Source organism: Actinoplanes sp. URMC 104, from assembly GCF_051386375.1.
In the GTDB taxonomy this organism is placed as follows: Bacteria; Actinomycetota; Actinomycetes; order Mycobacteriales; family Micromonosporaceae; genus Actinoplanes.
The window spans coordinates 1-53960 of the sequence record NZ_JBPQTO010000011.1 but is presented as its reverse complement, the minus strand read 5'-3'; the positions used below and the strand labels follow the sequence as shown (position 1 = coordinate 53960).

The 53960-nt window shown below is 73.1% G+C and carries 64 protein-coding genes (1 of these 64 running past the window's edge); 32 read left to right on the top strand and 32 right to left on the bottom strand.

Translation table 11 applies throughout. The features are described 5' to 3' along the window. The 3 genes in view from ACSNN8_RS26105 to ACSNN8_RS26095 are tightly spaced (at most 14 nt apart) and all read left to right on the top strand, a layout consistent with a single transcriptional unit that may run on beyond the window. Nucleotides 1–3, top strand: partial view of a hypothetical protein gene (locus ACSNN8_RS26105; protein WP_436652195.1) — the 3' portion only. It extends 417 nt beyond the left edge of the window; the window shows 3 of its 420 coding nt (coding positions 418–420); its start codon lies off the left edge, out of view; its stop codon occupies nucleotides 1–3. 14 nt (nucleotides 4–17) lie between these two features. Then, a complete protein-coding gene (locus ACSNN8_RS26100) occupies nucleotides 18–470 on the top strand; it encodes a DUF3253 domain-containing protein (protein ID WP_436652194.1) in 453 nt (150 codons plus the stop codon). Between the two features lie 10 nt (nucleotides 471–480). After that, entirely contained in the window at nucleotides 481–1086 is a 606-nt protein-coding gene (locus tag ACSNN8_RS26095; protein ID WP_436652193.1) for a YdeI/OmpD-associated family protein, read from the top strand. A gap of 4 nt (nucleotides 1087–1090) precedes the next feature. Here the strand turns inward: ACSNN8_RS26095 and ACSNN8_RS26090 are convergent, their stop codons facing one another. From ACSNN8_RS26090 to ACSNN8_RS26080, 3 genes are all read right to left on the bottom strand, one after another. Further along, a complete protein-coding gene (locus ACSNN8_RS26090; protein ID WP_436652192.1) occupies nucleotides 1091–1537 on the bottom strand; it encodes a cupin domain-containing protein in 447 nt (148 codons plus the stop codon). Nucleotides 1538–1603: 66 nt separating this feature from the next. Continuing rightward, entirely contained in the window at nucleotides 1604–1867 is a 264-nt protein-coding gene (locus ACSNN8_RS26085; protein ID WP_436652191.1) for a response regulator transcription factor, read from the bottom strand. Further along, a complete protein-coding gene (locus ACSNN8_RS26080; protein WP_436652190.1) occupies nucleotides 1777–4152 on the bottom strand; it encodes an AAA family ATPase in 2376 nt (791 codons plus the stop codon). Before ACSNN8_RS26080 ends, ACSNN8_RS26085 begins: the two co-directional genes overlap by 91 nt. 104 nt (nucleotides 4153–4256) lie before the next feature. On the opposite strand from ACSNN8_RS26080, the gene ACSNN8_RS26075 reads away from it, so the two are divergent. Then, the gene (locus ACSNN8_RS26075) at nucleotides 4257–4481 is read left to right on the top strand and encodes a hypothetical protein (protein ID WP_436652189.1); all 225 of its coding nucleotides are present in this window, start codon (nucleotides 4257–4259) and stop codon (nucleotides 4479–4481) included. 56 nt (nucleotides 4482–4537) lie between these two features. On the opposite strand, the gene ACSNN8_RS26070 is transcribed toward ACSNN8_RS26075, so the two are convergent. Beyond that, a complete protein-coding gene (locus tag ACSNN8_RS26070) occupies nucleotides 4538–5227 on the bottom strand; it encodes a DUF6193 family natural product biosynthesis protein (protein ID WP_436652188.1) in 690 nt (229 codons plus the stop codon). A 227-nt stretch (nucleotides 5228–5454) separates the two neighbouring features. Here ACSNN8_RS26070 and ACSNN8_RS26065 point away from each other — a divergent pair, with 227 nt between their 5' ends. Next, entirely contained in the window at nucleotides 5455–6087 is a 633-nt protein-coding gene (locus ACSNN8_RS26065) for a hypothetical protein (protein ID WP_436652187.1), read from the top strand. A 194-nt stretch (nucleotides 6088–6281) separates the two neighbouring features. Continuing rightward, complete coding sequence (locus ACSNN8_RS26060) at nucleotides 6282–6668, top strand: RidA family protein (protein ID WP_436652186.1); 387 nt, start codon at nucleotides 6282–6284, stop codon at nucleotides 6666–6668. A 240-nt stretch (nucleotides 6669–6908) separates the two neighbouring features. Here the strand turns inward: ACSNN8_RS26060 and ACSNN8_RS26055 are convergent, their stop codons facing one another. Then, nucleotides 6909–7394, bottom strand: coding sequence for a YbhB/YbcL family Raf kinase inhibitor-like protein (locus ACSNN8_RS26055; RefSeq protein WP_436652185.1), 486 nt, complete (start codon nucleotides 7392–7394; stop codon nucleotides 6909–6911). Nucleotides 7395–7470: 76 nt separating this feature from the next. Between ACSNN8_RS26055 and ACSNN8_RS26050 the strand changes: the two genes are divergently transcribed. Beyond that, a complete protein-coding gene (locus tag ACSNN8_RS26050; RefSeq protein WP_436652184.1) occupies nucleotides 7471–7881 on the top strand; it encodes a MarR family transcriptional regulator in 411 nt (136 codons plus the stop codon). A gap of 37 nt (nucleotides 7882–7918) precedes the next feature. Here ACSNN8_RS26050 and ACSNN8_RS26045 read toward each other — a convergent pair whose 3' ends face one another. The 5 genes from ACSNN8_RS26045 to ACSNN8_RS26025 are packed head-to-tail and all read right to left on the bottom strand — an operon-like array spanning nucleotide 7919 to nucleotide 12627. After that, nucleotides 7919–8725, bottom strand: coding sequence for a M15 family metallopeptidase (locus ACSNN8_RS26045; protein WP_436652183.1), 807 nt, complete (start codon nucleotides 8723–8725; stop codon nucleotides 7919–7921). Between the two features lie 51 nt (nucleotides 8726–8776). Next, nucleotides 8777–9796 carry an ABC transporter ATP-binding protein gene (locus ACSNN8_RS26040; protein ID WP_436652182.1) on the bottom strand — a complete coding sequence of 340 codons (1020 nt, stop codon included), beginning with the start codon at nucleotides 9794–9796 and terminating at the stop codon, nucleotides 8777–8779. Continuing rightward, nucleotides 9793–10632: an ABC transporter permease gene (locus ACSNN8_RS26035; RefSeq protein ID WP_436652181.1), complete on the bottom strand. Its 840-nt coding sequence runs from the start codon at nucleotides 10630–10632 to the stop codon at nucleotides 9793–9795. Before ACSNN8_RS26035 ends, ACSNN8_RS26040 begins: the two co-directional genes overlap by 4 nt. Further along, the gene (locus tag ACSNN8_RS26030) at nucleotides 10620–11516 is read right to left on the bottom strand and encodes an ABC transporter permease (RefSeq protein WP_436652180.1); all 897 of its coding nucleotides are present in this window, start codon (nucleotides 11514–11516) and stop codon (nucleotides 10620–10622) included. The genes ACSNN8_RS26035 and ACSNN8_RS26030 overlap by 13 nt, the downstream gene beginning before the upstream one ends. Next, the gene (locus tag ACSNN8_RS26025) at nucleotides 11509–12627 is read right to left on the bottom strand and encodes an ABC transporter substrate-binding protein (RefSeq protein WP_436652179.1); all 1119 of its coding nucleotides are present in this window, start codon (nucleotides 12625–12627) and stop codon (nucleotides 11509–11511) included. The genes ACSNN8_RS26030 and ACSNN8_RS26025 overlap by 8 nt, the downstream gene beginning before the upstream one ends. 152 nt (nucleotides 12628–12779) lie before the next feature. Here ACSNN8_RS26025 and ACSNN8_RS26020 point away from each other — a divergent pair, with 152 nt between their 5' ends. Both ACSNN8_RS26020 and ACSNN8_RS26015 read left to right on the top strand, forming a co-directional pair. Further along, complete coding sequence (locus ACSNN8_RS26020; RefSeq protein WP_436652178.1) at nucleotides 12780–13544, top strand: methyltransferase domain-containing protein; 765 nt, start codon at nucleotides 12780–12782, stop codon at nucleotides 13542–13544. Beyond that, nucleotides 13520–14545, top strand: a complete 1026-nt coding sequence (locus ACSNN8_RS26015; RefSeq protein ID WP_436652177.1) for a LacI family DNA-binding transcriptional regulator — start codon at nucleotides 13520–13522, stop codon at nucleotides 14543–14545. Before ACSNN8_RS26020 ends, ACSNN8_RS26015 begins: the two co-directional genes overlap by 25 nt. 57 nt (nucleotides 14546–14602) lie before the next feature. Here ACSNN8_RS26015 and ACSNN8_RS26010 read toward each other — a convergent pair whose 3' ends face one another. From ACSNN8_RS26010 to ACSNN8_RS25980, 7 genes are all read right to left on the bottom strand, one after another. Next, complete coding sequence (locus tag ACSNN8_RS26010; protein ID WP_436652176.1) at nucleotides 14603–14920, bottom strand: antibiotic biosynthesis monooxygenase family protein; 318 nt, start codon at nucleotides 14918–14920, stop codon at nucleotides 14603–14605. A gap of 14 nt (nucleotides 14921–14934) precedes the next feature. Beyond that, nucleotides 14935–15123: a hypothetical protein gene (locus ACSNN8_RS26005; RefSeq protein ID WP_436652175.1), complete on the bottom strand. Its 189-nt coding sequence runs from the start codon at nucleotides 15121–15123 to the stop codon at nucleotides 14935–14937. A 23-nt stretch (nucleotides 15124–15146) separates the two neighbouring features. Next, nucleotides 15147–16193 (bottom strand): diguanylate cyclase domain-containing protein, encoded by a 1047-nt coding sequence (locus ACSNN8_RS26000; protein ID WP_436652174.1) that lies wholly within the window; start codon nucleotides 16191–16193, stop codon nucleotides 15147–15149. Next, the gene (locus ACSNN8_RS25995; protein WP_436652173.1) at nucleotides 16193–17299 is read right to left on the bottom strand and encodes a CaiB/BaiF CoA transferase family protein; all 1107 of its coding nucleotides are present in this window, start codon (nucleotides 17297–17299) and stop codon (nucleotides 16193–16195) included. Before ACSNN8_RS25995 ends, ACSNN8_RS26000 begins: the two co-directional genes overlap by 1 nt. A 70-nt stretch (nucleotides 17300–17369) precedes the next feature. Further along, nucleotides 17370–19370 (bottom strand): 3-hydroxyacyl-CoA dehydrogenase NAD-binding domain-containing protein, encoded by a 2001-nt coding sequence (locus ACSNN8_RS25990; protein WP_436652172.1) that lies wholly within the window; start codon nucleotides 19368–19370, stop codon nucleotides 17370–17372. Continuing rightward, nucleotides 19370–20569 carry an acetyl-CoA C-acetyltransferase gene (locus ACSNN8_RS25985; RefSeq protein ID WP_436652171.1) on the bottom strand — a complete coding sequence of 400 codons (1200 nt, stop codon included), beginning with the start codon at nucleotides 20567–20569 and terminating at the stop codon, nucleotides 19370–19372. Before ACSNN8_RS25985 ends, ACSNN8_RS25990 begins: the two co-directional genes overlap by 1 nt. A 30-nt stretch (nucleotides 20570–20599) precedes the next feature. Next, a complete protein-coding gene (locus ACSNN8_RS25980) occupies nucleotides 20600–21763 on the bottom strand; it encodes an acyl-CoA dehydrogenase family protein (protein ID WP_436652170.1) in 1164 nt (387 codons plus the stop codon). 61 nt (nucleotides 21764–21824) lie between these two features. Between ACSNN8_RS25980 and ACSNN8_RS25975 the strand changes: the two genes are divergently transcribed. Continuing rightward, nucleotides 21825–22424 carry a TetR/AcrR family transcriptional regulator gene (locus tag ACSNN8_RS25975; RefSeq protein WP_436652169.1) on the top strand — a complete coding sequence of 200 codons (600 nt, stop codon included), beginning with the start codon at nucleotides 21825–21827 and terminating at the stop codon, nucleotides 22422–22424. Here ACSNN8_RS25975 and ACSNN8_RS25970 read toward each other — a convergent pair. From ACSNN8_RS25970 to ACSNN8_RS25940, 7 genes are all read right to left on the bottom strand, one after another. Next, nucleotides 22421–23440, bottom strand: a complete 1020-nt coding sequence (locus ACSNN8_RS25970) for a sialidase family protein (RefSeq protein ID WP_436652168.1) — start codon at nucleotides 23438–23440, stop codon at nucleotides 22421–22423. The genes ACSNN8_RS25975 and ACSNN8_RS25970 overlap by 4 nt on opposite strands. 57 nt (nucleotides 23441–23497) lie before the next feature. After that, nucleotides 23498–23971, bottom strand: coding sequence for a GNAT family N-acetyltransferase (locus ACSNN8_RS25965; protein ID WP_436652167.1), 474 nt, complete (start codon nucleotides 23969–23971; stop codon nucleotides 23498–23500). Further along, entirely contained in the window at nucleotides 23955–26441 is a 2487-nt protein-coding gene (locus ACSNN8_RS25960; RefSeq protein ID WP_436652166.1) for an Hsp70 family protein, read from the bottom strand. Before ACSNN8_RS25960 ends, ACSNN8_RS25965 begins: the two co-directional genes overlap by 17 nt. 47 nt (nucleotides 26442–26488) lie before the next feature. Then, entirely contained in the window at nucleotides 26489–27154 is a 666-nt protein-coding gene (locus tag ACSNN8_RS25955; RefSeq protein ID WP_436652165.1) for a chemotaxis protein CheB, read from the bottom strand. Between the two features lie 10 nt (nucleotides 27155–27164). Continuing rightward, the gene (locus ACSNN8_RS25950) at nucleotides 27165–27545 is read right to left on the bottom strand and encodes a hypothetical protein (protein WP_436652164.1); all 381 of its coding nucleotides are present in this window, start codon (nucleotides 27543–27545) and stop codon (nucleotides 27165–27167) included. Nucleotides 27546–27674: 129 nt separating this feature from the next. After that, entirely contained in the window at nucleotides 27675–28055 is a 381-nt protein-coding gene (locus ACSNN8_RS25945; protein ID WP_436652163.1) for a hypothetical protein, read from the bottom strand. Then, nucleotides 28042–28308 carry a hypothetical protein gene (locus ACSNN8_RS25940; protein WP_436652162.1) on the bottom strand — a complete coding sequence of 89 codons (267 nt, stop codon included), beginning with the start codon at nucleotides 28306–28308 and terminating at the stop codon, nucleotides 28042–28044. Before ACSNN8_RS25940 ends, ACSNN8_RS25945 begins: the two co-directional genes overlap by 14 nt. Before the next feature lie 240 nt (nucleotides 28309–28548). On the opposite strand from ACSNN8_RS25940, the gene ACSNN8_RS25935 reads away from it, so the two are divergent. Both ACSNN8_RS25935 and ACSNN8_RS25930 read left to right on the top strand, forming a co-directional pair. Beyond that, nucleotides 28549–29430 carry a helix-turn-helix domain-containing protein gene (locus tag ACSNN8_RS25935; RefSeq protein WP_436652161.1) on the top strand — a complete coding sequence of 294 codons (882 nt, stop codon included), beginning with the start codon at nucleotides 28549–28551 and terminating at the stop codon, nucleotides 29428–29430. After that, nucleotides 29427–29630 (top strand): DUF397 domain-containing protein, encoded by a 204-nt coding sequence (locus ACSNN8_RS25930; RefSeq protein ID WP_436652160.1) that lies wholly within the window; start codon nucleotides 29427–29429, stop codon nucleotides 29628–29630. The genes ACSNN8_RS25935 and ACSNN8_RS25930 overlap by 4 nt, the downstream gene beginning before the upstream one ends. 527 nt (nucleotides 29631–30157) lie before the next feature. On the opposite strand, the gene ACSNN8_RS25925 is transcribed toward ACSNN8_RS25930, so the two are convergent. Both ACSNN8_RS25925 and ACSNN8_RS25920 read right to left on the bottom strand, forming a co-directional pair. Then, nucleotides 30158–30406, bottom strand: a complete 249-nt coding sequence (locus ACSNN8_RS25925) for a hypothetical protein (RefSeq protein WP_436652159.1) — start codon at nucleotides 30404–30406, stop codon at nucleotides 30158–30160. A 268-nt stretch (nucleotides 30407–30674) separates the two neighbouring features. Further along, nucleotides 30675–30899: a hypothetical protein gene (locus tag ACSNN8_RS25920; RefSeq protein ID WP_436652158.1), complete on the bottom strand. Its 225-nt coding sequence runs from the start codon at nucleotides 30897–30899 to the stop codon at nucleotides 30675–30677. Between the two features lie 52 nt (nucleotides 30900–30951). Here ACSNN8_RS25920 and ACSNN8_RS25915 point away from each other — a divergent pair, with 52 nt between their 5' ends. From ACSNN8_RS25915 to ACSNN8_RS25905, 3 genes are all read left to right on the top strand, one after another. Beyond that, a complete protein-coding gene (locus ACSNN8_RS25915; protein ID WP_436652157.1) occupies nucleotides 30952–31386 on the top strand; it encodes a DUF4142 domain-containing protein in 435 nt (144 codons plus the stop codon). Nucleotides 31387–31559: 173 nt separating this feature from the next. Further along, nucleotides 31560–32669 (top strand): EamA family transporter, encoded by a 1110-nt coding sequence (locus ACSNN8_RS25910; protein WP_436652156.1) that lies wholly within the window; start codon nucleotides 31560–31562, stop codon nucleotides 32667–32669. Then, on the top strand, nucleotides 32644–33414 hold the full coding sequence (locus tag ACSNN8_RS25905; protein WP_436652155.1) for an N-formylglutamate amidohydrolase: 771 nt from the start codon (nucleotides 32644–32646) through the stop codon (nucleotides 33412–33414). The genes ACSNN8_RS25910 and ACSNN8_RS25905 overlap by 26 nt, the downstream gene beginning before the upstream one ends. Before the next feature lie 318 nt (nucleotides 33415–33732). On the opposite strand, the gene ACSNN8_RS25900 is transcribed toward ACSNN8_RS25905, so the two are convergent. From ACSNN8_RS25900 to ACSNN8_RS25890, 3 genes are all read right to left on the bottom strand, one after another. Then, on the bottom strand, nucleotides 33733–34053 hold the full coding sequence (locus tag ACSNN8_RS25900; RefSeq protein WP_436652154.1) for a hypothetical protein: 321 nt from the start codon (nucleotides 34051–34053) through the stop codon (nucleotides 33733–33735). Between the two features lie 1140 nt (nucleotides 34054–35193). Continuing rightward, nucleotides 35194–35664 carry a molybdenum cofactor biosysynthesis protein gene (locus ACSNN8_RS25895; RefSeq protein WP_436652153.1) on the bottom strand — a complete coding sequence of 157 codons (471 nt, stop codon included), beginning with the start codon at nucleotides 35662–35664 and terminating at the stop codon, nucleotides 35194–35196. 10 nt (nucleotides 35665–35674) lie between these two features. Further along, a complete protein-coding gene (locus ACSNN8_RS25890; RefSeq protein ID WP_436652152.1) occupies nucleotides 35675–36988 on the bottom strand; it encodes a neutral zinc metallopeptidase in 1314 nt (437 codons plus the stop codon). A gap of 72 nt (nucleotides 36989–37060) precedes the next feature. On the opposite strand from ACSNN8_RS25890, the gene ACSNN8_RS25885 reads away from it, so the two are divergent. Beyond that, the gene (locus tag ACSNN8_RS25885) at nucleotides 37061–37687 is read left to right on the top strand and encodes a formylglycine-generating enzyme family protein (protein ID WP_436652151.1); all 627 of its coding nucleotides are present in this window, start codon (nucleotides 37061–37063) and stop codon (nucleotides 37685–37687) included. Between the two features lies 1 nt (nucleotide 37688). Here ACSNN8_RS25885 and ACSNN8_RS25880 read toward each other — a convergent pair whose 3' ends face one another. Together ACSNN8_RS25880 and ACSNN8_RS25875 are read right to left on the bottom strand one after the other, a co-directional pair. Next, on the bottom strand, nucleotides 37689–39323 hold the full coding sequence (locus ACSNN8_RS25880; protein WP_436652150.1) for an ABC-F family ATP-binding cassette domain-containing protein: 1635 nt from the start codon (nucleotides 39321–39323) through the stop codon (nucleotides 37689–37691). A gap of 12 nt (nucleotides 39324–39335) precedes the next feature. Beyond that, on the bottom strand, nucleotides 39336–40157 hold the full coding sequence (locus ACSNN8_RS25875) for a PhzF family phenazine biosynthesis protein (protein WP_436652149.1): 822 nt from the start codon (nucleotides 40155–40157) through the stop codon (nucleotides 39336–39338). Nucleotides 40158–40404: 247 nt separating this feature from the next. Between ACSNN8_RS25875 and ACSNN8_RS25870 the strand changes: the two genes are divergently transcribed. Genes ACSNN8_RS25870 through ACSNN8_RS25860 form a run of 3 tightly spaced genes read left to right on the top strand, consistent with a single transcriptional unit; the run spans nucleotide 40405 to nucleotide 44746 of the window. Then, complete coding sequence (locus ACSNN8_RS25870; protein WP_436652148.1) at nucleotides 40405–41823, top strand: sigma 54-interacting transcriptional regulator; 1419 nt, start codon at nucleotides 40405–40407, stop codon at nucleotides 41821–41823. Nucleotides 41824–41825: 2 nt separating this feature from the next. Beyond that, complete coding sequence (locus ACSNN8_RS25865; RefSeq protein WP_436652147.1) at nucleotides 41826–43778, top strand: vWA domain-containing protein; 1953 nt, start codon at nucleotides 41826–41828, stop codon at nucleotides 43776–43778. A 5-nt stretch (nucleotides 43779–43783) separates the two neighbouring features. Continuing rightward, nucleotides 43784–44746, top strand: coding sequence for a helix-turn-helix transcriptional regulator (locus tag ACSNN8_RS25860; protein ID WP_436655425.1), 963 nt, complete (start codon nucleotides 43784–43786; stop codon nucleotides 44744–44746). Here the strand turns inward: ACSNN8_RS25860 and ACSNN8_RS25855 are convergent. Further along, nucleotides 44737–45654, bottom strand: a complete 918-nt coding sequence (locus ACSNN8_RS25855) for an SDR family oxidoreductase (protein ID WP_436652146.1) — start codon at nucleotides 45652–45654, stop codon at nucleotides 44737–44739. The two genes, ACSNN8_RS25860 and ACSNN8_RS25855, sit on opposite strands and share 10 nt — an antisense overlap. Before the next feature lie 280 nt (nucleotides 45655–45934). Here ACSNN8_RS25855 and ACSNN8_RS25850 point away from each other — a divergent pair, with 280 nt between their 5' ends. From ACSNN8_RS25850 to ACSNN8_RS25790, 13 genes are all read left to right on the top strand, one after another. Next, nucleotides 45935–46537 carry a CDP-alcohol phosphatidyltransferase family protein gene (locus ACSNN8_RS25850; protein WP_436652145.1) on the top strand — a complete coding sequence of 201 codons (603 nt, stop codon included), beginning with the start codon at nucleotides 45935–45937 and terminating at the stop codon, nucleotides 46535–46537. Next, on the top strand, nucleotides 46537–47478 hold the full coding sequence (locus ACSNN8_RS25845) for a DUF881 domain-containing protein (RefSeq protein ID WP_436652144.1): 942 nt from the start codon (nucleotides 46537–46539) through the stop codon (nucleotides 47476–47478). The genes ACSNN8_RS25850 and ACSNN8_RS25845 overlap by 1 nt, the downstream gene beginning before the upstream one ends. Beyond that, complete coding sequence (locus tag ACSNN8_RS25840) at nucleotides 47475–47807, top strand: small basic family protein (RefSeq protein ID WP_436652143.1); 333 nt, start codon at nucleotides 47475–47477, stop codon at nucleotides 47805–47807. Before ACSNN8_RS25845 ends, ACSNN8_RS25840 begins: the two co-directional genes overlap by 4 nt. A gap of 100 nt (nucleotides 47808–47907) precedes the next feature. Next, nucleotides 47908–48804 (top strand): DUF881 domain-containing protein, encoded by an 897-nt coding sequence (locus ACSNN8_RS25835; protein WP_436655423.1) that lies wholly within the window; start codon nucleotides 47908–47910, stop codon nucleotides 48802–48804. 38 nt (nucleotides 48805–48842) lie between these two features. After that, entirely contained in the window at nucleotides 48843–49223 is a 381-nt protein-coding gene (gcvH, locus tag ACSNN8_RS25830) for a glycine cleavage system protein GcvH (protein ID WP_436652142.1), read from the top strand. 167 nt (nucleotides 49224–49390) lie between these two features. Continuing rightward, nucleotides 49391–49837, top strand: a complete 447-nt coding sequence (odhI, locus tag ACSNN8_RS25825; RefSeq protein WP_436652141.1) for an oxoglutarate dehydrogenase inhibitor Odhl — start codon at nucleotides 49391–49393, stop codon at nucleotides 49835–49837. 68 nt (nucleotides 49838–49905) lie between these two features. Then, nucleotides 49906–50574, top strand: a complete 669-nt coding sequence (ftsR, locus tag ACSNN8_RS25820; RefSeq protein WP_436652140.1) for a transcriptional regulator FtsR — start codon at nucleotides 49906–49908, stop codon at nucleotides 50572–50574. A 120-nt stretch (nucleotides 50575–50694) separates the two neighbouring features. After that, complete coding sequence (locus ACSNN8_RS25815) at nucleotides 50695–51159, top strand: bifunctional nuclease family protein (protein WP_436652139.1); 465 nt, start codon at nucleotides 50695–50697, stop codon at nucleotides 51157–51159. A gap of 136 nt (nucleotides 51160–51295) precedes the next feature. Then, the gene (locus ACSNN8_RS25810; RefSeq protein ID WP_436652138.1) at nucleotides 51296–51850 is read left to right on the top strand and encodes a MerR family transcriptional regulator; all 555 of its coding nucleotides are present in this window, start codon (nucleotides 51296–51298) and stop codon (nucleotides 51848–51850) included. Between the two features lie 52 nt (nucleotides 51851–51902). Beyond that, nucleotides 51903–52490 (top strand): hypothetical protein, encoded by a 588-nt coding sequence (locus ACSNN8_RS25805; protein WP_436652137.1) that lies wholly within the window; start codon nucleotides 51903–51905, stop codon nucleotides 52488–52490. Nucleotides 52491–52557: 67 nt separating this feature from the next. Further along, nucleotides 52558–52767 (top strand): hypothetical protein, encoded by a 210-nt coding sequence (locus tag ACSNN8_RS25800; RefSeq protein ID WP_436652136.1) that lies wholly within the window; start codon nucleotides 52558–52560, stop codon nucleotides 52765–52767. A gap of 88 nt (nucleotides 52768–52855) precedes the next feature. Beyond that, nucleotides 52856–53023: a hypothetical protein gene (locus ACSNN8_RS25795; RefSeq protein WP_436652135.1), complete on the top strand. Its 168-nt coding sequence runs from the start codon at nucleotides 52856–52858 to the stop codon at nucleotides 53021–53023. Between the two features lie 54 nt (nucleotides 53024–53077). Then, the coding region (locus ACSNN8_RS25790; RefSeq protein ID WP_436652134.1) for an aKG-HExxH-type peptide beta-hydroxylase at nucleotides 53078–53960 on the top strand (883 nt) is incomplete at its 3' end.

The following is a 53960-nucleotide window of genomic DNA, read 5'->3' as shown; positions in this document are numbered from 1 at the left end:
TGACGGAGAATGTCCGCATGAGGTCCGACGACGCGGTCGTCCCGGAGGCGCTGCGCCGGGAACTGGAGGCCGAGCTGGCGGCGGCTCGGCGGCCGAGCGGCGGCGACCCGGGCACGGCCCGGGACCGGGTGCGGGACGCCGAGGTGGCGCTGGGCGACCGGGCCGACCCGACACCCGAGGGCCGGCGGGCGCGGCTGGCCGCGGCGATGCGGGCGCTGCTGCGGCACCGGCGTCCCGAGTCGACCATCTGCCCGAGCGACGCGGCCCGGGTCGCCGGCGGGGAGGCGTGGCGTGACCTGATGGACGCCGCGCGGGAGGTGGCCGCCGAGCTGTCGCGCGAGGGGACCGTCGTCGTCCGTCAGCACGGCGCCGACGTCGACGTCACCACCGCGATTGGGCCGGTGCGCCTTGCTCGCGGCCCCCGGTGGGAGGCGCCCGCCGGGGCGGACGGCGTGGCGGTGCGGCGTTAGCCTGCTCCCCATGGCGAACGCTGAACTGGAGGAGCTGGTCGTCGCGGACGCCGCGGCGCTGCGGGCGTGGCTGGTGGACAACCACGAGACGTCGCCGGGGGTCTGGCTCGCGCTCACCCGCAAGGGTGGCACCGTCACCACGCTGACCTGGCAGCAGGCGGTCGACGAGGCCCTGTGCTTCGGCTGGATCGACGGGCAGGCGCGCAAGCGGGACGAGGCGAGCTCGTGGATCCGGTTGACCCCGCGCCGGGCGCGCAGCGTGTGGTCGCAGCGCAACGTCGAGCACGTCGCCCGGCTGGAGGCGGCGGGCCTGATGTTCCCCGCGGGCCGCGCGGCGGTGGAGGCCGCGAAGGCCGACGGGCGGTGGGCGGCCGCGTACGCGCCTCCTTCGCAGGCCGAGATGCCCGCCGACCTGATGGCGGCGATCGACGCCGACCCGGCCGCGCGGGCCATGTTCGACGTCCTCACCAAGACCAACCGGTACGCGTTGATCTACCGCATGAACGCGGTCAAGCGTGCCGAGACGCGCGAGCGCAAGATCGCCGAGTTCGTTGCGATGCTGGCCCGCCAGGAGACGTTCTATCCGCAGAAGGCGAGGCCCGCCGCCGGGGCGTGACGGCTCAGGCGCCCGCGAGGGCGACGCCGTGGCGCTCGGTCACCGCGAGGATCGTCGCCATCGACTCCTGCGGCGGTCGGTCCGCCGGGACGGACCCGGCGAAGTCGGCGAAGAAGCGCCCGGCGCCGTCGCCCGAGGTGATGCCCACGAAACGGGCGGACTCGCCGGCCACCTGGAAGGTGCTCGGCGTCCCGGCCGGGAAGACGACCACCCCGCCGGGCTCCACGTCGTACGCCGTGCCGTCGACCATCGCGGTGACCCGGCCCTCGACCAGGACCATGACGGCGGTCCAGGGCGAGACGTGCGGGGGCGCCATCGGGGCCGCGTGCGCGACGATCTCGAAGACCTCGAAGGCCCCGCAGGCGTCCCGGACGGCCGTCTTGGCGACGTGGTCGCCGTCGATCATCGGGTAGTGCCGGCCCTCGCCGGGCGGGATGTGGACGGTGGTCATGGCTCCTCCTCCGCGCTGGTGGGAACCATGCTGCGGCGGCCCGGCGGCAGCGGTGCGAGTAGGGCGCTACTCGACTCCCAGAACGTCGCGCAGCGCGGCGCGCTCGGCGACGCCGAGCTTGTGGCCGGCGCGATAGAGGTGCCCTTCGACCGTACGGACCGACACCGTCAGCCGCCGGGCGATGTCCCGGTTCGACAGGCCGCGGGCGGCGAGCGTGGCGATCTCCCGCTCGCGGGCGGTCAGCGGCAGCGGCCGGGCCGCGACCGCCAGGGCCGGGGTGCGGGCGCCGGACCGGTCCGCCAGCTTCTCCGCGAGCGCCGCCGCGGACACGGCCGAACCGTGCCGCCCCTGCCGGCGGAACACGTCGGCCGCGCGGGCCGCCGCGTCGCCCGCGGGGACCAGGTCGCCGAGCCGGGCCCAGCCGTCGGCGGCCCGCAGCAGGGCCTCGCCGTCGTCGTCCGCCGCGGCCCGGGCATGGGCGCAGGCGGCCGCGGCCCGGGCGCCGAGCCCGGCGAGGGCCGTGAGGCGGGGCAGCGCGGCGGGCGCGTCGCCGAACTGGACCACGGTCTGCCAGGCGAGCACCTCGTACGCGGGCGCGCCGATCCCGCGGGCGAGGCCCGCCGCGGCGACCGCGTGGCCGAGCGCTTCGGTCGTCGATCCCCCGGCGGCCGCGCCCCACGCCCGCGCCAGCAGGTCGTCGGGGGCGTAGAGCCGGTACGCCGGATGGCCGCCGGCGACGATGCCGGCCAGCAGGGAGCGGCGGGCCCGTCCTGGCCCGTCAGCGCGAGGGCGGTCGCCAGCAGGGTGCGGCAGCGGAACCGGAACTCGTGCCCCGAGCCGGCCAGCCCCGCCCACGCCTCCCGCAGCGGCAGCAGCGCGTCGCGGACCCGGCCGCCGGCGAGGGCGGCGTGCCCGGCGATCACCAGCCCCATCAGCCGGGCCGGGCCCGGCAGGTCGGCCGACGCGGCCCGCATCCTCCCGGCGTGGTCGCCGGCCCGGTCCGGGGCCCCGGCGAGGCGGTGCCCGAGCACCTGGAAGTCCGCGAGGCCGAACCCCGGGATGACGACCGGCACCCGGTCGGCGGTGAGTCCGCCCACGACCGCGGCCCGGTCGAGCAGGTCCGGCTCGCCGGTGACCGCCGCCGCCGCGGACATCGCCGAGGCGACCAGGATGCGGGCCAGGTCGTCGGGCAGCTCCGCGCGCAGCAGCGCCGGGCCGTGCTCGAGCACGGGCCCGAGGTCGCCGGTCGAGGCGGCCAGGACGAGCGCCATCGCGGCGACGTGCGCCGGCGCCGCTCCGGTCGCCTCGGCCGCGGCCAGCGTGCGGCGGGCCTCGCCCGGCCGGGCCATCGTGAAGATCAGGTTGCCGGTGCGGTGCAGGTGCGCCATCGCGAGCGCCCGGGCGTCCGGCGCCGTCCGGGCCAGGTCCGCGAGGATCGCCTCGGCCTCGTCGCCGCGGCTGAGCCACGACAGCGCCGAGGCGTGCACGAGCCGGGCGCCGGGGTCGCCGGTGGCGGCGGCCGCGCCGGCCAGACGTTCGGCGAGCGGCAGGTCGTACATCCGGGTCGCGGCCTCGGCCGCCCGCAGGAACAGCGCCGGGTCCGGCGCCAGGTCGGAGTCGAGGGTCAGCACGGCCCTCGGGATCGGGTCCGCGGCCGGGTCGAGGGTCCGCGCCACCAGGCCGCGCAGCCGGCGCGCGCGCAGCCTCCCCATGGCGGCGCGGCGGACCTCGCCGTACAGCGGATGCGCCCGCCTGGCGACCAGCCCGTCGGTGCGCACCAGGCCGCGGTCCTCGGCCTCCTCGAGGTCGGCGGGCGAGGTCAGCGCCGCCAGGGTCTCGACCGCCGCCGGCTCGGCCAGCGCGACCAGGTCCACGACGTCACGCACGCCGGCCGCGAGGCCGCCGATCTGCCGCTCGACCAGGCCGGTCAGCTCCGGGGAGATCTCGGGCTCGCTGATCCAGCGCCAGATCCCGGAGGCCGGCGTGAACCGGCCCGCCGACACCTCGCCGGTCAGCAGGTGCCGCAGGAACAGCGGGCTGCCCCCGGTCAACGTCCACAACCGGTGCGCCGAGGCCGACTCGACCGGGCCGCCGAGCACCCGGGCGACCAGGTGGGTGGTCCCGGCGAGGTCGAGCGGGCCCAGGTCCGTACGGGAAAGGTGGTCGTCCTTCCACAGGGACGTCACGATGTCCGGGGCCGGTGCGCCCGTCCGGAGGGTGACCAGCGCGGGTGCCAGCCCCCGGACGACCACGCGGTGCAGCACGATCGCCGAGTGCTCGTCGAGCAGGTGCGCGTCGTCGACGGCCAGCACGAGCGGCCGCCGCCGGGCGAGCTGGTCCAGCGCCCGGCCGATGGCGCCCGCCGCGTCGCCGGGCGGCACGTCGAGCAGGCCGGCGAACGCGCCCAGCGGGAACGCCCGGGCGGCCGTGCTGCCGTGGGCCCAGACCACGTCCGTGCGACGACCCGCCGCGACCGTCAGCGCCTCGCGGACGAGCCGCGTCTTGCCCACCCCCGCCGCGCCCGCCACCACGATCCCCGCCGCGCCGGGCCGGATCGCCGCCGTGACCGCCCGCAGCTCCTCGTCCCGGCCGGTGAGCGGCCACGAGGCCTTCATGGCGTCACGCTAGCGAGCCCGGCCGCCGTGCCGCATCGCATGGGCGGCCCGGCGCCGGCCGCCGATCATCCGGTACGCCGCACTGGCCGGCCTGATCTACCGTCGTGCCGACCGCGGAGACCACCGCCGCCGCCGTACGGATGCTGGCCGAGTTGGGTCTCGAGCCGGAGCCCGTGGCCGGCGTCGTGTGGTTCACCGTCCGGACGTCGATGCGGCTCGACGACCCGGAGGACGTACGGCTGCGGCTGCAGGGCCGACCCGGCCCCACGGCAGTCTGGCGCGTCAACGACAGCGGCGCCTTCGAACGGTCCGACCCCGCCGGCGACTGAGCCTCTGCGGCCGACGTCGGGGGCGAAACGCAAGGCGCCGACCGACCACGCCGCATTCAGAGAGTGTCGGGAACCTCTGCGGAGGCGAGCCGCACAGCCTCGACCGCATTCGCGGCTGAGTGCATGACCTCTCGCCAGGACGTCTCGACCCGGTAGTGATCGTGGTGGCGCCAGATCGCGACCTGACCGTTCTCCCTGTTGTCGGGATCGACGGTGAAGCGCGCGAGGGTCTCATGCGTGACCGACGGGTAGAGCCGGCTCAGCCGCGGGTCGTCATGGGCGGCACGCAGAACCGGCCGCATGTCCTCGTACCCCGGGTCTTCCAAGTGGAAGGCCCACAACACGTCGAGCAGATTGCCGTCCTCCCGGCCCAGCGCGAAGCGGTCGGTCTTCATGAAGGGATAGGCGGCGATCAGTTCCCGTACGGTACTGCCGTCCCGCCAAGCGGCGGTCACGCGGACCGCCTGCTCGAGGTCGGGGGCGCTGCCCCACGCCCGTACGTTGTTGTCGACGATCACCTCGACTCCGAACAGTCGCCGGTCGGCCACGATGTGCAGGGAGACCTTGCCGTGCGGCGTCTCGACCCAGGCGTGCGTCAGCCGGAAGAAGTCGTCCGTCCAAGTGAGCTCGTCGAGGTCGATGCCCGCCCGTCGGGCCGCAAGGGCCAGCGACGGTCCCAGACCGTCTTGCTCGAGCAGGTCCGGATAGAGCTCCGGATCCAGCGGTGACACGGACTCGTCAGTCACCAGGTCGGCCCGCCCGCATCTGCTGAAGTTGCTGACACACTCTCGGCCTTGTCGTCGGTTGACAGTTACCACGGGATCTTGCCACGCGCGGTCGTTCTGTCTCGCCCGCGGGCGCGAGCCCTGGCGGTTGGCCGGCACTTCAGGCGGCGGAAGCGGCGTACCCCGGCCGCTACCACGGCACCGGCCGCGCTATGGTTCGCAGCCCCATCCCTGCGCCGAAGGACGAGATGCCGTTGCTGCGCGACGCTGCTGGACGACTGACCCGGACGCAGGCACTGGCGGGCGTGGCGCTCGTGTCGGTCGGCGTGCTGGTGTCGGCGTACTGGAATGTCGCGCGCCTTGCGATCCTGCGGGACCATCCGGTGCCGGGATGGGTGTTCTGGCCCGCGACATGGCTGCTGCTCGGCACGGCCGTGACGCTGCTGATGCCCGCCGAACGACGCACGCGTACGGTCACGGCCTTGACTTTCGGAGTCACCGCCGTGGTCGTGGCGTTCGCCGCCGGGATCGCCCTGGTTGCCGGGGTGCTGTCCGACTCCTCGTCACGGCGTGGCGAGCTCGTCGACACCGCCGTCTCCGCCGACGGCCGCTACCAGGTACGGATTCGGCACTGGCAGGCCATGCTGGGCGAGGACGGGTGGGACGTCGTCGTCCAGCGCCGCGACGGCCCCGGCACCACCGAGCGGTTCGCCGGGTGCCTGTTCGCGGAGAGCTCCGGCGACTACGAGAGAGTTCGGTCGGTCGAGCCCGGCACGGTGCGGATCGCCACCGAGCGGGGGCCGATCTCCATCGCCTTCGACCCGGCGACCATGGCGGTCACCAAGCGCATCCCCGCAGACCTTTGCGCGGGGTACGGGTAGGGACTGTGGGCGATGAAGTACGGTGCCCGTAGGTGGCCGGTCAGAGCGACCCCGAGCGGGACAGCGCGGCTACGAGGGGCGGGCACTGGTAGGTCCCCGAGACGATCCGGGACTGAATATCGGACACCGCGACCCGCCCCTCGCCCCGCGTGACTGCCCGGTCGAAGGTGCGGCCGCGACATGGGGGAGGATCGATGCGCATCATCCATACCGACGCGGCGCCGTCGCACAGCGGACCGGTGCCCCAGGCGGTGGAGGCCGGCGGCTGGATCTACGTGTCGGCCCTGTTCGGCGCGGACCCGCGCACCCACGAGATCCCCGCCGACGCCCGGGCCGAGGCCGAGCAGCTGTTCACCAACCTCGCGGCGATCCTGGCCGCCGCGGGCGCCGACCTGACCGCCGTCGTGCGGGTGGGCATCGTCATGCGCGGGCTGCAGCGCGACCGCCCGGCGTTCAACGAGGTGTGGAAGCAGCGGTTCGGCGACCACCGGCCGGCGCGCTCCGCCATCGAGTCCACCGACTTCGGCCGTGCCGGGGAGAGTCCCCGCTTCATGATCGAGGTGACCGCCTACCGCGGATGAGACCGGGGCCGGCCACGATCCGACCACCGGCTTCCCCGCTTGCGACGCTGCCCCCGCTCACGTGCGCGTGAGCGGGGGCAGCGGTCGTCGTGGGTGTCGTCGGCCGCGGGTTCGGGTCCGCCCGGGTGGTGCAGGCAGCGCCGGGCACCGTGAGGGACCGGCCGAGGTGGGGTCGGACGAGCCGTCGACGCCGGTCGGGCCCGAGGCACCCACGCGGGCGGGGGCGGTTCGCGGTCGTGCTCAGCGTGGCGTGCTGGTCCCGATGATGATCGCCCGGCCCAGGGTGTGCGGGATCAGCATGATGTTCAGCAGCGCCCGGCTCGCGCCCTCGGGCACGTCCAGCGATGCGACGGCGAGCGCGGTCACGCAGATGAACAGCCGGTGGGTGCCGGTGCCGGGCGGCGGGTTGACCCCGACGTAACCCGTGCTGCCGAGGTCGTTGACCAGTGCGGTGCCGGTGCCGCCGCCGTGCGGAAGCCCGCTCAGGGTGGCCGGGATGTCCTTGACCGCCCAGTGCCACAGCCCGCCGGGGATCGGGGCGTCGGCGTCGAACGCGGTCACCACCAGGCTTCGCGTGCCTTCCGGCAGCGGGCCCCAGGACAGCTCGGGCGACTCGTTGAGCGGCTGGTAGGCGGAATCGGGCAGGGCCTCGCCGTCGGCGAAGTCCTTGCTGGTGACGGTGAACGCCGGCGCGGGAAAGGCCAGGGCGTACGGGTCGTAGGTCATCTCATGCTCCTCGGCTCAGATGTACAGCATTGCTGTGCTTCGCGGAACAGTACAGCAATGCTGTAGGTTTGGCGGCATGGGTGATCTGGATCTCGCCGAAGAGCTGCGCGCGGCGATCGGCGACTTCGTGCGGCGCGCTCGCGTCCACGGCGAAATGCCGCCCGGGCAGGCCGCGGTACTCGGCCATCTGGCCCGCTCAGGGCCCCTGTCGATCGCCGACCTCGCCCGGCTCGAGCAGGTCAGGCACCAGTCGATGGCCCGCACGGTCGGCCTGCTGGCCGATCAGGCACTGGTCGCCCTCGGCCGGCATGACGCCGACCGTCGCCAGGTCATGCTGACTCTGACCGCGGCCGGCGACGACGCACTCGCGGCCGCTCGCCGCGCGCGGGCCGCCGGGATAGCCCGCGCGATCCGCGAGGACCTCGACGACGCCGAGCGGGAGATCGTCCGTCGCATCCCGGAGGTGCTGCGCAAACTCCGGCCGTGAGGTGACCCATCGACGAGGCCGCCCGGCGCGAGGGTCGTCAGCGGTTGGTCAGGCTGAAGTGCATGTAGTCCTTCAGGGTCGTCCAGCGGCCGCCCCAGTAGAAGTTGTTCCAGGTGAAGGCGCGGGCGGCGCCCTCGGGGTGGACCATGCCGATCAGGTAGCGGTTGCGCTGCAGATAGAACGCGCTGCCCGCGGGGGAGAGGGAACGACCGCGGATCATCGGGTTCTGCAAGGGGTTGATGTCGATCGCGGTGCCGGCGGCGTGTTCGGACCAGACCTTGGTGCCGGCCACCGCGCGGCAGTTGTAGCCGGCGGTGACGGTGGCCATGTTGGTCTCGGCGGGGTGGTTGAGGCGCATCGGGGCCATGCCCATGATGCGGAACCGCCAGCGGTACAGGGTCTCGAAGACCTGCTGGGCGCGGGCCGCGACATCGGAGCGGACGATGACGCTGCCGTCGTGGTAGGCGCCGGTGAAGTCGATGTACGACACCCACACGCGGCGCAGGTCGGCGGGGGCGGTGGGGCAGCGCTTGCGGGCGTCCCAGTTGACCATGCCGGGGGTGACCGGCTCGATGCGGCTGCTGAACGGGGGCAGCGGCGCCGGCGGCGGGTCGAGCCGCAGCACGGCGTCGACCTGGACGGGCGCGTCGAGCGGCAGCCCGTTCCAGGCGGCCAGCGAGGCGGCGCTGATGTCGTGCAGGGCGCCGATGTAGCTGAGCGACTCGCCGGGGCGCACGACGTGCCACACCGTCCCCGTCCGTACCGCCGAAGCCGGCCGGGACAGGCCGGGCAGGGGCAGCAGGAGCAGCACGGACAGGGCGGCGAGGAGGCGTCGTCGGGGCACGGCTACAGACCGTACGAACCATCCCGGGCGAGTCGCAGCAAAACGCCGGAATCAGCCCACGGCTACGGGATTCGGTTGCAGGGTGACGCGAACGGGCGTGCCGGGGGTCAGGGAGGCGAGCCGGTCGGTGGCGACCTGCGCCACGACCAGCTGGTCCCCGACGGCGACGGTGACCTTGCTGATCGGGCCGAGGAAGCTGGTGGTGAGCACCCGTCCGGTGCCGTCGGGGTCCGCGGTCACCAGGACCGACTCCGGCCGTACGAGCGCGGTCACCGATGCCGCCGAGGCCGGCGCCAGCAGCGGCAGGCGCGTCCCGAGCACCTCGACCTCGTTGCCGATGACCGTGCCGGGCAGCCGGTTGCTCAGCCCCACGAACTCGGCCACGAACGGCGTCGCGGGCGTCAGGTAGATGTCGGCCGGGGCGGCGAGCTGCTCGAGCCGGCCGGCCCGCATGACCCCCACCCGGTCGGCGACGGCGAGCGCCTCCTCCTGGTCGTGGGTCACGAACAGCGTGGTCGTGCCGACCTCGGTCTGGATGCGGCGGATCTCGTCGCGCAGCTGCACGCGCACCTTGGCGTCGAGCGCCGACAGCGGCTCGTCGAGCAGCAGCACGCTGGGCTCGATGGCCAGCGCGCGGGCCAGCGCCACCCGCTGCTGCTGGCCGCCGGAGAGCTGGTGCGGGTAGCGGTCGGCGAAGGCGCCGAGCCCGACCAGCTCCAGCATCTCCCCGGCGCGGGCGGCGGACTTGGAGCGGCCGCGCAGCGACAGCCCGAACGACACGTTGGCCAGCGCGGTCAGGTGCGGGAACAGGCTGTACGCCTGGAAGACCATGCCCATGTCGCGGCGGTTCGCGGGCAGCGGGGTGACGTCGCGGCCGCCGACGAGGACCCGGCCGCTGTCGGCGTCCTCGAGCCCGGCCAGCACGCGCAGCGCCGTGGTCTTGCCGCAGCCGGACGGGCCCAGCAGCGCCACGAACTCGCCGGGCTCGATGGCCAGGTCGAGGTCGTCGAGCGCGTGCACGGTGCCGAAGGTGCGGCGCAACCGGTTGAGGTGGACGGCGACGCCGGTCATGCGGCGGACTCCTTGCTGACGGAAGCAGGGGTGGCGGGGGCGACTGCGGACGCGGAACGGCGCCGGCCGCCGAGCAGGGACAGAAGCAGCAGCAGGACGAAGGCGAGCAGCAGCGCGGTCAGCGACACCGCCACCGACATGGTCGCGCTGCTCTTGCCGAGGAAGTTGATGGCGACCTGCAGGTTCGTGCGGTTGAGCAGCGACGCGATGGTGAACTCGCCGAGCACCAGCGCCACGGTCAGGAACGCCGCGGACAGCACGGCCGTGCGGATGTTGGGCAGCACGACCCGCCACATCACCGTGCCCCAGCCGGCGCCCAGCGAGCGGGCGGCCTCGGCGAGCGTGCGGACGTCGATCGCCGACAGGCCCGCGTCGATCGCGCGGTAGGCGTACGGCAGAACGAGGACGACGTACGCGAACACGAGCGTCAGCGACGAGCCACCGAGGAAGTACGTGACCCACGCGTACACCGGCGCCAGCCCGACCACCAGCACGATCGCCGGGATCGTCAGCGGCAGCAGGCAGATGAACTCGACGAGCCGCCGCAACCGGGGCAGCCGCAGCCGCACCCACACCGCGGTCGGCACGAGCAGCACCAGCATGAGCACGGCGGTCAGCGCCGCCTGCAGCAGCGAGGCGACGATGCCGTCGGCCAGCGCCGGGTAGCGCTCGCTGAGCTCGGGCCAGTTCACCAGCAGCGGCCAGGTCTGCGCGTCGCGCGTCGAGAACTCGACCATCGCGACGAACGGCAGCAGGAAGAACACGCCGAGCACGATCAGCACGGTCCAGCGGAACACGCGCTGCTTGCGGGCGCGCCTGGCGATCACCCCAGCCACTTGGCCGTCCTCCTCTGCAGCAGCGTGTACAGCGCCATCACCACGGACACGACGACGACCATGCCGAGCGCCATCGCCTTGCCCACGTTCTGCTGGCCCAGCAGCACCTCGCTGGTGAGCGCGCCGCGGATCTGCAGGGGCACCAGCGGGCTGCCCTGGCTGACCAGGGCGGCCGCGGTGGCGTACGCGGAGAAGCTGTTGGCGAACAGCAGCAGGGTCGAGCCGAGGAACGCGGGCGCGAGCAGCGGCCCGGCCACGCGGGTCCAGTACTGCCAGGTGGTGCCGCCGAGGCTCTCGGTCGCCTCGCGCCACTGCGGGCGGATGCCGTCGAGCGCGGGCAGGAACACGATCACCATGAGCGGGATCTGGAAGTACGTGTAGACGAGCGCCAGCCCCGGCAGCTCGAACAGCCAGACGCCGTTGGCGTACAGGTCGACGCCGAACGAGTCCTGCAGCCACACCGTGAGGAAGCCGGACAGGCCGATCGTGGCGAGGAACGCGAACGCCAGCGTCACGCCGCCGAACTGCGCGAGCACGCCGGCCGCCGCGGTCACGACCCGCCGCAGCACGCCCTCGGGCCTCGCGGTCGTCAAGGCGTACGCCAGAAGGGCTCCGAGAACGGCCCCGATCAGCGCGCTGATCGCCGAGAGCGCGATGCTGCGGCCGAAGGCGTCGAGGATGTACGCGTCCCCGAGCGCCTTGATGTTGTCCAGCGTGGCGCCGCCGTCGCCCGCGAACGCGCCGATCACCACGACCAGCGTCGGGATGATCAGGAAGATCGTGACGTACGCGAAGAACGGCACCGTGCCGAGCAGGGCGGTGGCGCCCCGCAGGCGCGGCCGGCGGGCCACGCTCTGCGGGACGGTCGCGGCGACCTCAGCCAACTGTCTTGGCCCAGTTCGCCGCCAGGTACTCCTTGGCCTTGGTGTTCTGCGCCTCGGTCGGGATCACCGGGGTGCCCTCGACCTTCGGCAGAGCCGCGAAGGCCGCCTTGTCGATCGTGCCGGCCTTCTGCATGGCCTCGGCGCGCACCGGGCGGGCGCCGCCCTTGAGCCACAGGTTCTGGCCCTCGTCCGAGTAGAGGTACTCCTGCCACAGCCGCGCGGCGGCCGGGTGCGGGGCGTCCTTGTTGATGGCCTGCACGTAGTACGAGCCGAGCACGGCGCCGTTGGGGATGAACGTCTTCCAGGTCTTGAGCTTGGCGACCTGGGCCGCGTTCAGGTAGTCCCAGTCGAAGACGACCGGGGTCTGGCCCGACTGGATGGTGGTGTCGGACGGGTCGACCGGCAGCAGGTTGCCGGCCTTCTTGAGCTTGCCGAAGTACTCGACGCCGGGGGCGATGTCCTCGACCGTGCCGCCATTGGCCAGCGAGGCCATCTGCACGCCGCCGAACGCCGCGCCGGCCTGGGTCGGGTCGCCGTTGAGCGCGACCTTGCCCTTGTACTCGGGCTTGAGCAGGTCGTCGAGGCTCGCCGGAGCCGGGACCTTGGCGCTGTCGTAGCCGATCGACATGTAGCCGCCGTAGTCGTTGGTCCAGGCGCCGTTCGGGTCCTTGAGGTTGTCCGGGATCTCGCTGTGCTTCTCGACCTTGTACGGCGCGAACATGGCCACGTTGGCCGACGCGACCGTGGCGCCGAGGTCGAACACGTCCGGCGCGCCGCCCTGGCCCTTGAGCTGGTTGGCGGCGTTGATCTCGTCCTGGCTCGAGCCGTCGGGCTGGGCCGAGTTGACCTTGATGCCGTACTTGTCGCCGAACGACTTGATGATCTCGCCGTAGTTCGCCCAGTTCGGCGGCAGCGCGATGACGTTGAGCTGGCCCTCGGCCTTGGCCGCCTCGACCAGCTTGTCGATGCCGCCCAGGTCGGCGGCGCTGGCCGCGGTGGCGGCGCCCGACGCGGACGACTCGGACTTCTTCTCGGGCGGCGAGCAGGCCGCGACCGCGACCATGGTGCCGGCCGCGAGCGTGACGGCGATCGTGCGGGTGAATGTGCTCACCGTTGGTTCCTCCCTCTGCGCACACCGGCCGGTGGGCGCTGAGAGATCATGAAGTTGCTCGGCGAAGAGAAAGCGTCTCCCAGGCGACCGTCCGGCGACGTTCAACCTACCTGCGGTGGCATCCACCTGCATAGACACCTTACGGTCGGGCCATGCCGGAGACGCACTTCGATGCCTGGATCGCGCCGCGGTACGCCGCCCTGTGGCCCGAGCTGTTCGCCCCCGCCCTCGTCGACGCGACCGTCACCTTCCTCGCCGAGCTGGCCGCCGGCGGGCCGGCCCTGGAGTTCGGCATCGGCACCGGGCGCATCGCCGTGCCGCTGAGCCGCCGCGGCGTCGCCGTGCACGGCATCGAGCTCTCACCAGCGATGGCCGCCGAGGTCGACGGCGTTCCCGTGACCCTCGGCGACTACGCCACCACGACCGTGGCCGGCTCCTTCGCGCTGGTCTACCTGCTGCGCAACACCATCACCAACCTGACCACCCAGGACGAGCAGGTGCAGGCGTTCCGCAACGCCGCCGAGCACCTCGCGCCCGGCGGCTACTTCGTCGTCGAGAACTACATCCCGCGGTTGCGGACGACCGTCTTCGCCGCCACCTCGCGACATGTGGGCTACGAGGAGTACGACACCGCGACGCAGATCGCGGTCAGCCACCACTGGTGGGTCATCGACGGCGAGCTGCGCGCCTTCTCGTCGCCGCACCGCTACGTCTGGCCCGCCGAGCTCGACCTGATGGCCCGCCTCGCCGGGCTGGTCCCGCACGAGCGCGTCGCGGGCTGGGACCGGGCGCCGTTCACCGGCGACAGCACCGACCACGTCTCGGTCTGGCGGAAACCGGCCCGGGCCGCGTCGCCGATCCCGGCCGGCCCGGGCGCGACTACGATCGCCGCATGCGGGAGCGGCAGCGACGGGTGACGATGAGCGACGTGGCCCGCGCGGCCGGGGTGTCGCCGATGACCGTGTCGTACACGTACAACCGCCCGCAGCGGGTCGCGGCGGAGACGCGCGAGAGCGTGCTCGAGGCGGCCGCCCGGCTCGGGTACGCCGGGCCCGACCCGAGCGCGCGGTCGCTGCGGTACGGGTCCACCCGCACGCTCGGCGTCGTGCTGGGCGAGCACCTGACGTACGCCTTCGACAACCCGCAGGCCGTGGAGTTCCTGGCCGGCATCGCCGAGGTGTGCGCCGACCGCGGGTACGGCCTGCTGATCGTGCCGACCGGCGCGGGCGACGACGACCGGGACCGGGTCACCGCCGCGGCCGTCGACGCGTACATCGTCTGGACCACCACCGAGGACGACCCCGTGCTGGCCGCCGCGCGCGGCACCCGCCGGCCGGTCGTCGTCCACGGCGGCCCGGCCGTCGAGGGCGCCACGCTGGTCGGAATCGACAACCGCGCGGCCGCGTACGCGGTGGGCCGGGAGGTCTTCGCGCGGGCGCGGCGGCCCGCGGTGCTCAGCTTCCCCCTCGACCGGCGCCGCGACTCGTTCGTGACGACCGGCATCGACCCCGCGACCGTGCCCTATCCCGTGACCCGCGACCGGCTGGCCGGCTACCGCGACGCCGTGCGGGACCTCAGCCTCGACTGGGAGCGCGTGCCGGTGGGGGTGTGCCGCACCAATGACGAGGCCGAGGGCCGCCGGGTCATGCGCCTGCTGCTCGAGGCGGACCCCGGCCTCGACGCCGTCGCCGCCATGAACGACCCGCTCGCCCTGGCCGCCCTGCGCGAGGCGCCCGGCCCCGTGCGGGTCAGCGGCTTCGACGACGCCGCGCCGGCCGCCGAACACGGGCTGACCACCGTCGCCCAGTCGCTGCGTGAGCAGGGCGCCGCGTGCGCGGCCGCCGCCCTCGGCGACCCGGCCCCCGACCACCGCAACTCGTGGCGGCTGATCCGCCGAGCCTCCACGACCGTTCGCTAGTCCGACGGGGTCGCTCAGGCGCCCAGGCCGCCCGCGATGAATCCGTACGCCACGGGATCAGTCCGCCCCGTAGCGGCGGGCCACCTCGTGGTGCGTCACCGTCGTCTCGCGGTCGAGCAGGTACTCGTCGTCCTCGGGGTAGAAGACGGCCCGGGTGATGTCGTCGCCCGCGAAGCCGCGGATGTGCTCGAGCGACTCCCACCAGCTGACCGTCGTCACCTCGCAGCGGCCGTCGCCGAGGTCGCGCACCCACATCTCGGCCCCGCGGTTGCCGGGCGTCCCGCGGTAGCCCGCCAGCCCGGTGCGCTCGATGTAACCGACGTACTCGTCCGCGCGTCCGGCGCCGACCCAGCCCCGCCACACTCGTGCGATCATCCGCGCAGTCTAGGTCAGAACCCGAGGCCGTCGAGGATCCGCAGCACCACGTTCGACGTGCTCCCGTTCTCGTCGGCACGCTCGCCGGCCAGCAGCAGGATCGCGTCGTCGACCTTCGCAACCACGTCGGTGCGGCCGGCGCGCGCCGCCTCGTCGCGCAACCGCTTCGCCAGCACCAGCAGCTTCTCGTCCTCGATGTTCACCACGCCAGGGTAGGGACCGGCGGCTACGCGCTCAGCTGCGCCTTGTCGCGGTACATGGCGGCGTCGGCCTCGTGGCTCAGGGCGCCGAGGCCGGCGGGGGAGCCGGCTTCGCGGACCGCCACGCCGATGCTCACGCCCACGGTCACCGGGTCGCCGCCGATGACGACCGGGGCGCAGATCGCGGCGCGCAGCCGCTCGGCCAGCGCGGACGCCTCGTCCGGCCCGGCGTCGGCGAGCACGACCACGAACTCGTCGCCGCCGATGCGACCGGCCAGATCGTCGCCGGCGCGAAGCGCGGCGTGCAGGCGGGAGCCGACGGCCCGCAGCAGTTCGTCGCCGGCGGCGTGCCCGAGCGAGTCGTTGACGGCCTTGAAGCCGTTGAGGTCCAGCGCCAGCACGGCCAGGGCGCGACCGGTCAGCGACTCGGCGTGCGTGGCCAGGCGGGCGCGGTTGGGCAGGCCGGTCAGCGGGTCGTGGGTGGCCTGGTGGTGCAGCTGGCGGCGAGCGGCGTCGAGCTCGGCGACCTGGCGGGCGTACGCGCCGGCCTGCGTGCCGCTGAGCAGCGCCACCAGCAGGTGGCTGAGCACGGCCATCGACAGGTCGCCCGGGCGCAGCACGCGGTCGCCGTACACCAGCACAGCGCCGGCCAGGATGCCGCTGGTGGCCGCCCACGCGAGCAGCGCGCCGGGCAGCCGCTTGCGCAGCGCGGCCACGAGGATGGCCACCGACAGCACCGGCCAGGTGGTCTGACCGTACGCCTGGATGCTGACCACGATGCCCGCGATCGAGACGGTGTCGCTGACCACCGACAGGCCGCTGATCAGGTCGTAGTGCCGCCCGCCGGGGGAGCGCAGGTTGACCGCGGCGAGCCCGAGGGCGACCACCATCAGCGCGATGCCGGCCAGACAGGCGATCCGGACCGGTGTGGCCCGCTCGATGCCGTTCGGCATGCCGAGCCGGTCGCTCAGGAACAGCACGACGCACAGCAACCCTGCGCCCCGGGAGAGCAGGGCGCTCGCCTCGACGGTCCTTCGCCGCCGCAGCACGGAAGGTTCCTGGGCCGCATTCATCAGCCGTGATGATCGGCAGCCGCGGCGGGCGGTTGAGGCCAGCCGGCGAGGATCTCGGAGACGGAGGCCACGGCGGTGGGGGGCCGGGGTTCCCGAGCGGGCGTACGCCCGAAGCGCGGCGCGGGAGCGGGCTGGGTCAGCCCGTCGACGTCCACGAACGTGCCCCGCGCGCGGTGGTGCGGATGCGCCGGCGCCTCGAGGGGGGAGAGCACGGGCGCCACGCAGGCGTCCCGGCCGGCGAACACCGCGGTCCACTCGTCGCGGGTGCGGGAGGCGAACCGCGCGGCGAACGCGGCCCGCAGCGCCGGCCAGCCGGACCTGTCGTCCTGCTGCGGCAGGTTCCCCGCGTCGAGGCCCAGCCCGTCGAGCAGGGCCCGGTAGAAGGCAGGCTCGAGCGCCCCGACGGCCATGAACCGGCCGTCCGCCGTCTCGTAGGTGTCGTAGAACGGTGCGCCGCCGTCGAGCAGGTTCTCGCCGCGCGCGCCCGGCCAGGCGCCGGCGGCCAGCATGCCGTGCAGGAAGGAGGTGAGCAGCGCGGAGCCGTCCACCATGGCGGCGTCGACGACCTGGCCGCGGCCGGAGCGGGCGCGTTCCAGCAGCGCGGCGAGCACGCCGACGGCCAGCAGCAGTCCGCCGCCGGCGAAGTCGCCGAGCAGGTTGAGCGGCGCGTGCGGGCGTTCCCCGGCACGGCCGAGCGGGTCGAGCGCGCCCGCGAGCGCGATGTAGTCGATGTCGTGCCCGGCGCGGGCGGCGAGCGGGCCGTCCTGGCCCCAGCCGGTCATCCGCGCGTACACGAGCCGGGGGTTGGCCCGCAGGCAGGTCGCCGGGCCGAAGCCGAGGCGGTCGGCGACGCCGGGCCGGAAGCCCTCGACCAGCACGTCGGCGCGCGCGGCGAGGCGCAGCAGGTCCGCCACGCCCTCGGGCGTCTTGAGGTCGAGCGTGACCGTGCGGCGGTTGCGGTCGAGCGGGCCGGGCGGCACCCCGTTCCCGCCGGGCCGGTCGACGCGCACCACGTCGGCGCCCAGGTCGGCGAGCACCATGCACCCGAACGGCCCGGGCGCGAGGCCGGCGAGCTCCACCACCCGGACGCCTTCGAGCGTGGTCACCGAGCCTCCTCGTGTCGTGCGCCGTCGTGCGTCGTCACGCTTGCCCCGGCGGCGGGTTTTCTCACCTTCTTCACGCGGGCTCGAAGCGGGAACCGTAGCGGGCGGCGAGCTCCCGTGCCCGTCCGGCGAAGTCGGGGTGCTGGTCGGCGAAGCGCAGGACCCCACCGGTCCACGCCGGGTAGCCGATGCCGAGGATCGAGCCGACGTTGCCGTCCTCCGCCGTGCGCAGCACGCCCTCGGCGAGGCAGCGGCGCGCGTCGAGCGCCTCGGCGAACAGGAAACGGTCCTGCAGGTCCGCCAGGGGGACGGCACGCCCTTGCGCGGTCGCCATCGGGGCCAGGCCCTCCCACAGCCCGACCCGCCGGGGAACCGCGACCGTGGTGGACGCGGCGTAGGAGTAGAAGCCGCGGCCGGCGGATCGGCCGGGGCGGTCGTGGTCGTCGACGAGGGCGTTCACCACGGCGAGGGACCCGGGGGACAGGGCGCCGATGCGTTGGATCAGGGTCAGGCTCACCTCGTCGGCCAGGGCGAGCGGGCCGGTGGGATAGCCGGCCTGCAGGGCGGCGTGCTCGATCGACGGGGCGGGGACCCCCTCGGTCAGCATGCCGATCGCCTCGTCGAGGAAGTGGCCGATGACCCGGCTGGTGAAGAAGCCGCGCCCGTCGTCGACCACGATCGGGGTCTTGCCGAGGCGGCGGCCCAGGTCGAAGGCGCGGGCCACGGCGGCCTCGGAGGTGTGCTCGCCGACGACGATCTCGAGCAGCGGCATCCTGGCGACCGGTGAGAAGAAGTGCATGCCGAGGAAGTCGCGGGGGCGCGACACGCCGGCGGCCAGGCCGGTCACGGGAAGCGTCGAGGTGTTCGAGGCCAGCAGCGCGTCCGGCGCCAGCACCGGCTCCACCTCGGCGAACACCGACCGCTTCAGGGCCGGGTCCTCGAACACGGCCTCGATCACCACGTCGCAGCCGGCCAGGTCGCGCACGTCGGCGGTGGTGACCACCCCGGGCTGCGCGGCCCGCGCGGCGAGCTCGGCGGTGACGTCCTTGACCACGACCTCGAGCCCCGCGCGGGCGCAGGCGGCCGCGATCCCGGCGCCCATCATGCCCGCGCCGAGCACGGCGACCCGGCGGGCCGGGGGCGCCTCGGCGTCCGGCCGGGCGAGGCCGCCGTTGACCGCCCGCATGTCGAAGAACAGCGCGCCGATCAGGTTCTTGGCGACCTGCCCGGTGAGCAACGTGATCAGCCGCCGGGTCTCGACGACCTGCGCGGTGTCGAAGTCGACCTGCGCGCCCTCGACCGCGGTGGCGAGGATCGCCTCGGGGGCGGGCAGCGAGGCGCCCTTGAGCTGCCCGCGCAGCGTGGCGGGGAACGCGGGCAGCTGGGCGGCCAGTGCGGGGGAGGAGGGGGTGCCGCCGGGCAGGCGGTAGCCGTCGCGGTCCCACGGCTGGGCGGCGTCGGGGTTGGCGAAGATCCATTCGCGGGCCTGGGACAGCAGCTCGGCCGGGGTGGCGGCGAGCGCGTCCACCAGGCCGTGGGCGAGCGCGTCGGCGGGGCGCAGGCGGCGGCCGGTGAGCAGCCAGGTGGTCAGCGCGGGGACCAGGCCGAGCAGCCGGACCGTCCGGGTGACGCCGCCCGCGCCGGGCAGCAGCCCCAGCGTGACCTCGGGGAAGCCGAGCCGCGTGTCCGGGGTGTCGAGCGCGATCCGGTGGTGGCAGGCGAGCGCGACCTCGAGGCCGCCGCCGAGCGCGGCGCCGTTGATCGCGGCCACGACCGGGCGCCCGTAGGTCTCCAGGCGCCGGAAGTCCCGCTTGATCGTGCCGAGCAGGTCGAACAGCGCGGGCGCGTCGGCCGGGGTGGCGCGGGCCATCGAGGGCAGGTCGCCGCCCGCGAAGAACGTCTTCTTGGCGCTGGTCACGATCACGCCGGTGACCTCGTCGCGCTCGGCGTGCAGGCGGTCGACGGCGGCGGTCATCGCGGTCACGTACGCGGCGTTCATCGTGTTGGTCTGCTGGTCGGGGTCGTCCAGGGTGAGCGTGACGACGCCGTCGCCGTCCCGGGAGTAGTCGATCATCAGAGCCTCTCGAGGACGGTCGCGACGCCCATGCCGCCGCCGATGCACAGGGTGACCACGGCCCGGCGCCGGTCGCGGCGTTCGAGCTCGTCGAGGGCGGTGCCGAGCAGCATCGCCCCGGTCGCGCCGAGCGGGTGGCCCAGCGCGATGGCGCCGCCGTTGACGTTCACCGTCGCGGGGTCGAGCTCCAGGTCGCGGACGTACTTGAGCACCACCGCGGCGAACGCCTCGTTGATCTCGAACAGGTCGATGTCGTCCACCGTGAGACCGGCGGCGGCGAGCGCCTTGCGGGTGGCCGGGGCCGGGCCGGTGAGCATCAGCGTCGGGTCGGCGCCCGTGACGGCGGCCCCGGCGATCCGCGCCCGCGGGGCCAGGCCCAGCTCGCGGCCGGCCCGCTCCGACCCGATCAGCACGAGCCCGGCGCCGTCGACGATGCCCGAGGAGTTGCCCGCGTGGTGCACGTGCTCGATCCGTTCGAGCCAGTGGTGCTTGCGCAGCGCGACCGTATCGAAGGGTGTGCCGGCGAACGAGGGCTCGAGCCGGGCCAGCCCGTCGAGGGTGGTGTCGGGGCGCGGGTGCTCGTCCGCGGTGAGGATGGCGAGGCCGTTCGCGTCGCGCACCGGCACGAGCGAGCGGTCGAAGCGGCCGCCGGCGCGCGCCTTGGCGGCCCGGTCCTGCGACTGCACCGCGTACGCGTCGACGTCCTCCCGCGAGAACCCCTCCAGCGTGGCGATGAGGTCCGCGCTGACGCCCTGCGGCACGAAGTCGGTGGCGAGCGCGGTCTCGGGGTCGAGGAACCAGGCGCCGCCGTCGGAGCCCATCGGGACCCGCGACATCGACTCGGCCCCGCCCGCGACGATCAGGTGTTCCCAGCCGGACCGGATCCGCGCGGCGGCCTGGTTGACGGCCTCGAGCCCGGAGCCGCAGAACCGGTTGAGCTGCACCCCCGCGACCGTGTCGGGCAGCCCCGCCAGCAGCGCGGCCGAGCGGGCCAGGTCGCCGCCCTGCTCGCCGACCGGGGTGACGACGCCGAGCACGAGGTCGTCGATGCGGCCGGGGTCGAGGCCGGGCTGCCGGGTGCGCAGCGCGTCGAGCAGCCCGGTGACCAGTTTGATCGGCTTCACCTCGTGCAGCGCGCCGGTCGCCTTCCCGCGGCCGCGCGGCGTGCGCAGGGCGTCGTAGACGTACGCCTCATTCACGGTTTTGCCTCGGTTTTCCGCCGCGGGGCATTACAGCGCACGCGCGATCAGCTCCTTCATGATCTCGTTGGTGCCGCCGTAGATCTTCTGCACGCGGGCGTCGGCGTACATCCGGGCGATCGGGTACTCGGTGGTGTAGCCGTAGCCGCCGAAGATCTGCAGGCAGCGGTCGACCACCTCGCACTGCCCCTCGGTGAGCCACGCCTTGGCCATCGCGGCGGTCGCCACGTCGAGCTCGCCGCGGGTGTGCCGGGCGATGCAGTCGTCGAGGAAGACCCGGGCGACCCGCGTACGGGTGGCGCACTCGGCGAGCACCATGCGCGTGTTCTGATGGCCGAGCAGCGGCTTGCCGAAGGCGGTGCGCTCCTTCGCGTACGCGGTGGCGAGCTCGACGGCGCGCTGCATCGCCGCCACCGCGCCCACGCCGATCACCAGCCGCTCCTGCGGCAGCTGGCGCATCATCTGGAAGAACCCCGAGCCCTCGGTCTGCAGCAGGTTCGCCGCCGGCACCCGCAGGCCGTCGAAGAACAGCTCGGCGGTGTCGTTGGCGTGCAGCCCGATCTTGTCGAGCAGCCGGCCGCGCCGGAACCCCGCGGGCTCGCCGGACAGCTCGCAGACCAGCAGGCTGATGCCCGCGGCGCGCTGCCCCGGGTCGGTCTTGACCGCCAGGATCAGCAGGTCGGCGAGCCCGCCGTTGGTGATGAACGTCTTCGAGCCGGTGACCACGTAGTCGTCGCCGTCGCGGACCGCGCGGGTCCGGATCTCCTGCAGGTCGGAGCCGCCGCCCGGCTCGGTCATGCCGATCGCGCCGACGAGCTCGCCCGAGCACAGGCCGGGCAGCCAGCGCCGCTTCTGCTCCTCGCTGCCGTACGCGACGAGGTAGCCGGTGACGATGCCGCTGTGCACGGCCAGGCCGAGGCTGCCCTCGCCGGTCGCCATCTGCTCGTGCAGCAGGACGGCCTCGTGGGTGAAGTCGCCGCCTCCGCCGCCGTACTGCTCGGGCACGCTCAGCCCCAGCAGGCCCAGCCGGCCGGCGGCGAGGTAGTGCTCGCGGTCGGGGTGGCCCTGCCGCTCGTGGCGCTCCGCGTGCGGCAGCACCTCGCGGGTGAAGAACGTGCGGGCCAGCTCGGCGAGGTCCTCGTGCTCGGGCTTGAGCCACGCCGGGGCGTACCCGTCCAGTCCTGGGGTCGGCATGGTCTTACCATTTCGGCTTGTTGGCGGGGTGTCAACAACAGTTTGCCGTAAGGTCATCGCCGTGAGCGTGGACACGGGACAGCGCCGCCGGCTGGAGCCGGACGCGCGCCGCGAGCAGATCCTGTCCGTGGCGGTGCGGCTGTTCGGCGAGAGCGGCTACGCCGCCGTATCGACCACCGACGTGGCGCGCGCCGCCGGCGTGGCCCGCGGCCTGGTCAACCACTACTTCGGCACCAAGAAGGACCTCTACCTCGAGGTGATCCGGGTGATGCTGACCGTGCCCGGGCCGGCGATCGCCGCGCTGCCCGACGGCGACCTGCGCACCCGGGTCGACGGGATCGTCTCCTGGTATCTCGACGTGGTGTCCCGGCACAGCCGCTCGTGGCTCGCCGCGATCACCGCGGGCGGCATGGCCGGCGACCCCGACGTCGACCTGGTGATCACCCAGGCCATCGACGGGGCGGCCGACGCCGTGCTCACCGCCGTGGGCCGCCCGTCGCCCGGTCCCGCGCTGCACGCGATGGCCCGCTCCTATGTGGGCCTGGCCGTCTCCACCGCCCGCGAGTGGCTGCAGCGTGGCGTGCTCACCCGCGCGCAGGTGCACCGGCTGCTCGCGGCCACCCTGCTGACCATGGTGGAGCAGGTCTTCCCGGACGCCTAGGGATAGTCCTCGGGCGTGGTGAACACGCCCACCACGGAGGCGTCGGTGACGTCGAAGCCGAGCGTCAGGAACCGGCCGGGCTCGACCTCGACACTGGACGGGTTGGCCTGGTCCTGGTGGCCCGAGTCGTAGAGCTGCACGTCCTCGTACCCGTCCCAGGTGCCGGCCGGGTCCCGCACGAGCCGCCCGACCGTGTCGCGGTGCTCGGAGAACCGCTTGGACAGGTCGCCGTACGTGACGAGGACCTCGCCGGTGCTCAGCGCCAGCGCGTGGTGCGACGACGCGGGCATGTCGGTCGGCCGCGCCTCGGTCCACGTGTGCCCGCCGTCGGAGGAACGGCACAGGTACGCCACGTCGGCCGTGGTGCGGATCAGCGCGACGACCTCGCCGCCGGGCAGCACCGTGAGCGTCGGCTCCTGGAAGTGGACGCCCTCCTCCTCGCCGAGCAGCACCTCGCCGCCGGCCGGCCAGGTGCGCCCGCCGTCGGTGCTGCGCACGACGGTGGCGCGTTGCCACTTCTGACCCGGCAGCCGCCCGTACAGCGGCAGCAGCAGGTCGCCGCCGGGCAGCTCGGCCGCGGCGCCGTGCGAGGCCGCCCACGTCGGCACCGCGGGCGTCAGCCGGCCGCCCTCGTCGACCATCGCCGTGCCTACCTCGACGGCGTCGCTCCAGGTACGCCCGCCGTCGGTGCTGCGGTGCACGTACGTGCCGTGCGTGGTGTGCAGCGACTCGGTGCTCCAGTCGATCACGAAGTAGCTCAGCAGCACGGTGCCGTCGGCGAGCACGGTCATCTTCGGGTCGCGGTCGTCGTACCGGCCGTCGACCGCCACCCACGGCTGCGACCACGTCACGCCGCCGTCGGTGCTCTCGACCACGCTGATCCGGCCGTCCGAGCGGACGTGCCCGGCGCCCTCGCGGTAGCTCGCCAGCAGCCGGCCGTCGCCCAGCCGCACGATGTCCGGAAAGTGCGCCAGGCGGCCCGCTTCGGCCCGCGCGACGGTGAACGGCGTCGGCACGTTTCTCCCCCTCGGTGTCCTGGCCCCCCATCTAACCGGTCCCCGTGCGGGCGCCCGTCAGGAGGGCCGCCCGACCGGCTTGGCGAAGAACACGCGGTGGAAACCGTGCTGGGTCTCGCGGTGCGTCTCGCGGTAGCCGCGCCGCGGGTAGTAGGCGAGGTTTTCGGTCATCGCCCGGTTGGTGCACAGCCGCACCTCGGGCAGCCCGAGCTCGCGGGCCCGCTGCTCGGCGAACGCCAGCAGCCGCCCGCCGACCCCGGCGCCGCGCACGTCGGAATCGACCGCGAGCGTCTCGACCTCGACGTGGTCGGCGGCGACGGCGAGCTGCACCATGCCGACGATCCGGCCCGCGTGGACGGCCACCCAGCAGCGGCCCTCGGCCACCACCGCGTCGAAGTCCGTCTCCATCGGCATGGGTCGCGACCCGATCCGCGGGATGTACGGCGTGAACGCGTCGTCGACGAGCCGCCGCACGCGGTCCGTGTCCTCGGGGCCGCGGGCCGGCCGGATGTCGTCACCGCCGGACGGCACGGGCCACCCCCGTCGCGAGCAGGACGAGCCCGGCGATCACCGCGCCCAGCCCGACGACGGCCGCCGCGTACGCCGACAGCAGCCACCAGCCGAGGCCGGCGACCAGCAGCCCCGCGCCCGCGGCGATCAGCGCGGTGCCGCGCGGCGCGCCACCGGCCGGCCGGGACGGCGCCGGACGCGAGGCGGGCGGGGCCGGGTACGCGGCGGGCGGGGCCGGGCGCGGGGCGCTGCCCTGGGCGGGCGGGACGCCGCGGGTGGCTGGTGGGCCGCCGTACTCGTGGGGCTGCGGCCACGGCGCAGCCGGGACGAACGCGAGCCGGGTCCTGCCGACGCCGATCACGTCGCCGTCGCGCAGCGGCTCGCGGCCGGTCACGCGGCGGCCGTTGAGCGTCGTACCGTTGGTGCTGCCCAGGTCGTCGACCAGGTAGCGGCCGCCGGAGGGGCTGATCTCGGCGTGCCGCCGGCTCGCGTACGAGTCGGCCAGCCGCACGTCCGCCTGCGGCGCCGTGCCGATGACCACGGCGCGCTGCTGCGGCAGCATGAACGTCGAGCGTTCGCCGTCGGCCGTGACCACCCGCAGCCAGGCCGTGGGCGCCGGCACGGGGTCGGGCGCGGGGGAGCGCGGGGCGGCCGGCACGGACGGCGCCGGCCGGGTCACCGCCGGGGCCGTCGCGGGCACCTTGGCGAAGTGCAGGCGGCGCAGCTCGTCCGGCGGCAGCCCCAGGTGGGGGGCCTCGGGCAGCGGGTCCTCCCAGTACAGCGGGCGGACGAACGAGGGCCGCCGCAGGCCCAGCGCGCACTCCCACTCGGCGCGGCAGTTCTCCGAGCGCATCGAGTTGCTCGACCAGAACAGCTGGAAGACGTCCGCCTCGGCGATCAGCTCGAGCAGCCGCGGGCTCCACTGCTCCCCGGAGCGCAGCGTCACCACGTCCTGCAGGTACTGGTCGCCCAGCGCGCGGGCCACGGTCGCGAACTCCTCGACGATCGCCTGGTCGGCCCGGGCGTACGAGGGAAAGATCTTGCGGTAGCGGCGCAGCGGCTCGGGCCGGCGCTCGGGCGTGACGTCGCCGAGCGCGACGGGCAGCGCCAGCGACACCTCGCCGATCACCAGCGGGCCGCACCAGACGCGGACGAAGCCGCGCACCACCTCGGGCGCGGTCGGCGCGGCCCGCAGCCGGAAAACGAGCTCGTGCACCGGCTCGCGCCAGTCGAGCACGTGCTCGGGCGGGTTGCACTCGACGCCGGGCAGGTCCGGCACGACCCGGATCCGCGCGCCCCGCGGCACCGGCGAGCGGGCGTCGACCGTACGCGGGGAAGGGGGTTGCCCCTCGAAGAAGCGCTCGGCCCGGGCCTGCACCTCCCGCACCGGGTCGAGCGGGCCGGCGACCGGATCGACGACCGGGTCCGACTTGTGCGCGAACACCAGCAGCGACTCCCACCGGTTCGGCGGCAGCCGCGCAGGCCGGTAGACGGTGAACTGCACGTCCTCGTCGAGCAGCGGCGCGTCCCGGCGGGCCAGCAGCGCGCACCCCTCGGCGACGACCAGCTCGGGCTCCTTGACCGTGATCGGCTCGTGGCCGGTCGCCTCGGTCAGCAGCTCACCGATCAGCGGGATGCGGCTGGACCCGCCGACGAGGAACACGTTCGCGACCGTCGCCGTGCCCAGCACGTCGCGGGTCGCCCGCACCATCCGGTCGAGCACCGGCCGGGCCAGCGCCTCGAACTCCTCGCGGGTCACCGTGAGCTCCGTGCCGGCCAGCGGCACGGTCAGCGTCGAGACGGTCTCGGCCGACAGCCGCTCCTTGAGCGCCCGCACCTCCTCCCACAGCAGCAGCCGCGCCGCCCGGTCGACCGGGGTCAGCGGGTCCTCGAGGCGGTGCCAGACCGTACGGTCCCCGGCCGCGATGCGCGCGCCCAGCAACTCCACAAGCGCGGTGTCCAGCCGGATGCCGCCGGTGTCCGCGACGCTCTCGAAGCCGGCGGTCTCGAACCCGGCGAGCGTGCGCCGCACCAGCGCCACGTCGCAGCTGCTCGCGCCCGCATCCAGCACCAGCAGCAGCCCGCCCACCGGCACCGCCTGCTCGTCGCCGTCGACCAGGTACGCCGCGGCCGCCACCGCCTCGCTGACGACCTCGACGTCGCCCAGCCCGGCCCGGCTCACCGCCTCGGCCAGCGCGGCCCGCCGCGAGTTCTCCCACTCCGGCGGGCAGCCCACCGTGGTCTCGACCGGCTCGTCGCCCGCGGCGCGCCGCACCTCGGCGGCGATCCGGGCCAGGTGCTGCGGCAGCATCGAGCCGGCCCACAGCGGGTCGCGGTGTCCGGGGTAGACCGGGTCGGCCGACGACGGCAGGCGCGGCGACCCGCCCGCCAGGATCGGCCGGGGCCGCATCCCGGGCGCGCGCAGCATCGCCACCGTGCACGCGGTGCCGATGCTGATCCCGGCCCGCCATCGATGAACCGACATGGTCATGTACGGCATAGTGCCACGTGATCACCCGCTTGCGGAGAGCCACGACCTCAGCGGACCAGGGCGCTCACGTGGCCGACGATGGCCGGGGCGATGGCGCCGAGCGACAACGTCTGGCTCACCAGCCCCGTCGTGACGGCCGCGGCGGGCATCGACGGGAAGGCCGAGGTGGCCGCGTCCTGGGCGATGATGGTGCCGCCGCAGTGGTCGATCGCGCGGACGCCGGTCTGGCCGTCGTGGCCCATGCCGGTGAGCACGACGGCGAGCGCCCGCGCGCCGCACGTCACCGCGAGGGTGGCCAGCAGCAGGTCGGCGGAGGGCCGGGCCGGGGGCAGCGACCCGGTCGCGACCAGCCCGATCCGGGCCTCCGAGGTGATCAGCAGGTGGTAGGCGGGCGGGACCACCAGCACCCGGCCGGGGCGCATCCGCGCGTTGTCCACGGCGAGGTCGATCGGCAGCTGCGTGGCCCGGCCCAGGACGTGCACGAGGTGGCTGGCGCGGTGGGGATCCTGGTGCAGCGCCACGATGACCGCCGCGGGCAGGCCGGGCGGCAGCGAGCCGAGCACCTCGGCGATGGCGCCGACGCCGCCGGCCGACGCGACCAGCGCCACCACGGGGAACCCGATCGGGTACGCGTCGCGGCCCGGCGCGGGCGGCGCGAGACCGGCCACGGCGGGCTCCGTCGTGGACTGACCCTCGGTTCCGGATGCGGTCATCGGCTTCAGGCTACGCCGGATTCCACCCCATGGCGGGAGCGATGTGCTTGGTGATCGTCTCGAGGATCCGGGCGTTGTAGGCGACGCCCAGCTGGTTCGGGACGGTGAACAGCACGGTGTCGGCGGCCCGCACCGCGGCGTCGGCGGCGAGCTCCTCGGCGATCCGGTCTGGCTCCCCGGCGTACGTGCGGCCGAAGCGCGACCGCACCCCCTCGAGCAGCCCGATCTGGTCCTCCTGCTCCTGGTTGCCGAAGTAGACCCGGTCGATCTCCTCGGTGATCGGCAGGACGCTGCGCGAGATCGAGACCCGCGGCTCGCGGGCGTGGCCGGCCTGCTTCCACGCCTCGCGGAACAGCGCGATCTGCTCGGCCTGCAGCTCGTCGAACGGCACCCCGGTGTCCTCTGACAACAGCGTCGAGCTCTGCGTGTTCTTGTGCCGCGCGTGGGTGGGGGCGGGGTTGCCGAACCCGTTCCGTAAGCGGGGCGAGTGATGCGGGCTTACTGGGTCGATCACGAGACGCTAGCCATACCCGTCCCGGCGTACGACGAAGCAACCGGGATCATGGGGGACGGCGTGATCGAAGTGCACGAGGATGATCCGTTGTTCGCTCAGTGGCGGGATCACACGTCGAACGATCGTCCGCCGCTGACCAGCAACCGCCACGAGTGAAGAGGTCCCCCGGTCACGCGCCGGGGGCCCCTTCTGCCTCCACCATGGGCCGGCCGCCGCAGCCCTGACAGCGCCCTCCAGATCGTCCGGGTGGATCTCGAGGATGATCGCTTCCCGGTCCGGATCGTGGTCGACACGGGTCACGTCCACGTCAATCTTGCCGACCCTGAGCCGTACGTCCGTGTTCCACGGCTGGGCCTCCAGGGCCTTCACGAGTTCATCCCTGAGCATGGCCGGCCTTCCCGTGGCCGGCAGTATTGGTAGCCGCGCGCGCGATCCGCTCCACAGCGTCCGCCCGACGGAAGGCACCCAGGAACTCACCGGTTCGGGGAGGCTCAGCGCGCCTGTAGGCGTTCCAGCGCTCCGGGCCGTTCTCGTGTATCCAACCGACGAATTCGCCGCCCAGGTGGACGGCGTAGCCGCCTAGAGCGCTCGCCTTCAGCGTCACGCCGGCCGGTAGATCGGTGCTGGCAGTGTTCGCCATCGGTCACCCCCTGGGTTGTGGCCCACGTCCCGCCCAGTCGATCCAGGCGACCCGACGAGACGCGGGGGCTATCGGGAAGCGGACAACAGGGATGCTCCGCTCAGGAGCGATGTTTCCGGCAGCATCTAGCGCAGCGCAACGGTTACGCGGTAGAACGGCTCAACACGAGACGTTCAGCCGAAGAAGGTTACGCAAGAGCCGGCCAGGCGGTTACGCGGTGACGCTAGGGAGGGTTACGCGGTGAGTACCGATAACAGCGGATCAACCGTGCCGCGCCGGCAGCTAGGCCGGGCGCTGAGGCAGCTACGGGAAGCGGTACCGCTGACTGTCGTGGAAGCCGTGGCGGCCCTGGAGTGGAGCAAGCCCCGCCTGTGGCGATACGAGACAGGACAGGTGCCGATCCACCCGAACGACGTGGACGTAATGTGCCGCGCCTACGGGGCCGACACGAACGTCACTGAGGCGTTGAAGGAGTTGGCCCGGCAGAGCAAAGCTAAGGGATGGTGGCACGCGTACTCCGACATCCCGGAGTGGTTTCAACTCTTCTTGGGCATGGAGTCCGCAGCGTCCAGGCTCCGCCAGTACGAAGCGGAAGTGATCCCCGGACTTCTCCAGTCACCGGGGTACGCGCGAGCGATCATCAGCCGTGGCCCTATCAAAGGGCTTCCGCCGGACGCTGTGGAGCGCCGGACAGAGATGCGTATGCAACGCCAGCGGATCCTCACCCGGAGGGAACCGAAAGCGCCTGAGCTAGACGTGATCCTCAGCGAATCGGCGCTACTTCGCGGATTCGGCCCCGAGGTGATGACCGATCAACTCTCGTGTTTGCTCGCATTCTCGGAACGGCCGAATGTGTCCATTCGGGTCATCCCCTTCAGTGTCGGACCGCATACCGCCTATCAGGGTCCGTTCGTGATTCTCGACTTTCCTAGAGAGTCATCGGCTCGTGACCCTGAGCCAACAACGATCTACCAAGAGTTGCCCACAGGCAGTCTCTACCTGGACAAAGCTGAGGAAGTCGAAACCTACTCGGCTATCTGGGACGACCTGAGTACAGTGGCACTCGATCTACCGGCATCCAGGGCCGCGATCGAAGAGAAGATAAAGGAGTGGTCCCGGTGACCCGTGACCTTGAAGGTGCTCAGTGGCGTAAGGCCACCCGTAGCGGGCAGAGCGGCAACTGTGTTGAAGTCGCAACAAACCTTCCCGACGTTGTGCCGGTCCGGGACACGAAGGACAGGGAAGGCGGAACGCTGACGTTCACGCCGGCGGCCTGGGCCGACTTCATCGCTGGCGTTAAGGCTGGAGAATTCGACCTCTGAAGCCCCGTAGACCAATCTGGCGCCCCACCCTATGCTGCCTATAGGGTGGGGCTCTTTCGTGCGCTCAGAATGGATCTGAGGGCGTTTCGCGGTCTGAGAATATCCATTTTTGGTGCCATGGCGCTAAACACCTTCCGCTGCTGCACGAAGTCTTGAAGCGGAGCACGTACCCGTCATCCTTCATCAGCAGGATTTTCACGGAGACTCTTGTCCCGTCAGGGTAGGTGTGAACGGGGTTTTTGTTTCGTACCGCATACGAGCCTAGCCAGATAAGGCAGTCGCCTTCCCTGCGAGAATTCTTGTGGACCCATGCCGGCCACTTGGCAACCTCGTCCCCATGCTTCCACTCGCACCCGGACGTACAGAATTCGATACGGGCAGATCCGTACGCTGAACAGTAGAAGGGCCGCCGGCACCCCTCACACGTAGTCAGGAAGTACCCGGAACGCTCTAGTTGTGCTGTCCCAGGACGTTGGTGACGGGTACGGGACCTTGAACGGGTGAGAACCTTCCGGATAGGTGTGGAGCTACTCCAGGTGGCGGAAGTTCACACAATTGCGCACCCGGCAGAGATGATCCACTGTTTGATCGTCAACATTCATGCCCGCGTGCCGTGCCATGATCCGGTGAACGTATTGAAGCTTCCCGTTGACGCTCATCAGGCCGTATCCGTCTGGCGTTGTCGCGCCCATCCACAGGATGCAACCGCCGTCCATAATCGGCATCTCTATAGAGCGCGCCAGTACGCGCTCATGCGGGGGAGTCTTGAAAGTCATGACGAAGTCCTTCCTTATAATTTGCTACAAGGGACAAGGGCCAAAAAAGAGAAAGACCTGGGATTGCTCCCAGGCCGTCCCCGCCCACACACACGAACACCCACTGAATCGATCTACTGCCCTGTAAACCGAGAAAGCTCCACGCGGATGGGATGACCCGTGAAGCCATCACGGCTAACAGAGAGGCCCCAGGTCGCACAAGCCCTGGGGGCGATCCCTCTAAACCGCTGGCCGCACTGAAGGAAACAACTAGCGATTAGTCATAAACTCAGGTGGCAGAAGCGACAATCTTCACGGCCGAAGTGGCCTCCGCCGCGCGGACGCCGGCGAGGCGGTAGGTGAGTCGCCATGAGGTCACGTCGTTACCGAACTGGTAATCCTGCGAAACGTTCAGCGTGAGGTCGCGGCGAACACCGACGTAAAGCCGGGTAGCGTCCGCAACAAACACCGTGCGAACCGGGACGTTCGCGCTCGGAAGAATCGGAAGGCCCATAGCCGACGTGATCGGGTCACCGCTCGGAGTGCCAGCAAGGTACGCACCCGAAGTGCCGTACGTCCACTTCCTGCGGGCCGCCCACCAGTCCAACCTCGCGGAGATCGCCGCCGGCCGGCTCGCCCAGCGCAAGTCGCCCAGCGCCGGCGTCCGCGCGATCGGCGCCCGCTTCGTGCGAGACCACACCGCCATGGACGCCGAGGTGATCCGCGTCGCCGCCCAGCTGCGGGTCACGCTGCCCGACCTGCCGACCGAGCAGCAGCAGGAGCTGGCCTGCCGCTACGAGGCGGCCCGGCCCACCGAGTTCGACCCGCTGTTCGTCTCCACCCAGCTGGCCGGCCACCACAAGGCCCTCAAGCGCGCCCAGCGGGAGGCCACCGCGGGCGCCGAGCCGCCGGCCCGCCAGGTCGCCGCCGCGGCGGTCCCCGTGATCGAGTCCCACCACGCGGCCCTCGAGGCGGCGGGCTACGGAGCCCGCGCCCGCTGACCGCTACGATGGGCTGATGCGCCGACGGCTTTTCGTCACCCCGCCACCCCGCTCCTGAGCGGGACGGCTTCCCGCGCGCCCGGCCGGTGGCCGGGCGCGCGATGGCGCTTTGCTTCTCCAGCCGCTCCCGCTTCCGCGACCCTGTCCGCATCCCGTCGCAGGAGCGATGACCCGTGCTCGTCACCAAACCCGCCACCGTCAACGGTCTCTGGTATCTGATCGCCGCCGGCTGCCTGTGGGGCACCGGCGGCCTCACCGGCACCCTGCTCGCCCGCGAGGCCGGCCTCTCCCCGCTCGGCGTCGCCGCCGCCCGCCTGGGCGTCGGGGGCCTCGCGCTCGTCGCCGCCCTTCTTCTCACCCGCGGCCGCGCCGCCTTCCTCCTCACCCGCGGCCGCGCCGCCTTCCTCCTCACCCGTGGCCGCGCTGCCCCTTTCGTTTCGCGCCGTCCGCTGTCGCGCGGCCGTGCCGACCTTCTCGTCGTGCGCCGTCCGTTGCCTCGCGACAGTGCCGATCTCGGCGTCGCACGCCGTCCGTTGCCCCGCGGCCGCGCCGCCTGGACCCGCATCGTCGTGGTCGGGCTGCTGGCCGCGCTGTTCCAGGCCAGCTACTTCGCCGCCGTCGCCCGCACCACGGTCAGCCTCGCCACGCTGCTCACCATCGGCGCCTCCCCGGTGCTCGTGCTGCTCGCCGAGGCACTCACCGGCCGCCGCCGCGTCGGCGCCGCCACCCTCGCCACCGCCGGGCTGGCCCTGGCCGGCCTCACGCTGCTCGTGGGCGTACCCTCCGGCGCCGCCGACCCCGCGGACACCCTCGTCGGAGCCGCCTTCGCCCTGCTGGCCGCCGCCGGCTTCGGCACCATGACGCTGGTCGGCGCCCGCCCGGTCGAGGGCCTGGACGAACTGGCCTCCACCGGCTTCGCCTTCACCCTCGGCGCCGCCGTGCTCACTCCGCTGGCCCTCGCCGACGGCCTGACCTTCACGCCCACTCCGGCAGCGTTCGGCCTGCTCCTGCTGCTGGGGATCGGCCCGACCGCGCTCGGCTACGCCGCGTACTTCCGGGGCCTGCACTCCACGGCGGCCGGCACCGCGTCGCTCATGGCCCTGCTCGAACCCCTCGTCGGCACCGCCCTGGCCGTCGTCCTGCTGGGCGACCGCCTCGGCTCTGCCGGCTGGATCGGCGCGGCGTTGCTCATCGCCGCCCTGGTCCTGGAGAGCCGCACCACAGCCACTTCTGTGCCGCGGCCCCGACAATGGCCCGGTGACTTTTCAGATCGCGCCCGGTGACCCCGCCTCGCCGGTGATCCTGCACGTCCCGCACGCGTCCCGGGAGCTGACCCCCGGGGCGCGGGCGGGCATCCTGCTCGACGACGCCGCCCTGACCGCCGAGCTCGACAACCTGACCGACGCCCACACCGACCTGATCGCCGCGCGCGCCGCCGGCCGGGCCTGGGTCTTCACCAACACCCTGTCGCGCCTGGTCGTCGACCCCGAGCGCTTCCCCGACGACCGCGAGGAGATGCGCGCCGTCGGCATGGGCGCCGTCTACACCCACGGCCACGCCCGCCGCCGCCTGCGCGCCGACGACCCCGCACGCGACGCCCAGCTGATCCGCGACCATTTCACCCCGTACGCCGCCGCGATGACCGGCTTGGTCGCCGACCGCTTGTCCGCCACCGGCCGGGCAGTCGTGCTCGACGTCCACTCCTATCCGACCGTCCCCCTGCCGTACGAACTCCACGGCGACACCCCCCGCCCCCAGATCTGCCTGGGCGCCGACCCGGCCCACGCCCCCGCGTCCCTGCTCGGCGCCGCCCGCTCGGCCTTCGCCGCCTTCTCGGTCGACGTCAACACCCCTTTCAGCGGCGCCTACGTGCCCCTCGACTTCTACGGCCACACGGCCGCCGTCACCGCCCTCATGGTCGAAATCCGCCGCGACACCTACATGACCGAACCCGGCGGGGATCCCCATGACGGCCTCGACGCCGTGGTGGAGGGGTTGGCTGCTCTGGTCGAAGCCGTGCATGCCTGAGCCGCGCTGCCGGCCGGCCGAGAGCTGCGCCGAATAACTTATCTACTTACATTCCACACGAGCCCACACCACCCCGCATGCATTCTGTATCTCGTCGTAGAGGCGATTCGGTAAGGCGGGGCATCGGTATCGGGCGTTGGATCGGCGCTGGCGCCAATAAAGCGATTCGAGTTTGGTTAGGCGGCAGAGGAAACTTGGCATGATCGACACTCCGGCGGACTGGGAATTCGGCATCCGGCGCGGGACAATTGAGTCATGCGGCGGCAGCTTCAATTGTTCACTCGGGCGGAACTCGCGGGAATGCGCGACCGGACGGCGTCACGTCGCCATTCCGTCGAGCGTGACGTATTCCGCCGTGAGCACGAGCGTCGCCGCGCTTACGGTCTCCAGCGCCGACATGCCGACAAGCTGCAACGCCTCCACCAAGCGAGAGCCGCAGCGAAGCCGCATCACCTGGATCAGGCGGACCCGGCCGAGAAGTCGCAACGCCCGCACCTGGCCCACGCCGCCGAGGCGCTGCAACGCCTCCACCAAGCGAGAGCCGCAGCGAAGCCGCAACACCTGGATCAGGCGGACCCCGCCGAGAAGTCGCAACGCCCGCACCTGGCCCACGCCGCCGAGGCGCTGCAACGCCTCCACCAAGCGAGAGCCGCAGCGGGGCCGCAGCAGCTGGATAAGGCGGACCCGGCCGAGAAGTCACAACGCCCGCACCTGGCCCACGCCGCCGGGACGCTGCAACGCCTCCACCAAGCGAGAGCCGCAGCGGAGCCGCAGCAGCTGGATAAGGCGGACCCGGCCGAGAAGTCACAACGCCCGCACCTGGCCCACGCCGCCGGGACGCTGCAACGCCTCTACCAAGCGAAAGCCGCAGCACCTGGAGCAGGCGGACCCCGCCGGGGAGTTGCAGCGCCTTCGCCGGGCGCGTGCCGCGGATCAGCTGCAGGGCCTTTGCCAAGCGCGCGGCGCAGACAAGCTGCAGCGTCCTCACCGAGCGCATGCCGCAGAGAATCCGGAGACGGCCGTCTCCCTTCCATCACGTCAGGCGCCGCCGATGGCAGTACTCCGACGCGCGGGCGCGCCGAAGAGAGCGGCCGGTTGCGCTCGTGCGTACCCGGCTGTGCCGCCCGGACATTCGCCCCCTTCGACGCGGCCAGGATCCGCGAGAGCGGCCGCGCCGCCTGGTCAGTCGCGCTCTCCTGGCGGCCAGGGTTCGCGAGAGCGGCTGCGCCGCCTGGTCAGTCGCTCAATGCGGCCAGGATTCGCGAGAGCGGCCGCGCCGGGCCGGCCGGGAAACCGACGCGTCGCCAGTGGGAGCCCGACTCGACCGGCGTGGGGCGCAGCTGTGAGGCTTCAATGCCGGGCGAAGTCAAGCCATCCGCTCGTTTCGCTCTGCGCGGCAATACGGAAGCGCCGGGTCGGGGTGAGTGGGTGCCACGCGGCGACGGAAGCCCGTGCGGCGAACGTGCAATTTGTTGCGGGTGTGTCACTGCGGCGCCATTTTCCGCATTACTGCCTTGCGCATGCGCGCCGTCCGGTGGATATGCGTCGCTGTGGTGGGAACAAAAAGAATGGTCCGCCATGCTCGGCAAGCAGTCAACGGAATACGCGCTGATGTGTCGGCGCGTGCTCATACCGCCGTGACTGCCATCACGTCGCCATCAACTGCGATGTGCGGGGCGGAAAAACTGCGAACACCAATCGGGACCACCCCTCTGGCGGCCCGGGGAGCGACCCGGGGAGCGACCCGGTCGAGCGGCGCAACCAAGCGGCGAAATCGTTTCAGGTGACGGTTGCCTTCACGGGGCCGAGGCGTAAGACGCCGTCGTCCAGGGGAGTGCAGCGGATGCCGCCCTTGCGGCGCAGGGCCTTCCAGGCGCCCGGCCCGACGGTGACGTCCATCCAAGCGCACGGATGCGCCCGGCTGTTGACCTGCAACCGCACCGGGCCGTCGCCGGAGTCGAGGGTGAGCACCCGGCCGGCCAGGTCGTCGACGAGGAGGCCGCGCAGCAGGATGTTGCGCCGTACGGCGAGAAGGCCGACACCGGGGGGCAGGGACTCCTGGCTGATCACGGTGATGCTGGCGTCGCGGTGGGCGGGCTTGTTGAAGTAGCGGTCGCCGGCGATGCCGAGGCCGGCCCGGATCTGCACCGAGGGGACCAGTTCGACCGCGGGGGCGTCCGCCGGGCCGTCGGACGGGCGCCCCTCGAAGCGGTGCACCGGGGAGGCGAGCAGCTCGACGATCTCCGGCATGGGGGCCAGGCTAGTCGGTGCAGGGCCGCAGGCCCTTCAGCACACCCTCGCGGTAGGCGGCGATGCGGTCGAACGCGGTCGGGCCCTGGCCCTCGTTACCGCGGCCGAACGCCAGCAGCGCGGTCACCGCCTCGTCGAGGTCGCCGGGGGAGAGCAGCACCTTGCTGTTCGCCTTGCGGGTCAGCAGGTCGTTGGTCCACGAGCCGGCCAGGCAGTCGACGGTGAGCTGGCCCTTCTCGTCGCGGGTGGACTGGCCGCGGCGGGTCTGCGCGGCGCGGGCGAACAGGTCGCCGAGCAGCATACCGAGCGCGAAGTCGCCGATCTTGCGGTGCAGCTCCGGGCCGAGCCCGGTGCTGTCGAACGCCGCGAACTCCGGGTCGTTGCAGTAGAACGCGCCGCCGTCGGCCGCGGGGTCGGGCTGCGCGCACTGCGGCGGGCTGCCGGAGCGGTACGGCTGGATCGCCAGGTCCGCCCACTGGTTGCCGGCCAGCTGCGGGTAGGTGCGCTGCCAGTACGACTGGGCGTCGTCGGCGAGCAGGCTGACCGCGTCCTCGTACGCCAGGTTGCCGCCCGTCTCCGCCTCGCGCTGGCTGCTGAACGGCACCTCGGTCACGGGCAGGTTGCTCGCCCGGTAGCCGGCGCAGGTCTGCACGCCCTCGTCGACGCCGTCCTGCATCGCCCGGATGCGGTCGAACGCGTTGCCGTGCGCGCCCTCGGACTCGGCGGGCGTGCCGGGCTGGTCGCGCAGCTGCAGCATGCCGGCGACGGTGTTGTCGAGCTGCGCGGGCGTGACGTTGGTGAACGCGGTCGACTTGCCGGCGAGCACGTCGGCGAGCCAGGCCCCGGCGTAGCAGTCGGCCTGCTGCTCGAGCACCACGGTGGGCTGCCGCTCGGGGCCGATGCGCGCCTGGATGGCGTGCCCGTACTCGTGCGCGATCACGAAGCCGACGAGCAGCGGCCCGTACGTCTCCTGCAGGGACGGGATGAGCTGCTGCGCGTCCCAGGCGATGAAGTCGTCGGCCGGGCAGTAGAAGGCGTTCGGCTCGTACGAGGACTGCTGCCCACCGCACGCGGGCGGCGGATCACTCTGCGAGTACGGGAAGTAGCCGCCGCTCACGGGCGTGAACTTCTGCCCGTCGGCGATCGTGCCGAACTGCTGGGTCCAGAACCGCTCGACGTCGCGCAGCGCCGGGGTGACCACGTCGGAGCCCGAGCTCTGCCGTCCCCGCTGCGGCTGGTCCTCCTCGAGCGGGATGACCGCGCACCCGCCGAGCACGAGTGCCGCCGCAGCCAGCGCGGATGTGAACGAACGCTTCGCCGCCATGGTTCTCCTCAGGTCCGATGCGCCCAGGGGTACCCCGCCGGTGGCAGTTCCTCACGTCGATACGCTTTTCCGATGCTCGAGACGATCGCAGTGGACGCGGGGGTGGTGACCCTCGCCGACCGTCGCACGCAGCGCCGATGGGAGGTCACGCTCCGGCCGTACGAGATCGGCGTCTTTCCGGTGACCCGCGGCGAGTACGGCCTGCCGGGCGGCGACCGGCTGCCGGTCGAGAGCGTGTCCTGGCTGGACGCCGTGCGGTTCTGCAACGCGCAGTCGCTGCAGGCGGGGCTGCCGCCCGCGTACGTGATCGACGGCGACGACGTCAGCCTGGTGGACACTTCGGACGGCTACCGGCTGCCCACCGAGGCGGAGTGGGAGCACGCCTGCCGTGCCGGGACGCCGGGGCCGCGCTACGGCGAGCTCGACGAGATCGCCTGGTATAGGGACAACTCCGGCGGCCGGCTGCGCGAGGTCGGCGGCAAGCAGCCCAACGCGTGGGGCCTGTACGACATGCTCGGCAACGTCTGGAACTGGTGCTGGGACCTGTACGACCCGCAGGTGTACGGCACCTACCGCGTGCTGCGCGGCGGCGGGTGGTTCGACGAGCACTGGAGCTGCCGCGCCTCGGTGCGCCGGCGCAGCCACCCGACGTTCCGGGTCGACGACGTCGGCTTCCGGGTGGCGCGCTCGGTGCGGTGACTCAGCCGCTGACCTTGCCGTCGGCGACCTCGAGGTGGCGGGTGATCGTGACGGCCTCCAGCATGCGCCGGTCGTGCGTCACCAGGAGCAGAGTTCCCGCGTACGAGGCCAGGGCCGCTTCGAGCTGCTCGATGGCGGGCAGGTCGAGGTGGTTGGTCGGCTCGTCCAGCACGAGCAGGTTGACCCCGCGCGCCTGCAGCAGCGCCAGCGCCGCGCGGGTGCGCTCGCCCGGCGACAGGCTCGCGGCGGGCCGGGGCACGTGCGCGGCCCGCAGCCCGAACTTGGCCAGCAGCGTCCGCACGTCGGCGTCGCTCATCTCGGGCACCGCCGCACCGAACGCGGCCATCAGCGGCTTGTCGCCCAGGAACAGCCCGCGCGCCTGGTCGATCTCGCCGACCACCACGCCCGAGCCCAGGTGCGCCGTGCCCTCGTCCAGCGGGATCCGCCCCAGCAGGGCCGCGAGCAGCGTCGACTTGCCGGAGCCGTTCGCGCCCGTGATCGCCACCCGGTCGGCCCAGTCGATCTGCAGGGTGACCGGCCCCAGCCGGAAGTCGCCGCGCTGCACCACGGCGTCGCGCAGGGTCGCCACCACCGAGCCGGAGCGCGGCGCCGCGGCGATCTCCATGCGCAGCTCCCACTCCTTGCGCGGCTCCTCCACCACCTCGAGGCGCTCGATCATCTTTTCGGTCTGCCGCGCCTTGGCCGCCTGCTTCTCGCTGGTCTCCCCGCGGGCGTGCTTGGCGATCTTGTCGTTGTCCGGGGCCTTGCGCCGGGCGTTGCGGACTCCCTTGTCCATCCAGGCGCGCTGCATCCGGGCCCGTTCGAGCAGGTCGTCCTTCTTGTCGGCGTACTCCTCGTACTGCTCGCGCGCGTGCCGGCGCGCGCGGTCGCGCTCCTCGAGGTACGCCGCGTAGCCGCCGCCGTACAGGTTGATCTGCTGCTGCGCGAGGTCGAGCTCGAGCACCTTGGTGACCGTGCGGGTCAGGAACTCCCGGTCGTGGCTGACCAGCAACGCCCCGGCCCGCAGGCTCGTCACGAACTGCTCGAGCCGGCGCAGCCCGTCGAGGTCGAGGTCGTTGGTCGGCTCGTCGAGCAGGAACACGTCGTACCGGCTCAGCAGCAGCGACGCCATCCCGGCGCGCGCGGCCTGCCCGCCGGAGAGCGCGGTCATCGGGTGGTCGAGGCTCACGGTGAGGTTGAGCTCGGCCGCCACCTGCCCGGCGCGCTCGTCCAGGTCGGCGCCGCCCAGGTCCAGCCAGCGCTCCAGCGCCGTCGCGTACTCGTCGTCGGCACCTGCCTCACCCGCGGTGAGCCGCTCGGTCGCCGCGTCGAGCGCCTGCTGGGCCGGGCCCACGCCGGTGCGCCGGGCGAGGAAGTCGCGGACCGTCTCACCCTCGCGCCGCTCGCGCTCCTGCGGCAGGTAGCCGACGTTCGCGGTGGGCGGGCTGAGCGTCACGCTCCCGCTCTCCAGCGGCACGAGGCCGGCCAGCGTCCGCAACAGGGTCGTCTTGCCGGCGCCGTTGACCCCGACCAGGCCGACCACGTCGCCCGGCGCGACGACCAGGTCGAGCCCGGAGAACAGCACTCGGTCGCCGTGCCCCGCGGCGAGATCCCGGGCAATCAAGGTGGCACTCATCGCGCACCGAGTCTAGGCGGGCAGCGGCACCGCCTTCCCGCTGACCCGCACGCCCGCCTCCCCGGGCAGCAGGCGGACCGTCAGCCGGCTCGGCCGGCCCAGGTCGTCGCCCTGGCGCAGGTGCACGACGGCGTCGTCGCCGACGATCCGCAGCGCGCGCAGATAGCCGCCCAGCGCCGCCGCGGCCGCGCCGGTGGCCGGGTCCTCCACCACGCCGCCGACCGGGAACGGGTTGCGGACGTCGAAGGAGTCGGCGCCGGTGCGGAAGACCAGCTGGATCGTCGTCCAGCCGCGCGCCTCCATCAGCGCCTTGAGCCCGTCGAAGTCGTAGTCGAGGTCGGCGAGCCGCTGCCGGGACGCGGCGGCCAGCACCGGATGGTGGGCGCCCGCGTAGGCGACCCGCGGCGGCAGCTCCGGGTCGAGGTCGTCGGGCCGCCAGCGCAGCACGTCCAGCAGTGCCTCCAGATCGCCGGGCGCGAGGTCGGCGACGGATGGTGCGACGCTGGTCAGCATGGCCCACCCGGCGGTGTCGACCGTGACCGGCACGTCCCCGGCGTTCGTGGTGAAGACGTGCTCGCCCGGGCCGAGCGCGACCGCGGTCGCCACGGTCGCGTGGCCGCAGAACGGCACCTCGGCCAGCGGGCTGAAGAAGCGCACCCGGTAGCGGCCGTCTCCGCGGTGCTCGGTGAGGAACGCGGTCTCCGAGTAGCCCACCTCGGCCGCGATCTTCAGCATGCCCGCGTCGTCCAGCCCCTGGGCGTCGCGGACCACGCCGGCCGGGTTGCCGCCCGCGGGGTCGTCGGTGAATGCCGCGTATCGCTCGATCGTCGCCATGCCGGAAGCCTGCCCTGCCGCCGGGCCCCGGCGCCAGCACCTGCCGCTGTGCTGTGGACAACGGGCGGCGCTGTGGACGACCGTTTTCCGGACCGGAGCCGGGTTGTGGAAAACTGCCGGGCGCTCCCGCCCTCGTCGTAGGCTGGCAGGCCCCCGGGTGGGTGGGGTCGGCCGAGGGACGGGCACAGGCAGGGGGCGAGAAGCCGGGGGCGGCGACTTGTCACACAGGCGGAGTAGCGTTCTTGCGGTGACAGACGCACCAACCGCGATCACACCCCCATCCGACCTCCCGCGCACCGTGGGCGAGCTGCGGGCCTCCGGCCACGAGTTCCGCACCGTCAAGCAGGAGCTGCGCGACAACCTGCTCGCCCGGCTGCGCTCGGGCGAGAAACGCTTCCCCGGCATCGTCGGCTACGACGACACCGTCCTGCCCGAGGTCGAGCGGGCCCTGCTGGCCGGGCACGACATGGTGCTGCTCGGCGAGCGCGGCCAGGGCAAGACCCGGCTCATCCGCGGGCTGATCGACCTGCTCGACGAGTGGACGCCGGTCATCGCCGGCTCCGAGCTGCACGAGCACCCCTACCATCCGCTCACCCCGGCGTCGCGGCGGCTGGTGGCCGAGACCGGCGACCTGCTGCCGATCTCGTGGCTGCACCGCTCCGAGCGCTACGGCGAGAAGCTCGCCACCCCGGACACCAGCGTCGGCGACCTGATCGGCGACGTCGACCCGATCAAGGTGGCCGAGGGGCGCGCGCTGGGCGACCCCGACACGATCCACTTCGGGCTGGTGCCGCGCACCAACCGGGGCATCTTCGCGGTCAACGAGCTGCCCGACCTGGCCGAGCGCATCCAGGTGTCGCTGCTCAACGTGCTCGAGGAGCGCGACATCCAGGTGCGCGGCTACCAGCTGCGGCTGCCGCTCGACCTGCTGCTGGTGGCCTCGGCCAACCCCGAGGACTACACGAACCGCGGGCGGATCATCACGCCGCTCAAGGACCGGTTCGGCGCCGAGATCCGCACGCACTACCCGGTCGACCTGAGCCTGGAGACCGCGCTGATCCGGCAGGAGGCCGAGCTGGTCGCGGCCGTGCCCGACCACCTGGTCGACGTCCTGGCCCGCTACACCCGGGCGGTGCGCGCGTCGCCGTCGGTGGACGCGCGCTCGGGCATCTCCGCCCGGTTCGCGATCGCCGCGGCCGAGACGGTGGCCGCCTCCGCGCTGCGCCGCAGCGGGCTGCGCGGCGAGCGCGAGGCTGTGGCCCGGGTGTGCGACACCGTGTCGGTGACCTCGACCCTGCGCGGCAAGGTCGAGTTCGAGAGCGGCGAGGAGGGGCGCGAGACCGAGGTGCTGGGGCACCTGCTGCGGGTCGCGACCGCCGAGACGTTCCGCGACCGGCTGGGCGGGCTCGACCTGTCCGGCTTCACCGACCTGGTGGCCGAGGGCGCGATCATCGAGACCGGCGACCTGGTCAGCGCCGAGGAGCTGCTCGGCCAGATCGGCACGGTGCCGGGGCTGGCCAAGGTGCTCGACCGGCTCGGGCTGGGCGACGCGCCGAGTCCCGGGCAGGCGGCGAGCGGCGTCGAGTTCGTGCTCGAGGGGCTCCATCTCACCCGCCGGCTGGCCAAGGAGCTCACCGACGACGGCCGCACCCTCTACGGGAGCTAGGCATGGCACGAAACAGGTTCCGGTACGGGGCGTGGCGCGACGGGCCCGACCCGCTCGCCCCGCCGTACGACGTGCGGGCCGCCGTCGACGAGGTCGGCGAGCGCGTGCTGGCCGGCGACAGCCTGCGCGACGTGCTGCGCGACCTGGTGCGGCGCGGCCCCCGGGCCGGGCGCGGGCTCGACGAGCTGCGTGACCGGGCCCGCCGGATGCGCCGCGACGCGCTGCGCCGCGGCAACCTCGACGGCGCGGTCACCCGGGCGCAGCAGCTGCTCGACCAGGCCGTCGCCACCGAGCGCGACGAGCTGCGCGGCCGCGACGACATGGACGCGCGTTTTCAGGAGGCAGTGCTCGACAACCTGCCGCGGTCCACGTCGCGGGCCGTCGAGGAGCTGTCCGACTACAGCTGGGCGTCCGACGAGGCCCGGCAGCTCTACCAACAGATCCTCGACGGGCTGCGCAACGAGGTGATCGAGCAGCGGTTCGCCGGCATGAAGCAGGCGCTGCAGCAGGGCAACCTCGACGGCGTCTCCGAGATGGTCTCCGACCTCAACGACCTGCTCGCCAAGCACGCCCGCGGCGAGGACACCGACGACGCGTTCCAGCAGTTCATGGACAAGCACGGCCAGTTCTTCCCGGGCAATCCCGGCAACGTCGAGGAGCTCATCGACTCGCTGGCCCGGCAGGCCGCGGCGGCCGAGCGGCTGATGCGGTCGCTGAGCCCGCAGCAGCAGGAGGAGCTGTCCCGGCTGATGGACCAGGCGCTCGGCGACGGCCCGCTGCGGGGACAGCTGGGCGAGCTGACCGACAACCTGCGGGCGTTGCGTCCCCAGCTCAACTGGGGCCGCGGCGAGCGGATGCGGGGCCCCGAGGACCTGGGGTACGGCGACGCGGCCGCGGCGCTGGGCGAGATCGGGGAGCTCGACGAGCTGCTCGACCAGCTCGGCCAGGAGCATCCCGGCGCCACGCTCGACGACGTGGACGTCGAGATGGTGGAGCGCCAGCTGGGCCGCTCGGCCGCCGACGACGTGCGCCGGCTGCGCGAGCTCGAGCGCGAGCTCAACCGGCAGGGGTGGGTCACGCGGGACGCCGAGGGGCTCACGCTCTCGCCCAAGGCGCTGCGCCGGCTCGGGCGTACGGCGCTCGCCCAGGTCTTCGACGACCTGTCGGGCCGCAAGCAGGGGCAGCACGACCTGCGCGACGCCGGGGCGGCCGGCGACCTGATCGGGTCGTCGCGGCGCTGGGAGTTCGGCGACGAGCAGCCGCTGGACGTGGTGCGCACGATCGGCAACGCGGTCCGGCGCCGGGCCGCGGGCGGCGGGGTCGGCGTGCTTCCCGTCCGCCTGGAGCCCGACGACTTCGAGGTGGCCGAGACCGAGCGGCGGGCGTCGGCGGCGGTCGCGCTCTGCGTCGACCTGTCCTACTCGATGTACGCCGACGGGCGCTGGGGCCCGATGAAACAGACCGCGCTCGCGCTGTCGCACCTGGTCGCCACCCAGTTCCCGCAGGACGCGCTGCAGATCATCGGGTTCGGCCTGCACGCGTCGGCGCTCTCGCAGGCGCAGCTGGCGGCGATCGACCCGACCATGGAGAAGGGCACCAACCTGCAGCACGCGCTCAAGCTCGCGGGCCGGCATCTGCGCCGGCACCCGGGGGCCGAGCCGGTGGTGCTGGTGGTGACCGACGGTGAGCCGACGGCCCACCTCGAGCCGGACGGCGAGGCCATGTTCTGGTGGCCGCCGCTGCCCGAGACGGTCCGCGCCACGATCCACGAGGTCGACCACCTGACCCGCTACGGCGCCACGCTGAACTTCTTCATGCTGGGCGAGGACCCCGGCCTGCAGCGGTTCGTGAACGCGGTCGCCGAGCGCAACGGCGGCCGGGTGTTCAGCCCCGACGCGGAGGAGCTGGGGCGTTACGTGGTGGACGACTACGTGCGGGCCCGGCGCGGGCGCTGATCACCATTCGTGCCGCGCGGCTGATCAACTTGGTGCTGCTGTTGCAGTCGCGCGGCACGATGACCGCCGCCGAGCTCGCCGGAGAGCTGGAGGTGTCCGAGCGCACCGTCTACCGCGACGTGGTCGAGCTGTCGGCGGCGGGCGTGCCGGTCTACGCCGAGCAGGGCCGCGCCGGCGGCTACCGGCTGGTCGACGGCTACCGCACCCGGCTGACCGGGCTGTCGCGGGCCGAGGCGGAGGCGGTGTTCCTGGCCGGGCTGCCGGGGCCGGCCTCCGAGATGGGCCTGACCGAGCCGGCCCGCGCGGCCCGGCTCAAGATCCTCGCCGCGTTGCCGCCCGGCCTGCGGGAGGCGTCGCAACGCGCCGGGCAGCGCTTCCACCTGGACGCGCCGGGCTGGTTCCAGGACCCGCAGACGCCGCCGCTGCTGGCCGAGCTCACCCAGGCCGTGTGGCACGACCGCGTGCTGACCATGCGTTACCGGCGCGGCGACGAGGTGACGCGGACCGTCTCGCCGTACGGCCTGGTCCTCAAGAACGGCGTCTGGTACCTCGTCGGCGCGGTGGGGGAGGACCTGCGGTCCTACCGCGTCGACCGGATCACCGCCGTCGAGCCGACCGGTGACACGTTCGCCCGGGATCCCGCCTTCGACCTGCCGTCGTTCTGGGCGGCGCGGGCGGTCGACTTCGTGCGGCAGATGCTGCGCGAGGTCATCACCGTCCGGCTCAGTCCTTCCGGCGTACGGCTGCTGCGGTTCGTCGCCGAGACCGTCGCGGTGGGCGAGGCGCTTGCCGCGGCGCAGGAGCCGGACGCGGACGGGTGGGTCCGCACCCGGCTGCCGGTCGAGTCGCTCGAGGTCGCCTACTCGTACGTGCTGCGTCTCGGCCCGGAGGCGGAGGTGCTCGAACCGGCCTCGCTGCGCGCCCGGCTGGCCGAGGCCGCCGCACGCACGGCCGCGCTCTACCGGTAGCCGGTCACGTCGGCCGGCTTGCCCGGGTCCTGCACCTCGACCAGGTAACGCCACGCGTCCGGGCGGCTGCCGTCGACGTCGGTGAAGCCGTACACCTGCGCCAGCTCGCCGCTGGACACCGACCGGCCGTTCCAGCGGCGCCTGTCCTCGTCGGCGGCGAGGGCTGCCACGGCCCGGCCGACGTACGCCGGGGACTCCGAGATCGCGAAGTGCGGCTCCTTGGCCGTCGCGTCGCGCCAGTTCTGCTCGGTGACCCCGAAGCCGTCGAGCATCATCTCGGAGCGCAGCCAGCCCGGGGTCAGCGCCACCGCCGTGCCGCCGTGCGGGTCGAGCTCGTGCGACCAGGCGAACGCCAGCCGGTTCACGCTGGTCTTGGCGAGGTCGTAGAACACCGAGAGCCGGTAGTTCTTCTCGTTGTACGCCGTGGTGCCGTCGCCGACCTCCACGACCAGCCCGCCGGCCCCGCGGATCAGCAGCGGCATCGCGTAGTGGCTGGTGATGATGTGCGTGTCGACCGCCAGCCGCAGCAGCCGGAAGCCCGCCTCGAGCGGCTGCTCCCACACCGGCTTGTGCCAGGTGGTCAGCGGGTCGCCGCCCCACACGTCGTTGACCAGCACGTCGAGGCGCCCCTGCTCGTCGTCGATGCGGCGCACGAGCCGTTGCACCTGCTCGGGCACCAGGTGGTCGACCGCGGCCGCGATCCCCGTGCCGCCCGCCGCCGTGACCAGCTCGGCGGTCTCCTCGATCGTCTCGGGCCGGTCCATCTCGGAGCGCCGCCCCCGGGTGCTGCGCCCGGTCGCGTAGACCGTCGCCCCCGCCGCGCCGAGCTGCACCGCGATCTGCCGCCCCGCGCCGCGGGTGGCCCCGGCCACGAGGGCCACCTTGCCAGTGAGTGGTTGTTCAGCCATGCCGCCGATGCTCTCCCGAAAACCTGACAACCCATGTCCGCCTTTCTCGCTGTCGTCGGAGGCCGCTCGAAACTGTCGAACTAGGTTCCTAGGATGCTCTAGGCGATGTGCGACACGTGAGTGGTTGGCGACGGGGATTCTGAAGCTCGTTATAGTTGCTCGGCGAGTGGCCGGTCGGGGGACCCGGGCGTCGGGGGACGCATGCATCCGGGTGTGGCCGTGCCGGTCGCCGGATCAGCCGGGCCGCCGTCCCGGCGCAGTCGGGGGAGAGGAAGTCGCGATGTCGCAGCAGCCTGCGCCGTCCATCGCCGGCCCCTCCGACCGGATCTGGACGATTCCGAACGTCATCAGCTTCATCCGGCTGCTCGGCGTTCCGCTCTTCCTCTATCTGCTGCTCGGCCCGCACCACGACGTCGCCGCGGTGATCGTGCTCGCGATCGGCGGCACGACCGACTGGGTCGACGGGTTCGTGGCGCGGCGGATGAACTCGGTGAGCCGCCTCGGGGAGCTGCTCGACCCGTTCGCCGACCGGCTCTACATCCTGGCCACGCTGATCGGGTTCACCGTGCGCGGCGTGGTGCCGTACTGGCTGACCGGCGCTCTGCTGCTGCGCGAGCTGGTGCTGGGCGTCGCGCTGCTGGTGCTGCGACGGCACGGGTACGGGCCCCCGCCGGTGCACTACGTGGGCAAGACCGGCACGTTCGTGCTGCTCGCCGGGTTCCCGGTGATCCTGCTCGCCCGGGCCGTGCCCTCGATCGACGGGTGGGCCGGGCCGCTGGGCTGGGGGCTCGCGTGGTGGGCGCTCGGCCTGTACTGGGCCGCCGGGGTGCTCTACCTGCTGCAGACCGCCCAGCTCCTGCGGGCGCCGCGGGTGGCGACCTGATGGCTGTGCCGGACGAGACGCCCGTCGAAGCCTCGCCGCCGAAGCGGGTCTACGCGCCCGACTTCCTCACCGAGCTGTTCCGCAACCCGCTCGAGCCCGGGTACGCCGACGCGGCCGCCCGCAAGCTGCGCGACGGCGAGCCGGTGGGCGCCCGCAAGAGGGTGACCAGCGGCGTGCTCGCGCTCTCGCTCGTCGCGCTGGGGTTCCTGCTGGTCGTGGCGTACCAGCAGACGGTGGCCGACGAGCCGGCCCGCTCGACCGCCCGCGCCGAGCTGATCGAGCAGGTGCAGAAGCGCCGGGAGATCACGGCCGCGCTGCAGGAGCAGTCCGACCGGCTGGCCGACGAGGTGTCCGCGCTGCGGGAGCGGCAGCTCAGCGGCGAGGAGGCCCAGCGGCTGCGCGACACCGAGGCGGCCACCGGGCTGGCGCCGGTGCAGGGCTCCGGTGCGCGGATCACGGTGGGCGACGGGCCCACGCCGATCAACCCGGTCACCGGGGAGCGCAACACGGTGGCCCGGGTCAAGGACAGCGACCTGCAGCTGGCCACGAACGCGCTGTGGTCGCTGGGCGCCGAGGCGATCGCGATCAACGGGCAGCGGCTGACGGCGACGTCCACGATCCGGCAGGCCGGCGAGGCGATCCTGGTCGACCTGCGCCCGGTCACCACGCCGTACGAGGTGGTGGCGATCGGCCCCGACGACCTCGCGGAGGACTTCCGCACCGGCTACGCGGGGCGCTTCTTCGAGCAGCTCGGCGGCAAGTACGGGATGTCGTTCGACGCCCGCGAGGCCGACGACCTGCGCCTGGACGCCGCCACCGAGCTCAAGCTGCGGGTCGCCGAGACCTCCGCGCCGCCGCCGCAGCCCTCGACCTTCTCGTCCTCCGGATCGGCCTCCACCCCGGCCGGCCCGTCCCGCTCATCGTCGGAAGGCGGCCGATGATCGCCGTACTCGCCCTGATCGCCGGTGTCGTCCTGGGCATCGTGTTCCACCCGACCGTGCCCCCGGCGTTGGCGCCCTATCTGCCGATCGCGGTGGTGGCGGCGCTGGACGCGGTGTTCGGCGGGGTGCGCGCCACCCTGGACGGCATCTTCGACGACAAGCAGTTCGTCATCTCGTTCATCTCGAACGTGCTGGTGGCGGCGCTGATCGTCTATCTGGGCGACCAACTGGGCGTCGGCGGTCAGCTCTCCACCGGCGTCGTGGTGGTGCTCGGCGTGCGGATCTTCGGCAACGTGGCGGCGATCCGCCGCCACCTGTTCCGGGCGTGAGGGGGACGCGGTGACCGAGCAGCCCGAGGACCTGTCCACGGCGGGCCACCAGCCGCCGCCTGCCGCGCAGCCGGACGAGGCCGAGGAGGTCACCCGCCGGCTGACCCCGGTCGAGGACGAGGGTCCCACGGTGGAGACGCCGCGGGAGGCCCCGCCGACCGACGATCTCGAGGGCCCGACGCGCCGGTTGTCCGTGCCCCGGGAGGCGCCCGCCGAGCCGCCCGCCGAGCCGCCGTCACCCGATCCGGTGACGCCGGACGAGGGCGCGCCGGCCGAGGCCGTACGGGAGAAGAAGCCCGCCGGTCTGCTCAGCCGGCGCCCGAGCTCGGCGGGGGCGCTGATCCTCGTGCTGCTGGCGCTGTTCGGCTTCACGCTGGTCGTGCAGCTGCGCAGCAACGACAGCGACGAGGGCCTGGCGAACACGCGCCAGGAGGACCTGGTGCGCATCCTCAGCGACCTGGAGGCGCGCGACAGCCGGCTGCAGAGCGAGATCAGCGCGCTGGAGACCAGCCAGCGTCAGCTCACCTCGGGCGTGGCGGGCCGGCAGGCGGCGCTCGCTGAGGCGGAGAAGCGCGCGGACGAGCTCGGTCTGCTCGGCGGCACGCTGCCGGGCCGCGGGCCGGGTCTGCGGATCGTGATCAACGGCGTCAAGGCGTCGGCGATCCTCAACACGGTCCAGGAGCTGCGCGGCGCCGGCGGCGAGGTCATGCAGATCGCCGGGGCCCAGGGCGGACCGGTGCGGATCGTGGCGTCCAGCTATTTCGTGGACGCCGAGGGCGGCGGCATCATCGTGGACGACAACCGGCTCAGCGGGCCGTTCGTCCTCACGGTGATCGGCGTGCCCCAGGTGATGCAGACGGCGTTGCAGATCCCCGGCGGGGTGGTGGCGTCGGTGAACAGCGGCGGCGGTAGCGTGACGATGGAACAACGGACCTTGGTCGAGGTGACCGCGGTCCGGGCGGCCACGACATTGCAATACGCACGGCCGGCGTCCTGAAACGGTCGCCGGGTAATCGTGGAAACGGGAGAGAACGCGTGATTCCTGAGGACCTGCGGTACACGGCTGAGCACGAGTGGGTGGCCGGAGACGGCAGCGGGCCCGTGCGGGTGGGCATCACCCACTTCGCGCAGGACGCGCTGGGCGACATCGTCTTCGTGGACCTGCCCGAGGAGGGCACCGAGGTGACGGCGGGGGAGACGTTCGGCGAGGTCGAGTCGACCAAGAGCGTCTCGGAGCTGTACGCGCCGATCTCCGGCACGGTGGTCACGAAGAACGCGTCGCTGGCCGACGAGCCCGAGCTGATCAACGCCGAGCCCTATGCGGCGGGCTGGCTGGTGGAGATCGCGCCCGCCGATTCCGGTGCGGTCGCGCAGCTGCTCGACGCCGACGCCTACAAAGCTTTGACGGAGAGCTGACAACCGTCAGCGCGTCCGGTTGCCCCGCGATATTGGCGCTGACTAGGCTCGCGGGGCACAACGAATGTTATGCCATTGAAACCGAATGTCGTGCGTCCGAGCCTTACGGCCGCGGCGGGGGAGACCCGTGCCGCGAGGCGGCGACCAACTGATCCGTGAGGTGGTCCATGACGCGCCCAGACGACGAGTTCCCCCCGCTCGACGTCACGTCCACGCTGAACCTCGGCGCCCTCGACGAGGTGCTCGAGGGACCCGACACCGACGTGGTGCCGAGCCGCATGTCGGGCTCGCTCCCGCCCGGGATGGCGCTGCTGGTGGTGCGCCGGGGCCCGAACGCGGGCGCCCGCTTCCTGCTGGACCATGACGTGACGACCAGCGGCCGGCACCCCGACAGCGACATCTTCCTCGACGACGTGACGGTCTCGCGCCGCCACGCCGAGTTCCACCGCGACAGCGGCACCTTCACGGTCCGCGACGTCGGCTCGCTCAACGGCACGTACGTCAACCGCGAGCGGGTCGAGGCGGCCACGCTCAGCAACGGCGACGAGGTGCAGATCGGCAAGTTCCGGCTGGTGTTCATCGCCGGCCCGCGGCCCGAGGGAGAGGGCAGCTAGCAGTGTCGGGGGCAGCCGCGCGCGACCCGGGAGCCTCACGCCCCCAGGGTGGGCGCGAGCCTGCGCTGATGAGCATCGGGGAGGTGCTCGCCCATCTGCGCACCGAGTTCCCCGACACCACGATCAGCAAGTTGCGGTTCCTGGAGGCGGAGGGGCTGGTCGATCCCCAGCGCACCGCCTCCGGGTACCGCAAGTACTCGTGGAACGACGTCGCGCGGCTGCGGTTCGTGCTGACCGCGCAGCGCGACCAGTACCTCCCGCTGCGGGTGATCCGCGAGCAGCTCGACCGGATGGAGGCCGAGCCGGTGGCGCCCAGCCGCCCGGCCCTGGTCGCGGTGGGCGCCGAGAAGGCCGCCGACCCGTCCGACACCCGGGTCCCCCGGGAGGATGTGATCGAACGCACGGGCGCGTCCGCCGAGCTGCTGGACGAGCTCGAGCGGATGGGCCTGGTCACCGCGCGGCCGCCGGGGTGGTACGACGGCGACGCCGTGATCATCGTCGAGGCGGTCGTCGGCCTGACCCGGTACGGCCTCGAGCTGCGCCACCTGCGCGGCTTCCGGGCCGCCTCGGATCGCGAGGTCGGCCTGTTCACGCAGCTCCTGGCCCCGCTGGTGCGGCAGAGCGACCCGGCCGCGCGGGCCCGGGCCGGGGAGACCGCCCGCGAGCTGCAGGCGCTGTCGCAGCGTCTGCACGCCGCACTGGTGCGCGCCGGACTGCGCGGCGAACTCGGCCGCTAGGGCCGGTTGGCCTAGGCTCTCGGAGGGTATGCGGCACCCGTCGGATCCGGACGGCGGGCGTGTACCGTGCAGGTTAGGGGCAGCCGTGCGGGGCGGCGCGACAACGACACGGAGGCGGCGGTGCGCGAGCTGAGCGTGGTCGGGGTTCGGGTGGAGCTGCCCAGCAACCAGCCGATCGTCCTGCTGCGAGAGGTGGACGGCGATCGGTACCTGCCGATCTGGATCGGCGCGGTCGAGGCGACCGCCATCGCGTACGAGCAGCAGGGCGTCAAGCCGGCTCGTCCGCTGACGCACGACCTGCTGCGCGACATCCTCACGGCGCTCGAGGCGCCGCTGACCGCGGTCGAGATCACCGAGCTCAAGGACAACGTGTTCTACGCCGACCTGCTGATCGGCGAGGACGTGCGGGTCTCGGCCCGCCCCAGCGACTCGATCGCCCTCGCGCTGCGGGTGGGCGCCCCGATCCGCTGCGCCGACCAGGTGCTGACCGAGGCGGGCATCGTCATCCCCGACGAGCAGGAGGACGAGGTGGAGAAGTTCCGCGAGTTCCTCGACCAGGTCCGCCCCGAGGATTTCGCCGGATAGACCCCCAGAAGATCGACAACCGCCTCGCCGGATCGCGGCGTGTCGCCGCGTTACCTCCCTGTTTCCCGAGGCGCTGAGATATACGCTCGTGAAGTCCAGGTGAAGCGGCGGCACCGCGCAGCGGGGAGGTGGTCGCGTGCACGAGCAGCCTGAGGAACAAGACGGCGCACTCGTCGGCGAGGACGGAGCGGTCGGTTATCGCGGGGTGACGGCGTGCCAGGCGGTCGGCATCAGCTACCGCCAGCTCGACTACTGGGCCCGCACGTCGCTGGTGGTGCCCAGCATCCGTGACGCCTCCGGTTCGGGCACCCAGCGGCTCTACTCGTTCCGCGACCTGGTCGTGCTCAAGGTCGTCAAGCGCCTGCTCGACGCGGGCGTGTCGCTGCAGAACATCCGCCGGGCCATCGAGACGCTGCGCTCGCGCGGGGTGGCGGACCTGGCCGGCATCACGCTGATCTCGGACGGCACGACGGTGTACGAGTGCCGCTCGCCCGAGGAGGTCGTCGACCTGCTGCAGGGCGGCCAGGGCGTGTTCGGCATCGCCATCGGCGGCGCCTTCAAGGAGATCCAGGGCTCGCTGTCGCACCTGCCCGCCGAGCCGGCCGGTGGCCCGGTGCCGGTGGGCTCCGACCCCGAGCCCGCGGCCGGGGACGAGCTCGCCGCCCGCCGCGCCCGCCGCCGCGCGGGCTGATCCCGTCGCGCCCGCCGCCGCGTGGGTTGATCCCGTCGCGCACGATGGGCGCGTGGAGATCCTCGAGAGCGGCCCGGGCGACGACGCGCCCGCCGGTTTCCTGTCCGGCACGCTCGGCCGGGTGCTGATCGGCGTGCTGGTGGCCGCCGCCGTCCTGGTGCTCGCGGTGCAGACGCGCGGCAAGGCCCGCACCGCGCCGCCGCCGTCCGCCCCGATCGACGCGTTCCTGGTCGAGGCCGGCACCGGGCACGGCTTCACTGCAGAGCACGCCGCCCACGACTTCGTGATCCAGGTCGACGTGCAGAACTTCAACCACGCGCCGGTGCAGGTGCGCGCCGTCGAGCCCGCCAACGACCCCGCCTTCGCCGCCCTCGCGGTCGCGGTCCTGCCCGGGGCCGAGCCCGGCGACGCGACCTACGAGTCGGTCACGGAATGGGCCCACAGGTCGGTGCCGCTGGGTCCCGACGAGGTGGCCCAGCTGACGGTCGCGGGCCGCGTCGACTGCACCAAGCGGGCCGCGCCGCGCGCCGGCCTGGACCTGCTGGTCGACGGCGAGCGCACCACCGTGAGCCTGCCCCGCGAGGAGGGGCTGGACTGGGCCCGGTACGCCGCGCGTGAGGCCTGCCGCGGCGCGGGCTGAGCCGCCGTACCGGGCAACCCGGTCAAACTCCGGCGGGCGGGGGCGGACGGCGCGTAGCGTCGAGGCTGTGATCCCGCAGCACTATCCGCTCTATCTTCGCGAACTGGGCCCCACGCCGGGCGGTGACAAGGTGTGGCTGGTCGTCGGGTGGATGCCCGACAAGGTGTCCGGGCTGCCCCGCCAGCCGGTGGCGCTGCTCTGCGACGGCGACGTGGAGGAGCCCCGCGTGCTGGAGCAGACGTCGGTGTTCCGGGTGATCGGGCCCAGCCGCCACTGAGCACGCGCAGCACCGTGCGTGCTCGTGACATGACCTTCAGTGTTGTCTATGCTTCCAGGTGCCTTCAACGGGATCTGGGGGACTCGTCGTGCCGCTGCCTACCGCGAAACCGTCCGCGCGCCCGCTCGACGAGGCTCGCCGCAGCCCCATCGACCGGATCGAGCGGACGGCGTCCGCGGCGATCGTGCGCCGCATCGTCCGGTTCGAGCAAGCGCGGGACCGCTCCGGCGTGGCCCCGTCCTCCGCGAGCCGCTGAGAGCCCGCCATCGCGATCCACGCGCACCCCGGCCCGGTCACGGGCGACCTCGGCGTGCTCCCGGCGGAGGCCTTCGACGCGCTCGGCCGCGGCTACGGCGACGCCGCCACGGTGGCGTGGCTGGCCGACGCCGAGCTGGCGATCAACCGGGCCCTGGTGGGCGAGGTGGCCGGCGAGACGGCCGCCGGCGGGCAGCTGCTGGCCGGGCTGGAACGGCAGGCGCCGGGCGTCTTCGACGAGGTGTTGCGGCACCCGTTCGTCCGCTCGTGGGCGGTCAGCTGCCTCGACGGCGGCCCCGGCTGCGACCCCGACTGGGCGTCCGCGATCGCCGCGGCGGTGGCCGTCTGCGCCGGCGTGCGGGCCGAGGTGCCGGTGCGGGCCCACGGCGGGCGCATCCACCTGCCCACGGTCGGGTTCTTCGCGGCGCCCGCGGCCGAGGTCACCGTGGTGGTGTCCGGGCCCGGGTCGTTGACGCTGCGCTGGCCGGGCGGCCGCGTCCCCCTCGCCGGCGACGCCACCGTGAAGGGCTGGCACGCCGCCCGGTGGGTCACTGTGGACGGTCTGCGCATCCTGCTGGAGGACGCCGACCCGTACCGCGACCGCCTCGAGCACGCCGCCGGCGGCCACCTCGGCCCGGCGGACGCGGACGGCTGGTCGGCCGCCCTCGGCGAGGCCTGGGCCCGGCTCGGCACCGACGCCCCGGATCAGCGGGACGGGCTGCGGCAGGGGCTGCGCGCGATTGTCCCGCTGACCCCCGCGCCCGGCGGCACGCCGCGCAGCGCCACCTCGCGGCACGCGTTCGGGGCGCTCGGCGTCGCCCGCACCGGCCCGGCGGAGCTGGCCGTGCTGCTGGTGCACGAGTTCCAGCACGCCAAGCTGGGCGCGGTGCTCGACCTCGTCGACCTGGTGCCCGAGGACGCCGCGCGGCAGCTTGTGT

Bases quoted from the DNA above. Each gene is read 5' to 3' on its own strand.
- ACSNN8_RS26100 (WP_436652194.1), top strand. From the start codon at position 18: ATGAGGTCCGACGACGCGGTCGTCCCGGAGGCGCTGCGCCGGGAACTG.
- ACSNN8_RS26095 (WP_436652193.1), top strand. From the start codon at position 481: ATGGCGAACGCTGAACTGGAGGAGCTGGTCGTCGCGGACGCCGCGGCG.
- ACSNN8_RS26090 (WP_436652192.1), bottom strand. From the start codon at position 1,537: ATGACCACCGTCCACATCCCGCCCGGCGAGGGCCGGCACTACCCGATG.
- ACSNN8_RS26080 (WP_436652190.1), bottom strand. From the start codon at position 4,152: ATGAAGGCCTCGTGGCCGCTCACCGGCCGGGACGAGGAGCTGCGGGCG.
- ACSNN8_RS26065 (WP_436652187.1), top strand. From the start codon at position 5,455: ATGCCGTTGCTGCGCGACGCTGCTGGACGACTGACCCGGACGCAGGCA.
- ACSNN8_RS26060 (WP_436652186.1), top strand. From the start codon at position 6,282: ATGCGCATCATCCATACCGACGCGGCGCCGTCGCACAGCGGACCGGTG.
- ACSNN8_RS26055 (WP_436652185.1), bottom strand. From the start codon at position 7,394: ATGACCTACGACCCGTACGCCCTGGCCTTTCCCGCGCCGGCGTTCACC.
- ACSNN8_RS26050 (WP_436652184.1), top strand. From the start codon at position 7,471: ATGGGTGATCTGGATCTCGCCGAAGAGCTGCGCGCGGCGATCGGCGAC.
- ACSNN8_RS26040 (WP_436652182.1), bottom strand. From the start codon at position 9,796: ATGACCGGCGTCGCCGTCCACCTCAACCGGTTGCGCCGCACCTTCGGC.
- ACSNN8_RS26020 (WP_436652178.1), top strand. From the start codon at position 12,780: ATGCCGGAGACGCACTTCGATGCCTGGATCGCGCCGCGGTACGCCGCC.
- ACSNN8_RS26015 (WP_436652177.1), top strand. From the start codon at position 13,520: ATGCGGGAGCGGCAGCGACGGGTGACGATGAGCGACGTGGCCCGCGCG.
- ACSNN8_RS26010 (WP_436652176.1), bottom strand. From the start codon at position 14,920: ATGATCGCACGAGTGTGGCGGGGCTGGGTCGGCGCCGGACGCGCGGAC.
- ACSNN8_RS26000 (WP_436652174.1), bottom strand. From the start codon at position 16,193: ATGAATGCGGCCCAGGAACCTTCCGTGCTGCGGCGGCGAAGGACCGTC.
- ACSNN8_RS25990 (WP_436652172.1), bottom strand. From the start codon at position 19,370: ATGATCGACTACTCCCGGGACGGCGACGGCGTCGTCACGCTCACCCTG.
- ACSNN8_RS25980 (WP_436652170.1), bottom strand. From the start codon at position 21,763: ATGCCGACCCCAGGACTGGACGGGTACGCCCCGGCGTGGCTCAAGCCC.
- ACSNN8_RS25960 (WP_436652166.1), bottom strand. From the start codon at position 26,441: ATGACCATGTCGGTTCATCGATGGCGGGCCGGGATCAGCATCGGCACC.
- ACSNN8_RS25955 (WP_436652165.1), bottom strand. From the start codon at position 27,154: ATGACCGCATCCGGAACCGAGGGTCAGTCCACGACGGAGCCCGCCGTG.
- ACSNN8_RS25945 (WP_436652163.1), bottom strand. From the start codon at position 28,055: ATGCTCAGGGATGAACTCGTGAAGGCCCTGGAGGCCCAGCCGTGGAAC.
- ACSNN8_RS25940 (WP_436652162.1), bottom strand. From the start codon at position 28,308: ATGGCGAACACTGCCAGCACCGATCTACCGGCCGGCGTGACGCTGAAG.
- ACSNN8_RS25925 (WP_436652159.1), bottom strand. From the start codon at position 30,406: ATGACTTTCAAGACTCCCCCGCATGAGCGCGTACTGGCGCGCTCTATA.
- ACSNN8_RS25920 (WP_436652158.1), bottom strand. From the start codon at position 30,899: ATGGGCCTTCCGATTCTTCCGAGCGCGAACGTCCCGGTTCGCACGGTG.
- ACSNN8_RS25895 (WP_436652153.1), bottom strand. From the start codon at position 35,664: ATGCCGGAGATCGTCGAGCTGCTCGCCTCCCCGGTGCACCGCTTCGAG.
- ACSNN8_RS25890 (WP_436652152.1), bottom strand. From the start codon at position 36,988: ATGGCGGCGAAGCGTTCGTTCACATCCGCGCTGGCTGCGGCGGCACTC.
- ACSNN8_RS25885 (WP_436652151.1), top strand. From the start codon at position 37,061: ATGCTCGAGACGATCGCAGTGGACGCGGGGGTGGTGACCCTCGCCGAC.
- ACSNN8_RS25880 (WP_436652150.1), bottom strand. From the start codon at position 39,323: ATGAGTGCCACCTTGATTGCCCGGGATCTCGCCGCGGGGCACGGCGAC.
- ACSNN8_RS25875 (WP_436652149.1), bottom strand. From the start codon at position 40,157: ATGGCGACGATCGAGCGATACGCGGCATTCACCGACGACCCCGCGGGC.
- ACSNN8_RS25865 (WP_436652147.1), top strand. From the start codon at position 41,826: ATGGCACGAAACAGGTTCCGGTACGGGGCGTGGCGCGACGGGCCCGAC.
- ACSNN8_RS25855 (WP_436652146.1), bottom strand. From the start codon at position 45,654: ATGGCTGAACAACCACTCACTGGCAAGGTGGCCCTCGTGGCCGGGGCC.
- ACSNN8_RS25850 (WP_436652145.1), top strand. From the start codon at position 45,935: ATGTCGCAGCAGCCTGCGCCGTCCATCGCCGGCCCCTCCGACCGGATC.
- ACSNN8_RS25845 (WP_436652144.1), top strand. From the start codon at position 46,537: ATGGCTGTGCCGGACGAGACGCCCGTCGAAGCCTCGCCGCCGAAGCGG.
- ACSNN8_RS25840 (WP_436652143.1), top strand. From the start codon at position 47,475: ATGATCGCCGTACTCGCCCTGATCGCCGGTGTCGTCCTGGGCATCGTG.
- odhI (WP_436652141.1), top strand. From the start codon at position 49,391: ATGACGCGCCCAGACGACGAGTTCCCCCCGCTCGACGTCACGTCCACG.
- ftsR (WP_436652140.1), top strand. From the start codon at position 49,906: ATGAGCATCGGGGAGGTGCTCGCCCATCTGCGCACCGAGTTCCCCGAC.